The following is a 48,125-nucleotide window of genomic DNA, read 5'->3' as shown; positions in this document are numbered from 1 at the left end:
CCCTTGACCTGGCAGAGACTCACTTCACATTCACGGAAAACGGGTGGGGAAGGTCGAACGTTGTACACTTTTCCTCTTGTTTCCCACTATTAATGACTCGATGTTTTGGATAAATAGCTCCCCCTGGAACTTCCCCATACCCAGGTGAGAGGAATCCTGCGGCGGTGGGCTGGCTGGTTCGGGCGGGCGGGAGGGCTTAAATTCCGGGGACGATTCCGCAGGAGTGACTAGAGAGTCTTAGGCAAAACCGGGATTCCCGCAGGAGATTTTTTCGGCAGTCCGGGCCGAAAAAAAGTGAGCATGGGCAGAGAATGCACATCAAGCATTCTTTGCACATACGAACGGTGCTCCGGCGGGGATTCCGGTTTTGTCTTAGACTCTCTTCGCGACGGAGGTGTCCCCGGAACTTAAGCCTCCCTCCCGCCCGAACCAGCCAGCCCGCTGCCGCGGGATTCCTCTCACCGTCCCCCCGCCACCTCACACTTTCCGACTTGAATCACTTTAAGCTGAAGTCCAAGCGCTGCACCCCTAAATCCCAATTTTACCCCTATTCATCCAACGTCTTCCGCCCCAATCTCACATCCTCCATCAATTCCGCCATATCCTCGGTAAGATGGTTAAACAGATAATTCTTATTCCCCTTATGTGTCCCCATATAAGTATTTCTGATTTCAATATTGGCCGCCTGTATCTCTTCCCTGAGCCCTGCAGCGGACAGCCGGGCTGCCCCCTGTCCGAGGATAATTACCTGTTCTAGGGCATCCGAAGTGGCTACAGTGACCTGGTGTTTTCTACCAATTTCATGCGCCACTTTTTCAATATATTGATCCGCCGTCTCTGCCTCTTTGGTATATACCACATGAATATTATGGTATTTTAATACCTCACCCTGATTCCCCTCTACTTTGTAAGCGTCAAAAACCAGAATCAGTGTATTCTTTTTATATCCTTGATAATTGCACAGAATATCCATAAGTTTGTTTCTGGCTCCCTCAATATTTACTTCTGCCAGCTCTTTCAGCTCGTCCCATGCAAAGATAATATTATACCCGTCGACAAGAAGGTACTCCTTTTGGCTGTCCGGCTTCCTCGGTCTTCTTTCCTTTTCTCCTGCCCCGGAAGGGACATGATTTCGATTCCAGGCATTTTTTTCCCGTTTTATGGGTCCGAACGTACGGACAAAAATCTCCTCCAGTTCCTTTTCATTCTGCCAGCTTTCACGAAAACCGGATCCGGAAGAAACGGATAACTCCGGAGGATACTCCTCTTTTTTTTCCTCCTTTAATCTCCATCCACCATCCACATGCATATATTCGGGTACCTGGTCCCAGGGTACCACAAACCCGGCTCCATGAGAACAGAAGACTGACCCCGTAGGATTCTCAAGATCTGCCTCCGGCTCATATCCAATGGAAGCAATTACCTCCTCTGCATTATGGCATGGTTCGTAGCCTTTCAGACTGCAGAATAATCTTCCGCTTCCTCTGGTATAGGCGATCACTTCTCTCTGGTATCCACCCATGGCGGACACAGGTGCACTGCCCAGAATCACTGCAGAGCCCTCCTCAAGCTCCGGAGGGGAAAAACTGCCGTACATCTTTTGAATATCAGACAGAGCCCGTCCCACCTTGTCGGCGGGCACCTCCAGCCGGAACTCATAGACAGGTTCCAGAAGGATGCTCCTGCCGCTCATTAGACCCTGCCTTACCGCACGGTACGTAGCCTCCCGAAAATCACCGCCCTCTGTGTGCTTCTGGTGCGCTTTCCCAGCCACCAGAGTAATTTTCATATCGGTTATCTCTGAGCCGGTGAGCACTCCCTTATGCACTTTTTCCCTCAGATGGGTCAGGACTAATCTCTGCCAGTTTCTGTCCAGCATATCCTCACTGCAGACCGTGTCAAATACAAGCCCTGCACCCGGCTCTAAGGGCTCTAACAGAAGATGAACCTCTGCGTAATGACGGAGAGGCTCAAAGTGTCCGATCCCTTCCACCCGGGTTTCCAGTGTTTCTTTATACACAATACTGCCCTCGCCGAAGGACACTTCTATGCCAAAACGTTCCTGTATCATGCTCTTTAAAATCTCTATCTGTATCTCGCCCATCACTTGGGCCCGTATCTCATCCGTACTCTTTTCCCACACGATATGAAGCTCCGGTTCCTCTTCCTCCAGCTGCCGCAGCTTCAGAAACATACCATGTACATCACATCCCTCAGGAAGAAGAATCTGATATGTCAGCACAGGCTCCAGAAGAGGTGCTTCTGAGGCGGACTCTATCCCCAGTCCCTGACCGGAATACGTCCGTCCAAGTCCTGTCACTGCACAGACAGAACCCGCTTTCACTTTACTTACTGTCTCATAACCCGCCCCAGAGTAGATTCTGATCTGATCCACCTTTTCCTCCCATCTTACACCTGACCCATCTTCTCCACCGGCAAGCAGATCCTTAACCTTCAGGCAGCCCCCTGTCAGCTTCATATGAGTCAAACGATTCCCCTGGGGATCTCTGGATATTTTATAAACCTTTGCTCCAAACTCTTCGGGATAAAAAGGGCAGACCATATACTCCTCTAATCCACTCAGAAGTTTGTCTACTCCCTTTATTTTCAGGGCAGATCCGAAATAACAGGGGAAAACTTTTCTCTCGCTTATAAGCTTGGCAGTCTCCCTGGAAGTTATTCTACCGGTTTCCAGGTATCTCTCCAGAGCAGTCTCGTCACACATCGCCAGGTTCTCCATAAATTCTTCCTGGTCCTGAGTCTCTCCAAAATCCAGGCATCTTTCGTCAAGCTTTTCTTTCAATTCCCCCAGAATTTTATCCCTCTCTACCCCATTTTGATCCATTTTGTTCACAAATAGAAAGACCGGTATTCTGTAGTGTTTCAGCAGCCTCCACAGTGTCTGCACGTGTCCCTGGACTCCGTCGGCGCCGCTAATCACAAGGATGGCATAGTCCAGAATCTGAAGCGTCCGCTCCATCTCTGCCGAAAAATCCACATGCCCCGGAGTATCCAGAAGCGCCACTTCTATATCCCCAAGCAGAAATTTTGCCTGTTTCGAGAATATGGTAATGCCCCTGGAACGCTCCAGTTCGTAAGTATCAAGAAAGGCATTCTGGTGATCCACTCTCCCCATCTGCCGAATACTTCCGCTCAGGTACAAAATACTCTCTGCCAGTGTGGTTTTCCCTGCATCCACATGGGCCAGCAGACCGGCACATATATGCTTTTTATGATTTTCTGGTTTATTTTCTGATGCATCGTTCATCGAAAATACCCCTTTCTTATGCTATAATGCCATAGATTATAGCATAAGAAAGGTCATAAGTCGACAACCTATAAAAACGCGTGCCATCAGACACGCGTTTTTAACTCTATTCATCGTAAGTATTTTTTCAGCAGGCGGGTTAAGTCTTTGATATCAACAGGCTTTGCAATATGAGCATTCATGCCGCATTCCATGCACCGTTGGATGTCCTCTGAAAAAGCGTCCGCAGTCATGGCAATGATCGGAACCGTTGACGAATCCGGACGCTCCAGTCCTCTGATTGCCTTTGCAGCCTCATACCCTGTCATATTGGGCATCCGTATATCCATGAGAATGGCATCGTAATATCCCTTGGGTGAATCCCGGAACTTCTTCAGACATATCTGTCCATCCTCCGCCCATTCTAGTTTCGCGCCCAGGTCGGACAGCAGTTCCCTTGTAATCTCCCAATTCAGTTCATTATCCTCAGCAAGCAGGATACGCCGATCAGACAAATTTATATTTTTCTCCAATACCAGGTCTTTTGCTGCATCACCCCCCATATACGGGCGCAAGCCATAAAACAAGGTTGATTTAAACAACGGCTTGGAAATAAAACCGCTGATTCCTGCCTCTCTGGCCTCTGTTTCAAATTCACTCCAGTCGTATGCAGAAATAAGCAGAATAGGGATCTCACTCCCTAAATTACGCCGAATCTCTCTTGCCACCTGAAGGCCGTTCATATCAGGCAGTTTCCAGTCTAATAGAATAATCTGATAATCGTCTCTCCTTTTATGGCGATAGTTTGCCAATTCCACCGCCTTTTCTCCGCTCAGTGTCCATTCTGCCTTAATTCCAATGGAGCGCAGTGCGCCTGCGGCGGTTTTGCATAACAATTCGTCATCGTCAACTACCAGCATATTCCATGGCGGAAGTACCATATCCACCTCTATTGCAGCAGCCTTTTCAAAATCTGCCGTGATATGGAATTCCGTACCTTTTCCAGGTGCGCTCTGTACATCGATAGTTCCTTCCATCGCATCCACAATATATTTTGTGATTGCCATTCCCAAACCGGCCCCCTCGGTTTTATGCACCCTGTTGCCGTCCGCGCGGCTATAAGATTCATATATTTTTTTCAGAAATTCCGGTGACATGCCGATTCCATTATCCTTAACATTAATATGAATTCGCACAAAGTTATCTCCCTTTGGAGATTTTTCCTCTGACAGAGATAGCTGTATAGAGCCTCCCTCAGGTGTATACTTAGTGGCATTAGACAAAAGGTTAAGCAAAATCTGATTCAGACGTACCCCATCGCACCACACATTTTCGGTCAATATATTCTCAATATGTACATCAAAATATTGCGCTTTTGCTTTCACCTGTGGCTGCATAATACTAACAATCCCTTCGGTAACCTCTCTCAAAGAGATCTGCTCTGTTGTTAAAGTCAATTTGCCGCTTTCAATTTTCGACATATCCAATACATCGTTAATTAGCCCTAAGAGATGTTTACTAGACAGTGTGATTTTCCTCAGGCAATTCTTCACCTGTTCCCGGTCATTTATGTGTGCCGTGGCGATTGCAGTCATCCCTACTATTGCATTCATAGGTGTTCGGATATCATGACTCATATTAGCTAGAAATTCACTCTTTGCTTTACTTGCCTCAATGGCCGCCTGACGCGCCTGCCTCAGCTCCTGCAGCTGCATACGAGTCATGGAAAAGTACCGGATAAAAATTAAGGTTAAAAGGATCAGCACAGAAATGCAGGACAGCAGTGTAATGACTATGCGCTGAACACTCAGACTGTTTATAGTCTCGTCCAATACCCCATAAGGCATTACCCCAACTAAATACCATTCAGAATAAGGCAATGGCATACCATAAATTTGCCGGTCCTCACCATTTACTTTAAAAATTGCACTGTACTTTTGATCGCTTTTCAGTGCATTAGCAAACCTTTCAAGCTCCCTCTCTGAGAGTAATTCATTTGTCTCAGAATTATGCTGCTTCTGCAGCAGACGAAAGCATTCCCACAATTCAGTATTAGAATTACGTATTACAAAGCTGCCATCCGGCCGTATAATATGATAATACGTGAGCTGCCCTTCGTCCTCTAAGGAAAGAAAATCGGTGATATAATCCAGAGGAACAGCCGCTATCAGACCGATGCATTCCTCGCCGTTTTGCATCGGATAATCAGCCTCAACTCCAAACAATACCACTTCATTTCCAACTGCATCAACCCCGACAGCAACTCTTTGTTCTCCCTGCTGTAATGCCTCTACAAAGGGGGCGGGATTAATTGGCTGTATGGACTCTCCATAGAGTGTTTCAAAGTTTCCCTCCTTAGAACAAATAGCTAAATAGTCAAATCCTCTCACCTGCGCTCTGTAAACAAGTTCTTCATATTGGCTCTCTCTGTCGTTGTTCTCTGCTGAAACCACAGATGTAATGCCCTCTACCTGAGCAAAGCGCAGTTTAATAACATTTTCAAAATGTCTGGACATTTGCTCATTCATTCCTGCCATATAGATTTCTCCAACTTCGTAAATGGTCTTTTTGCTTTTCCGATTCATATAGACTCCCAGCAGGCCAAAAGCCACTACACTAAAGATCAGAAGTCCAATGAAGCTGCAAAGCAGAAAGTGCGTTGTTGGATTCTTATGTTGTCTTCTGCTCATTGATGCTATTCCTCCCCGTAGGTCTGTTGGCGGTACAGAGAGCTGACCTTTTACGGGTGAGCAGTCTGTCATAGTCTATTTTGTTTCTCATGCTTCGAATATATTTATCCTCTTGTTCTAGGGAGATATCTCTTAGCTCGGCTTTAACCGCATCCGCTGTTTCCAGGAGACATTGGAGCAAAATTGGATTAAAGGTTCCGCATTGTCCTTCCAAAATCATTGTCAATGCTTCGCCATATGTATAAGCTTTCTTATAGCACCGCTCGCTGATTAAGGCATCGTATACATCTGCCAGGGAAACCACCTGGGCTGAAATGGGTATTTCATCCCCCACTAATTTATCCGGATAACCGGTTCCATCATATCTTTCGTGATGCCACCGGCAGATTTCAGAAGCCACTTTGACAAGAGGCAGCTCTTGCTGTTCAATGGGTAATTCCGACAGCATTTCCGCACCGATTGCCGCGTGGGTCTTTATCACTTCAAATTCATCCCCGGTAAGGCGCCCAGGCTTATTCAAAATAGTGTCTGAAATTGAAATCTTACCAATATCATGCAGGGATGAAGCGGTGCTAATCAACGTAATATCCGCTTTCGACAAGGGATATCTGTCTGTCCGCTGAACCAGATGCTTCAGCAGAAGCTCTGTGATGGTGTTAACATGTACTACATGCAAACCGCTTTCCCCATTGCGGAACTCCACAATATGAGACAGAATTGAAATCATTAGCTTATTATTTCTCTCCTGCTCACTAAATTGTTCTGTAATAATATTTTCGAGATGACGCTGTCTGGCATACAGAAGCATCGTGTTGGAAATACGGCGATGAACAATTGCGGAATCAAACGGACGGCTGATATAGTCAAAGGCCCCCAAGTCGTAAGCACGTCTTATATTTGCAGGGGAATCATCCGCAGAAATCATAATAACAGCAAGTGTGTCGTTCCAGTGATATCTGTTTATATAGGACAGAACCTCAAACCCATCCATCTCCGGCATCATAATATCCAAAAGAAGAAGCGAAAAATCCATTCTGTGCTGGGATAGAAGCGCTACTGCCGCTGCACCGTTATCTGCCTCCACAACCTCATATTGATCTTTAAGGATATCAGCCAAAAGAGCTCTATTTATTTCTGAATCGTCTACGATTAAGATTTTTTGCTTATCCATTATTCTTTAATCTCTCTCCTGTGATAATACGGTTTTATTATAAATTCATTCTGTGTGGTCTCGCAATAACCATATTGGATAGGTATACATATAGCTGTGGGTTTTTTACTGACAATTTATCCTATACAGAGTATAATAAAATAAGAATGGACAGGAGACAAATTATGGAACCCCAAGAAACCAAGTTCTCATTTATCTATCATGAAATTAAGCAGCTCATTATAAATGGCCAGATTCCTCCCGGTAATCGTCTGCCATCCTCAAGGATGCTGTGTAATCAGTACCATGCAAGCCGCTATACGATTAACCGTGTTCTCGAGGTATTGAAAGATGAAGGATTTATTGATATAAAGCCGCGCCTTGCCCCAATCGTTCTCTCAGGAAAGAGTGCTTCGAGGGCCGGGGACATGGAGTTTGACATATTGAGAAAAAGGGAGAGTATTGTACAGCTATATAAAACCTTTGGGTTACTATTACCGCCCCTTCTGGTTTTTGCCTCCCAGAATTTAAACTTGGAGATAATGCCTCATTATAAACAGGCATTAAAAGCATCACGCCTTGGTCTTTCCAGAGGCGGGTGGAGGCCTTCTTCTAAGTTTATAAAAGAGATATTGGAAATTGGGGGAAACCCCTTGCTTGCTAACCTATTTTCCACCTTTGAGCTTCATAATAATCTAAGTTTTTTTACAGAGGAATGTCCTTACTTTTTAGAAACCTTTCTGGGGCCCTCCCTATCCAATGCAGATGTTCTTGTAGATATTTTGAAAGGAAACGACCCTGCTGTTAAGCATAGACAGTTAGCACATTTATTTCAAACACTTTCCGATTCCATTGCAGCCACTTTGGAGCACTTAGCAGGTATAACCTCTCCATGTCCTGCGCCCTCATCTGCTTCCTTTTTATGGAGACCAACGCGCGGAAAAGACTACTTCTACACAAGAATCGTCAGCGATTTGAACCAGAAAATCGGCAATGGCGAATATCCCTGCGGAACATATCTTCCTTATGAGAAACAATTAGCGCACCAGTACGGGGTCTCTGTATCCACAATCAGAAAAGCATTAGGAGAACTAGCGCAGAGAGGTTTTGTAAAGACATTAAACGCTAAGGGCACTATTGTGATCGAACCGGACGATTCCAGGGTGAATCAGGTGCTTTCTAATCCAAGACGAACAGAAGAGGCACTCCAATACCTTTATGCACTGCAATTGCTGGCATTAATGATCGACTCAGCAGCTTTGATGGCGGCCCCCAAGTTTACTTCAAAAGAATTGGACGAATTATGTGATACATTCGCCCGCCAGGATACCATTTGTATCATTGATATTTTCGAGGCAATTTTAAAACATATTGAATGGAAGCCTCTCCAAACTATATTGACAGAAGCATTCCGCCTTACGGAATGGGGTCACTATATCGCATATTATGACACGAAAAAGCAAGTGCTTCAAAATCTCAACGAACAAATTATTGAAGCAGTTCAGCACCTGCGGGAAGGCAATGCAAAGGCCTTTGCGTCTGGCATTAGAGATTGCTATCGTTATACATTAGAACATGCCAAGAAGTATATGATTAAAAAATACAATTTTCTCCGGGTATCTTCGATTCGGATTCCGGAAATATATTAGGTGTTATCCACACTACACTCGCCACTCAGACCGGTTGCTTTGAATATACGGACATAAATCAATGTCCGCTGGATGGTTTCCAACACGATCCGGTAAAGCACCTGTACCCGGATAAAGTGGATTTTACAGGAGCCGGTGTTGCTCTTGTAGTTGGAGCAGACAAAATGGTTCTGGATGTCGTCCTTGTAGGTCTTGCAGGTACAGAGGTACAGCTTGGCCCCGCAGTCGGCGCAGTAAAGAAGCCCGGAAAAGATACTAATTCTATGTCAGCTTCCAATTCTGGCTCTTTGTCTGTAACTTCACCATACGAGCGTAGAGGCCGTTTTGTTCCAGCAATGTTTTCGGCGCGCCTTCTTCAGCCACTGTCCCTTCCGAAAGCACCACGATCTTGTCAGCTCCGGCCACGGTGCGCATCCGGTGGGCGATCACCAGTACGGTCTTATCTGCAATCAGGCGGGAGAGGGCCGTTTGAATCAAGGTTTCATTCTCCACATCAAGGGAAGCGGTTGCTTCATCCAAAAGAATAATCGGCGCGTTTTTCAGGAAAGCTCGAGCGATGGAAATTCGTTGCCGCTCCCCGCCGGAAAGCTCGCAGCCGTTTTCCCCAATGTTGGTATGCCAGCCTTCCGGCAGCTTTTCGGCAAATTCATCCACATTGGCAAGTTTTGCAGCGGCTAAAACCTGTTCATCAGTAGCGTCCTTATTCCCAATTCGTATATTTTCCAGAATGGTATTGTCAAACAGGGTAACATCCTGAAACACAATAGAGAACAGGGAAAGCAGCGCCTCCGGGTCAATTTTGGAAATATCCATGCCTCCCACGGAAATCCTTCCTTGGCTCACATCCCAAAACCTTGCCGCCAGCCGCGACACCGTAGTCTTGCCGCCGCCGGAAGGCCCAACCAAAGCCGTGACTTCGCCCTGTTTTGCAGTAAAGGAAACATCCCTTAGTACGGTTTCTCCCGTGTTGTAGGCAAATCCTACATGGTCAAATGTAATATCATAGCCTTTGTTGAAAAGCCTGTTCTCTCCCTGCTGAATCGGATGAGCGAGGATTTCATTCATGCGGGCGATGTTAGTGCGGGTGCTGATGACCGCCGCCAGATTTTGCAGCGCCCCTTGCAGCGGATCATAAAGCCGTGAGACAACCAGCAGAAACAGGAAGAAGGTCAACACATTGAGGCTGCCTCCTATAAGCAGGACAGATCCTATCAGTGCAACAGTGGCAATTCCCAGCTTTAATACCAATGACGCGGACACCACAAAGGCAGCCAGCCCGAACTCATTTAGAATGGAGCGGTGTTCCACGGCGCGAATTTTCTTTTCCAAGCCTTTCAGGTATTCCTGTTCGGCATTGTTGGCCTTCAGGTCACGCACTGTTTCAATGCACTCCTGAATCCCGTCCGCACAGGCCATCTTTACATCCATGGCTTTCTGATTGAGACGTTCCTGCACATTTGCGGAGAAGCCTACAATGGCAAAGGCCACAGGCAATACCCACAGCGCCGCTAATGCCATGCGCCAGTCGAACACCAAAAGACTGATGGAAATTAAAACAGTGGAGATGATGGAGCCTGCCAGTTCGGGAATGAAGTGGGAAAAGCTCTGCTCCAAAAAGGTGCAGTCGGCCATGATGGTGCTGGTGAGGTCTGCCAAATCCTTTTTTCCGAAGAAGGACAGCGGGATCTTCCGCAGCCGTTCAGCCAGCGTAATTCGCCGCACACCGCTTTCCCTATAGGTGGCAAAGTAAGTGGCGTTATACTGAATGTAAGTAGTGAGCAAGATCAAGCCAATGCACACCACACAGCCCACGATGTAAAAGATAAGTTTTTCACTCGGAACACCGTCATTCATCAAATCGCCCACTAAAAAATACAGCAGGCCCACCGGGAACATAAAGGAAAGGTTTTGCAGCACACAGGCCAGACAGCCTTTCACCAAATCCTTGGCCCCCTGCTGGGAGAGGGCATATCGTTTTTGCAGCCATTTTATCATGTTTATTGTACCTCCTTTGCAACCTTCCACTGAACGGAAGTTTCATAGTCCTGCCACATGCGGCTAAAAATACCACCTTTTTCCAGTAATTCCCGGCTCTTGCCGCTCTCTGTGATCTGTCCGTCCTCGACGACATAGATTTTGTCTACGCCAGCCACGGTAGAGAGCCGGTGGGCAATCATAATCACCGTTTTCCCCTCGGACAACTTAGAGAAGGCGGACTGCACGCGGGATTCATTATCCGGGTCGGCAAAGGCGGTCGCCTCGTCAAGAATAACGATAGGCGCATTTTTCAGCATAACGCGGGCGATGGAAATCCGCTGCTGTTCGCCCCCTGAAAGGTAAACACCCTTTGTGCCAATCACGGTGTCCGCACCTTGGGGCAGCTTTTCCAGAATATCGTCGCACTGGGCGTTGTGGAGTGCAGCCATGATTTCTTGCCGGGTGGCATCCGGCTTACCCATGCGCACATTTTCCAAAATCGAGGCTTTGATAAGGCGGCTGTTTTGGAATACAAAAGAGACGGTATTCATAAGTTCCTCTTTCGGAATTTTCTTCACATCCACGCTACCTATTTTTACAATGCCGCTCTGCGGGTCAAAGAACCGGCAGATTAAATTGGCAAGAGTGGTCTTGCCCCCGCCGGAAGGCCCCACAAAGGCCACTGTCTGCCCTGTGGGAATCGAAAGTGAAATATCCTTGATGACCTCATTTTTTCCATCATAGCTGAAATGAATATGACTAAGTTGTACCGAAGCATCTTTGGGGCACTCGGGCTTCTCTGGCTCCGCAAGGGGCCTGAGATTCAGCACGCTGTCAATCCGCTGCAAAGCGTCGTCCACAATCATGGCGTTTTCGCTCTGGAACATGATACGGGTGAGGGTGACGGAAATGATGGGCGTAATGATAATATAAAACATCAAATCCAGCAGAAACTCCTTGGTAACGCCGCCTTGGGTAAAAATCAGTCCACCGGCAATCAGCGCGGCAAAGACTCCATTGATAGCCGCCGTGTAGAGCATCATGGGCGCACGAAGCTCCTTGGTATAGGCAATCACCCACGCTTTATACCTGTCAATGGAATCTTTGAACTTTTTGAAAGAGAAGATGGTCTGCCCGAAGGTTTTAACCACGGGAATCCCTCGTACATACTCCACCGCTTCATTGGACATATCATCAAGGGCGTTTTGATATTCTTTCATTTTATCCTGCATCCGCTGTCCGGTCATCGCCATCATTATTAAAAATCCCAGTACAACCGGAACGAGGCTCAAAAGTCCCAGCCGCCAGTCGAACACCAGCAGCAGGATGAAAAGGCCGCAGGGCGTGGCGATAGCGTTGGCGCGGTCAGGAAGCTGATGGGCTAGATAGGTTTCGGTGGCAGCGCTGGATTCGTTGACAATCTTGCGCAGCCTTCCGCTGCCGAACTGCTCTGCAAATCCCAGCGGCAGCTTAACAATATGCTCCATAGTTTTAAGGCGCAGGTTGGTGGCAATACGGAACGCCCCTTTGTGAGAACACATCAGTCCCGCAATGTAGACCAAAACTGCGATTACCGCAAACAGTACCGCCATCCATCCATTATGGGTCAGATTTTGCGCACGGCTAAAGTCCGGCGCAGCCTTAAACACTTCCCGAATAACCTTCCAGATATAGTAGAAGGGCACTAACGCAATAAAGGCGCTAATGGCTGAAAGCACCCAGGAAGCGTAGGTCAGATATTTGTGGTTGCCTGCAATCTGTAGCAGGCGTGACAGATTGGATTGTTTTTTCAAAGAAGATTCCTCCTATCTTTTATTTATGATAAAGAGAACACGAGTGCGTTCTTCTTATATCCTCGTAAGTTAGTCATCACTAACCAAGGGGTAAAAATTATAGGACGCTACTGCCCCATAATTTTCATCCATCCGGCTGTATAAAAGGCTCGCATTTCCTTCACATAGTTTTCTGCGTTTTGAAGCGGCATCTCGTGGATTATCAGTTCAAAAAAGGTGTGAAACATGCCGGTAATCAGAATATGCTCCAGCGTAGAGTCAATTTGCGGGGCAGGCCGCCCCAATTCTTTCAAAACCTTTAGATAGGCGTGGGTGCCTTCAACCTCAATTTCCACCATTACATCAACAAGGCCGGAAAACTTTGTACCTTCCGCACAACAGAGAATCAGTTTACATTCCTCTAAATGTTCATAGGCATAGTGGAGCATATCAAACATACAAGCGCCGGAAATATCGCTCATCACTTCCGGCTGTCGCTCGTGGGGAAGATCGGCAAATTCCTTCTGTGCTTTTTGAAAGCAGTTAAGCAGATACGCATAATGCTCACCTACCAAAGCCTCGAATAGTTCTTCTTTGCTTTTGTAATAGCCATAAAAGGCTCCCGTAGTCATGCCGACAGATTTGACGATATTCCGCAGGGAAGCATCCTTGTAGCCCTTTTCTAAAAACTCTGCTTTTGCTGCCTGATGGATTCGGTTTAAGGTTGTCAAATTTCCATTTATTTTACGCGCCCCCCAACATAACACTGTTATATATCACTGTTATATTATGGCCTGAAAAGTAGATTTTGTCAAGAGGAAAGATAGTCAAAAAAGTGTTTTATGTTGTCAGACATTAAGTATAACTTTTATTGCAGCAAGAAAGGTGTAACAGCATAGCTGCTATGCTGTTACACCTTTTGCAGAAAAAGATACGAAGTTATCCCTCAAGCCCCCAAGATCGCCACCTCCGGTAACGATTGCTCATCCTACGGACGCTGTAAAATTTTCAGTAAACAAAAGAAAAACTCTATGCAAATGGTTTACCCATTCACATAGAGTTTTCTTATTTCCCGTTCACTTGGCATAGGTCAGTATTTTGCAATACTTCTTTATAATCCTCTGCCATTTTTCCCGCCTCTTTCTTTATCAGTTTCCTGCTGATCGCTTTCCTCTCACTCCAGCCCTTGTATCACATCCCAGACTTCTTCATCAAATACTCTGTCTTTATATAAAAACTTCTTATCTTCCTCCGTGATTTTCCGAACCACCCTGCAGGGATTTCCCACGGCAACCACCCAGTCCGGAATATCCTTAGAAACAACACTTCCTGCACCAATGACAGTATTGCTTCCTATATGTACCCCGGGGAGAATAACAGTATTGCCACCAATCCATACATTATCCCCAATGGTAACTTCAATTCCATATTCATACAGGGTATTCCTTGCTGTGGGGTGCACCGGATGTCCGGCCGTATAAATTGCCACATTCGGAGCCATCTGACAATTATCCCCAATGGTCACCTTTGCCACATCTATAATCGTGCAGTTATAGTTTGCGAAGAAGTTTTTCCCAACCTCAATGTGAGTGCCATAATCACAATAAAACGGGGGATTGATGCATGCATGTTCAGATTTGCCCAGTAACTCCTTTACAATTCTTCCGATTTCTTCAAAATCTGAGGGGTCTGCAGTATTCAGCCTGTGCAGAATTTTTCTGCAAACCTTCTGTTCCTCCATGACGGATTCATCTGCAATATAAGCCATCCCAAGATCTCTTCGTTCCCCATTGTTCAATCGTTTGTCCTCCTTATCCTTGCTATTTCCTACCAGTCTTACATAGAACAGACAGCACCTTCATTCTATCACAATAATGGACTAAAAGCACTTTTGATTTGTTACGCTATCTTTTAAATGGATCAACTCCAGCTTTCTATTCACATTGGTTTTGCGGTAAAGACTCTGCAAGTGTTTTTTTAGTGTTGACTCGCTGATAAAGAGTCTGTTAGCCAGCGTCTGATTATTCTCTTCAGAGGATAACGCTAAGAAGATTTCTAATTCCCTCATTGTTAATCCGTACTCGGAAGAAAAAGCAATTGCACGATGCTTAGACTTTTCCTCCATAGAATCCGTCTTCGCCTGCTCCTGATAGAAACGACTATTGATATGTTTGGAGAGCGACTTTAAAAGAAACATATCATTTTCTCCAAAATCATTCATATCATTTGCCCGGTAAAGGCTCAGTACACCCAGAGGAATACCCTTATGTACAAGGTTGGAATAGACAGAATATTTAAGATTATAGGGAAGATAGCATTTCTGATATATTATATTATTTCTGCGTTCTTCTTCTGAGAGCAAATCTGTTATACGAAATACATCACTTTCTGACTCATCACACATCCATTTACTCAAATCGTTTTGCTCCAGCTGCAGATACAAGCGCTCTACCGGTGTATAGGTTTCAGGATAGCAGACAGGACTGCAGAGGCTTTTATATCCGTCTGAAGTTTTGCATGTAAGAAAGCTTGCAAAGGTGCAGGGAATCAAAGCCTGGATCCCCTTTAACACGCAATTTTTCATTTCATCAAACTGTTGCTTACTATAAATAGAATAAACGATATTATTATATTGAATGAAATCGTTTCTGTTCATGTGAAAACCATCCCCTTATCCTTCATGAATACTTATAATTATACTTCCTGTAATATCATTTTGCAACAATACGGAGAAGACCGGAACCAGAAAAGGAGTAGGGGTATCCTCTTTTGCTCTTTTTCTGGACAGTACGTACCATATACAACTCAATGTTCATATTATACAATAACTTTAACAAAATCAATGCATTGTATGTTAAAAATATTATATAGGAGGTATGTATTATGATAATTGGTTGCCCAACGGAAGTAAAAGCCGGTGAGACCAGAGTTGCGTTAACCCCTCAGTGGAGTAAAACACTGACGGAACATGGCCACACAGTTATGGTACAGACACAGGCAGGCACAAAGGCGGGATTTACCGACGAGGATTACAAAAACGCCGGCGCCTTAATCAAAGAATGTATAGAAGATATCTACGACAAGGCTGAATTTGTAGTAAAAGCAAAAGAGTTAAAGCCCCAGGAATATGGACTACTAAAAAAGGATCAGATCGTCATGTCATGGTTCCATCTGGCAGAAGATGTTGATTTCGATATGCTTCATTCCATGCTGGACGCAGGTACTATCGGAATTGGAATGGAACTGATTAAACTTCCTGACGGGACTCGTCCTACTATTAAACCCATGAGCGAGATTGCTGGTTCTCTGGCAATGCTTGAAGCTATTAAATACGGACTTGTAGATCACGGCGGAAGCGGAACTCTGTTTAGAAAACTGTCCGGACTGCCGGCCCCAAAAGTATTAATTTTAGGCGGCGGACATGCCGGCTTAAATGCAGCTGAGATAGCTTTGGGTCTTGGCCTCCAGGTTACCATTGTAGAAAATTACTGGAAGCGTATTGCTGAGCTGCGCTATATGCTCCCCGCTGCAGAGGTTGTCTGCTGGGAGGATAGTACTGTATATAACTTAATTTCCAATACTGATGTGCTGCTGAATACCATCTATGCCATCCCAAATCAGCCCTGTCTCATCAGCCGAGTAGTAGTTCGGGGCATGAAAAAAGATGCTGTAATCATTGATATTGTTGGAAATGGAATTATTGAGACCATGCACTATACAACTTTGCTTGATCCCACCTATTACGAAGAGGGTATCCTCCATTACAATGTGGCCAATATGCCGGCGCTCTGTCCAAAGACTGCCACAAAAGCTCTGCTTATGGCTTCCGGCCCATATATTCTTGCTATTGCAGATAAGGGACTGAAAAGAGCCTGTGCAGAGGATCCGGCCCTGTTCCAGTCCGTATGTACTCTAAATGGAAAAATTGTCCATGATGAAGTTGCCCGCAATCACAATCTTCCATGCACACCTTTTAATCTCGGCATGCTGGATTAATTCCGGAGAAAGGAGCCATGGTATATGGATAAAAGGGACAAACCAAAAGCGCCTCCCCGCAAGCCTTATATATGGGAAATTATTCTCGCAATGGTTATTCTAATTGGAGTTCTTGTATACAGTGTAGCAGTGCTTGGAATTGATGTCCATATTCCATTTATTGTTGTAGCTGCTCTCACTGCGCTGATAGCAATACGGATGGGATATACCTGGCAGGAACTGGAAAATTCTATACTAAAGTCAATTGCTTCTGTCATGCAGGCGGTACTAATCCTCATTATGGTGGGCATGGTAATCGGTTCCTGGATCCAGGGCGGTATTGTTCCCTCCCTGGTTTATTACGGACTGCAGATGATTCATCCCCAGGTCTTCCTGGTAGCTATTTTCCTGGTAGGTTCGCTGTGTTCCATAGCCACGGGAAGTTCCTGGACCATGATCGGAACACTTGGGGTTGCCGCCATTGGTATCAGTGAAGGAATGGGGATTCCTTTGCCTCTGACAGCAGGAATTGTCATCGGTGCGGGGTATTTCGGTGACAAGCTGTCGCCACTCTCTGATACTCCGAACCTGCATTGTGCCATTGCCCGGGTTAATCTATTTGAACACTGTAAAAACGTATTCAAATATACGATACCTTCTTTCTTGCTTGCGCTTCTAATGTGTTTTATATGCAGCCGGATTTATGCCCCCCGCAGTACCGGAGGAATGTCCTCCATTGCAGAGATAACGGAGACGCTTCATGACTCTTTTGTAATCCACCCGCTCCTGATTCTCCCTGTACTGATGGTATTTTTAATGATTGCCCTCAAGATTCCGGCAATACCGGGCATCTTACTGATGGCAGTCGTGGGTTCACTGTGTGCAATGATTGTGCAGGGTGCAAATCTACATGATACTCTAACCGTACTTCTCTATGGCTACAGCGGGGATACGGGAAGTGAAATTGTGGACAGCCTGGTCACCAGAGGCGGTATGGATTCCATGATGTATATCACCTCTCTTATCCTCTGTGTCAGCGCTTATGGCGGTGTAATAGATGTAACACGCATTCTTCATGTTTTGGTTGAAAAGCTCCTGGGCAGGGTGAACTCCCCATCCGGAATTATGATTTCAACAGCACTGTGTGGTTTTATACTAAATATTATTGCTGTGGATAATTATGTATCAGCTGTTATGACAGGAAACATGCTGCGTGAAAAGTTTATAAGGAGAGGCCTTTCCCCTCTTAATCTATCCAGATGTCTTGCAGAAAGCTGTGCCATAACATCACCCTTAATTCCTTGGAACACCTGTGGGATTACCATGCTGGGGATGCTGGGAATACCTGTACTGAAATATGCCCCCTTTGCGTTCCTGCTTTACATTCCACCGATTATGGTAATTGTCATAAGTCTGCTGAAAAAAGGAATTATCTATCTAACACCGGAAGAGCAGGCAGAACTCTTAAAAAATGATAGCGCTGCCTAACAGTTTTTAAAAAGGAGGTGCCCTGTCTATAGGGCATCTCCTTTTTTATCAAATATACTCGGGCTTTGAATGCAATATAAAACTCTGAAAAGAAAACTATTAATATGCTGAAATTACAAAAACCTCCCAGAATAAATATCCTGGGAGGTTATATAGCATACATAGATGCTGATAAACATATAAAGTTGTCCAAAGATTATCTCTTAGAGAACTGGGGTGCACGACGAGCCGCTTTGAGACCGTATTAAACCTTTCTTTCACCCGATTTTCCTTGGTATTCCGGGCTTTTCAGGCCCTCGCCCAAAATGTTGCCCCACTTTTTAATCATAAAATGGGGACACAAAATATGCTGTTTTATTGTCGAAAGGCGGCATTGACTACGCCTACCAGTTCTTCAGGTTTATTATACTTCACCTGTGCATAAATGTCCATCGTTGTCTTGCTGTTTTCATGCCCTGCAAGGTATTGGACTGTCTTTGGATCAACGCCTGCGTACAGCAGGTTAGTGATGTAAGTGTGCCGCAGCTGATGTGGGGTCACATCAAAGTCAATGGCATATACCAACCCCGGATTGTTCTTCTGGTGGCTGCCCGGGGTAGGGGTCACAGTGGTTTTGATGCACTGGCCATTGACATACTTATAGTAGCTGTGAGGTTTTGTCGAGCGAACGGTTACATACTTCCAAACCCGCTGAAACTGGGAGTAGGAAAGCGGTTGGCCAGCCCGATCCGCAATCACATACTCAGATATGGTGGTTTCTTTGACCTTTCGCAGACAATCAACCAGGCATCCGGGAATAGGAACATCCCTGAGGGCGGCTTTGGTTTTCAAGGTCGTGGAAACCACGGGGCGGTTATGTTCCGAACGCCACGCCCTTCGCACAGAGATATACGGTGTGGGAACGTCCAGAAATACGCAGTCCCATTGAAGTCCCAGGATTTCCTCCCGCCGCAGACCGGAGTATAGAGCGATCATAATAAATGTATATGGTGGAAGCCCTTTAATGGTATCCAGGAGCAACTTTGTTTGCTCATCCGTCAAGGCTTCCTTTTTCTTTCCCTGCTTTCCTCCTTTCGCTGAGATCCCCACACAGGGATTATAGTCGAGTAGTTGGCTGCGCTCTGCTGAATAGAATACGCACTTGATGAGCATATTCACGGTGCTGTAAAGCCCCGCTGACTTTGTGGTAAGCGGGATCAGCGCCAGCCGAATATCATCTGCTGTCACATCTGACAGATACATAGCACCCAACGGCTCGACTATGTACTTGTTCATACTCATCGTGTAGCCTCTTAAGGTGGCCGCTGAAATCTTTGCCGACTGCATCAGCAGCCACTTTTCGCAGTATTCCGCAACCGTAGGGTGTTCTTTGCGGAATATGGCTTCTTCCACTTGCCGACGCGCTTCCTGTTCCTTTTGGTATAACTCCTCACAGGTTTCAGCATATAAGTCCACTCTTTTCCCATCGGCATCTGTGATTCGTGTCCGGTAATATTGAATCCCTCGCCGTACAACAGTTCCGTACTTCGGAATACACTCTTTTTTCTTTGCCATATCATCATTTCCTTTCTAATATAATATGTAGGTCGCCCCCCATCTCTACTTTTATCAGAAATCAGCAGTACCCTCAAAGGTGCGATCAGAGGAAACGCAAAGGGCGAGGAAAACTCCTCGCCCTTGCCGCTGCTTCTTATTTTACTGTGCGATCCCATATTCGTTATCCCATACGGCAAATGCGCCGTTCAAAACTCCTGCCAATTCGTCGGGACGGTTGTATTTGACCTTCGCATAAATGTCCATCGTGATTTTGCTGCTCTCATGTCCGGCCAGATATTGAACCGTCTTGGGATCAACCGAGGAATGGATCAGATTGGTGATGTAGGTGTGCCGCAGCTGATGCGGGGTGACATCAAAATCCAGACTATAAACCACATGACCATTGTTCCGGGCCTTTTCCCCCAGCTTGGGATAAAGCATATAATTCACATATTTTCCGTCCACCAGTTTGCGAGCCTTTCGCGGCTTTGCTGTTCTGGTCACAATATACTGCCACAGGCGTTTGAACTGTGTGTAGGACAGCGGATCGCCGTCCTGATTGGCAACCACATAGTCTGAGGTCGATTGTTTCTTCGCCTCTCTCAAACACTCTGCCAGACAATCTGGGAGCGGAATATTCCTCTCCGCAGCCTTTGTTTTTAACTCTGTAAGGATGACCGGCCTGTTGTGTTCTGTGTGCCACGCCCTTCGCACTGTCAAATAGGGGGCATTGGAGTCCAGATATACAGAGTCCCATTGCAGCGCCAGGATTTCTTCCCTCCGCAATCCGGCATACAGACCAATCATGACGAACACATAGGGCGGCAATCCCCGAACAGCATCCAGAAGCCGCTGGGCCTGTTCATCGGTCAGCGCCTGACGCTCCTCCTGCGGAACACCGCCGCCCTTTGCTTTGAGATAGATGGTCGGGTTTCTATCAATCACATGGCTTTCTTTTGCTGCCCGAAAGATAGACTTATAGAGAATAACCACCGACTTGTAGACCGAAGCTGATTTTTTGGAAACCGGGACGAGGGCCACTTGAATATCGTCCAGTGTCACCTCGGCCATTCGCTTCTCGCCCAGTTCCTTGATAATGTGACGCCGCACTTTGGACGTGTAATCCGTCAAGGTAGTGGTGCGCACATGGACGGACTGCATCAGCAGCCACTTTTCGCAGTATTCCGCCACTGTGGGGGATGTGCGCCGGAAGGTGGCGCTGTCAACCTGCTCCAATGCCGTAAGTTCTTTTTCGTATAGTTCCTCGCGGGTCTTTCCGTATAGAATAACACGCTTTCCCTCCGTGTCCTCAATCTCCGTTTTGTAATATTCATAGCCGTTTACCTGAACCCTGCTGTATCGAGGGATTCGCTTTCTTTTTACTGCCATGATCTTCACCTCCGAAAAAATAGTACCAGCGCTGTATCTTTGTTTTATCAGAACGGCTCTATTTCCTCAAAGGTGCGTTTTTCCCACTCGCACATTGCGGTAGGTATCTTTTCGCTCCACCGGCTTTGCCCGATGGGTACATTTAGCGACATATTCCTGGAGTCCGGCAGATGTAAAGTAGACGCAGCCATTGGGTACATATTGAATATAGGAAATCAATCCGCTGTTTCTGGCTTCATCCAAAGTAGTCAGGCTGATCCCTAACAGTTTCGCCGCCTCTTTACGGGTAATCAGTTTTTCCATATTCAATGTTCACCTCCGATCTGCTTTCTTTACAACCTCATAGTCATACCCCACATTCTGTCCGCAGTAGGTGCAGACATCTCTTTGTGCTTGGTGCGGATTGACCCTCCGCAAATAATAAGAGCCTGTGCCATAAAAATTATGGGCGCAGGCAGGGCAGAGGCACATGATTAAGTTTTTGGGAATTTCCTCGATCAGCCCCACACTGACTGCAAGGGCGCGGTTGATTCGCCGGATGTGATATTCGTCCAGCCTGCCGATGTAGGATTGCAAACGCCGTTTGTCAATGGTGCGAAGCTGTTCCAGTAAAACAAGGGATGGGAGTTCCAGACCGTTTTCCGCTTTGAGCAGATAATGAGTGGGTAGCTTGGCTTTGGCATCTACCTTACTGGAGATTGCTGCCACAACAACAGTAGAGCTATATTTGTTGCCAGTGTTGTTCTGGATAATCAGAACCGGGCGATAACCTTCCTGCTCGGAACCGATTCCCCGGCCCAAATCGGCATAGTACATATCGCCGCGCAAGTATGTCCTGTTCATATTGTAGACCTCCTTTCAAAAGACAGGCGCTTTTCTGCCTATGTAGAGGCCATACAACAGGACAAGAGAAAGGCCGGGAAAACACATGGAGTTCCTCTTATTTCACTGACTGTCCTGCTGCATGGCCATATTTTCTACACAATCCCATTTGTCCTCGACACCCCGGATTGTCTTGGGAAGTCATCAAACGGCTGGCAGCTCACCAGCTCCACGGGGAATCTCACCCCTTGCGTGGTTCTCACGCAACCGCCCCCATTGCCTGCGACGGATCACGGCAAAAAACCGCTTCAACGCTCGGACGTTAGGCTGGACGGGAGTATCATTATCCCTGCTTCCGGTCATGGCCGATACCGGGAGCCACCCGGTACTGGCAGCCAACTGTTTCTCGCTTCCTGTCATGCAAATCAAGCCAAAGACCGTCATATCATTCGTTTGGTGGTGTCTTGCTGTTTTGCATGGCAGATCATCGCGCAGCCGCTGCCTGGGCTTTGACTTTCGCCAAAGAAGCAGGAACGTATCTGATGAATGTGTATGCGGTTTTCAAGGTGCCGTGAGGGGATAAAAGAACCTCTCACCCTTTTTGCCGTTGGGTGAGAGGTTTGCACAACGTTATTCCAAAAGTTTTTTCAGTTTTTTGAGAATCCTGGTTTTCCGAACATGGATGGCATTGCGATACACACCCAATTCTTCCGCATACTGCCGCTCTGTCTTTTCCTCAAAGAACAATGCCTGGATCAAAGCCTGCTCCTCTGGGGCCAGCATTGTCAGGGCAGTATGTAACTTGTCCACCTCCAGCTTATGAAGCACCGTGTTTTCGACACTCTCCTCATGGGCGAACTGCTGGGCATTTTCATCCATCAGCCGGTCTAAAGAATCCTCCCGGCTGGGAATGACCTGTACCACCTGCCCCTTCTCTCCAAGAACAAACCGTTCGGTTTTCAGATCGTTCTCAAAGTAACGCATTTTTCTATCGCCCTGCATATAGGCGGTATATACTTCATTCGTGACCTCAACATATTGGCCGCGAACCCATATTTTCTTTTTATCAGCGTCCACGCTGTTTACCTCCGATCAGTCTGAATTTTGAGAAATTCAGACTGATCGGGGGGGCTACGGCACCGTGGGCATATATCGCGGATAAAAACAAAAACGCACCTGCATGGCGGGGCTATTCCCCACACAGCAAGTGCGTTTCTTTTTAGTTCGTATAAATTATGGCATGACAGTTCATAGAAAGGGGCGGACGGTTGTAATGGGAGCGCAAAACTTTTTTAACCGTGTACCCTTAAAGAGTGTTCGGCCTACCTCACTAAATCAAACTCGCTGCTCCGAATCAGCAGCGCAATGTTGGTATTCCAGCACATAAAAATATCCCTCCTTGCTCAAACGGAGCTTGAAGGGAAATAATGTCTGGGCATGGTTTTATCGCCCGTCAAGATACCGTTTTTTTTAACGGGCTTATCAGCATTTCCCATTCATATTACCAGAAGGGGCTCGCATTTCTCTGTAAAAGCACTTTAATTGCAAACGAAATTCCCGACGTAATTCGACAAAAAAGCAGTCATGGCAGATGCCACGACTGCTTTTCTATAAGGGTTTTGCTGCGAAAACATATCCCACATTGGATACTGTTTGTATGTAAGTCGGATGTTCCTTGTCCTGCTCGACCTTCTGACGGATTCTGCTGATGGTATTGGTAACGGCGGACAGATAACTCTCACTGTCCTCATGCCACACACTCTCAAATATCTGTTCTTTGCTGCATAGCCAGCCGGGACGCTGCGCCAGAAAGACCAAAACACCATACTCATATCTTGAAAGCCTTACATCTTTTCCATCGCGCAGCACCCGTCGCTGATGAAGCCGAATTTCAAGTCCCGGATAGGAAAGCGTAGGCGAAGTGAGCGGATAGTCATTCCAAGGATGGTTTCGATCTTGCCATGCCATCAGCGGCTGTTCCGTTGTTGCTCCGCCTTCCTCAGTGATTCGGGCAATAATCTCTATCTTTTTTATATCCGCTCACCTCATTTCTCTAAAAAATCCATTATTATCAAAAATCCACTTGATCAGGATGCAGACCAGAACCTCCGCAATACGCCATGGCGTTGATGGTATCCATATCTTTTTCGGTTATTGCAAAGTCAAATACCGCAGTATTCTCCTTGATTCGTGCGGGGGTAACAGACTTAGGAAGAGGCAGGATATTATTTTGTAAACACCAGCGGATACAGAGCTGCGCCACAGATTTTTCGTATTTATCCACAATGGATTTCAGAGTTTCATTGTTCAACATCCGACCAGTGCCAAGCGGACTCCACGCTTCTACCAAGATGTCGTTTTCCCTGCAATATTGAATTGTTTCCGTTTGCATCTGTCCGGGATGGAACTCGATTTGATTTACCATTGGCGGCACTTCTGTTTTCATCAATGCCTCCAAATGATGGGGCAGAAAGTTGGAGACACCGATGGCTTTGATTCGACCGGCTTTATACAATTCCGTCATTGCTCTCCAGGTTTCCACATTGATTTCCTCCCAATTATCATACTGGGAGGACGAAGCAGGCCAGTGAATCAGGTACAAGTCCAGATAGTCAAGACCAAGATCAGAGAGAGTCTTTTCAAATGCGGCAATGGTTTTCTCATAACCACGCTCTGTGTTCCAAACCTTACTCGTAACAAACAACTTTTCCCGTTCAATTCCGGACGCTTTGATGCCCTGACCGACGCCGACTTCATTGCCGTAGCAAGCTGCGGTATCAATATGTCTGTATCCGGTCTTGATCGCTTCGCTGACCGCCATCACTGCGGTCTCGCCGTCTGGTGTTTGCCAGGTGCCAAATCCCACACAAGGAATTTTAACGCCATTTTTCAAAATAAAGCTATCTTGTAATGTTTTCATGCCATTTCCTCCGTATCATCTTCAATTTCCCGGATGATCTTGGCTGGTACACCACCTACCACACAGTTGTCCGGTATATCCTTAGTGACCACTGCGCCCGCCGCAATCACCACATTATTCCCAATGGTTACGCCCGGCAAGATCGTACAGTTCCCGCCAATCCATACATCATTTCCAATTTTCACTGGCTTGGCTTGCCCCAGATGCGCCCGCCGTCCCTTGGGGGACAGTGGATGGTTAACGGTTGTAATCAGAGTGTTAGGGCCGATCATCACATGATCCCCAATCGTTACTGGTGCAATATCCAGAATCGTTACATTGTAGTTTGTCAGAAATTCATGGCCCACACGGATATTCCTACCGTTGTCACAGTTAAATACCGGCAAGACGGTGGGATAGCGGCCTACTGCGCCAAACAGCTCCTGAATGGCAGCCTCCCGCGCGGTATCATCTGTCACTGGGATAGCGTTGAGTTTTGCACAGCCTTCAATGGCGTGGAGCTTTCGGGCATTAACGCCCTCATCCCAAAAATCATATTCCAAACCAGCGTCCAGTTTTTCAAGTTCTGTCATATAAAAAGTTCCTTTCCCCGCCCCAAGCACAGAGCGGTTACTTTGCTATCAGATTTCCTGCTTTATCATTCAAGTCATCCCTAAATATGCACTTCTCGATATGTTCGCAAATCCAAGAGGAGGTCAGCCCATAAATTTACTGATCTTTTCTCTCTCCACTGTGGGCAGAAGTTCTGCCAGACGTCCGGCGATCCGCTCCCGCGATTCTGCCGGAGTGCGTTGATAAACCCGTCTCGTAAATTCCTCGCCCCACAGTGCCTCTGGCGTTGTGTAGCGGGCAATGCCCCAACCATACGGGTTTCCAAATCGATCCCGTGCATACTCAAAATTCTCAGTGGTCACATATCCCAACATTTGCAGCCTGCTCACAATACTGTCAAATTCCCCGCGCTTTTTGATGCCGCACATTTTTCGCCATTCCTTTGAGAGCAGGGAGGGATGGTTCGCAAGGACATCATAGACTATTTTATCCTGGTGCCTTGCCAGACCGTCATCATAGCGGGCGTCAAAGTCATAGCCGTCTCTCCGGTAGTTTGCGAAATCGGGAAACCACTCGTTACTGATAAAACCGGCTTTTCCGCAAAAAAACTTTCCATAGGCACAACCAGTAGCGCGGATTACGGGGCCTTTCCATTCCCACGGCCCGTCCACGCCATCTACGAACCAAAGATTTGGCGGCGTATGTTCCTCCACGGAAAAGCCATGAATTTGGTTTTTGAGCAGCGGCACAAAACCACACGCCTGCACCAATTCTGCGAGTTTCTGTTCTGATGTCACCATTTGGAGCATACGCCGCACCTCCTATCTCACCCCTGTTCCGCCAGCCATGCGTTGTATTCATCAAACAATGGTGCACCGTCAATATAGGAAATCTCAGGAATATCGCTGCGAAGTTCCAAGATTCTCTCGTATGCGCCGGGAACGATCATACCAAGACGGCAATGAAGCAATACCGGACGCCCTGCGGGTATCTCCATATAGAGAGCGTCCTCTGCTTCGCTTTCCAATTCCTCGATGGGAATATTGATTGCCCCTTCAAAGTGATTTTCCTCATACCATCTGGTGGCAGCGACATCCACAATCACCAAGTCAGAGGTTGTCTGCATATATTCCAGTGCATCTTCTGGGGACATTGCGCCAATTGCATTGCATTCTGTTCCTGTATCCATAATTGAAGTACTCTCCTGTATCTGCTCACTTTCATTTGACTCAGACTGTGACATCTGTGATGTTTGGGACTGTTCTGCCTGTTTCGGCTCATTGGAACAGGCAGAAAGCACCAGCATCACAGTGCAAGCCGCAAAAAGCAAGACCGCTTTTTTCATCCGACTGCCACCTCTCCATTCGTTCTCTTTTTTGCATCTTCCTCCGCCAGCACCTTGTGAACCACCAGTACAGCGTCCTTGACCTTCATCCCGCACTGAAATGCTTTAGGGGCGTTTCCATGCAGGATCTCCTTGCAGCGGATAGCTCCGTATTCCTGCTTGAAGATTTCAGCAGCGCGGCGGACAGCTCTATATGTGTCCGCTTTGCTTTTCCCGTCCATGCTGCCACTGCTCATATAGAAGCTGATCACGGCGACCGCCGCAGAAAACGCGCCGCAAACCTCCTGCATAGCGCCAAAGCCGCCGCCGAATCCCTCCATGATGCGGTATGCTGTTTTTTCATCCAGCCCCAACTCATCTGCAAAGGCACAGAACACCGCTTGAGAACAGGTATAGCCATTGCCATAGGCTTGACCTGCTACTTTTAATTTTTCTTCCACTGTCCACCTCTCCATTTTTACCGATAAGACTTCTGATAGATTTCCAGATAGTCCTCATCCGAAAGAGGAAGCGGATCAGCGGTAATATCGCCGCCCAGAACCTCATGGATGCGCTGGGGATAGAGCTTCAGTTCATCCTCAGTAATACCAGCCTCGCTCATCTTCAGCTCTGCGCAGCCGATAGAATCCAGCAGCCTATCCAAAGCATGAATAAAATCCTTGCCAGAGGTAGGATGATCCACGCCCATAGCCTTTGCCATTTTCAGCATCGGCTCCTCAGCAGCCTGCCGCTGGGCAAAAAAGTCATAATACGCATGGGCAATCATAATGAGGCCAGCGCCGTGAACAAGATCCTCGTGATAGCTGCCCATGACGTGCTCCATGGTGTGGGCAGAGGTACAGAGCATATAGTAACCAGCGAGCGTATTTGCCAGGGCCATGTTTTCACGAGCCTCCAGATTGTTGCCATCTTTGTAGGCAATAGGGAGATACTTGGCAATCAGTTCGATTGCCTTGAGTGCAAACATCTCTCCCATGGGATGCTCATTTTTATTGATAACACTCTCCGAGGCGTGGAAAAACGCATCCATTCCCTGGTAAGCGGTAAACTTAGGCGGTACACTGGTCATGAGGCTGGCATCCACCACCGAAAGGGTCGGGAACATGGACAGGAAGAAGATGCCGGTTTTTTCCTTGGTGGCGTCATTGGAGATCACCGCCGCAATATCTACTTCACTTCCAGTCCCTGCGGATGTGGTGATAGCTACAATGGGGATGGCGTCAAATTCAGCATTTTTCTTTCCGCCCTCTTTGCTCAGACTGTAATCCCAAATGTCGCCAGGATTCGCAGCCATCAGTGCAATGCACTTGCCGCAATCCATCACGGAGCCGCCGCCCAGCGCCAGCACAAAATCACAGCCGTTGTCCTTGACTGCCTTTGCGCCGTCCATGACATTCTCACGGGTGGGGTTGGGGCGGATCTCATCAAACAGGGCATAGTCCACGCCGGCCAGCTCCAGCTCCTTTTGAACACGGGCAAGATAGCCGTATTTTTTCGTAGACTGACCATTAGAAGTGACGATCAACGCCTTTTTCCCAGGCAGCGTTTCTTCGTGCAGATGGTCAAGCTGACCGGCACCAAACAAAACGCGGGTCGGCATGTTAAAAATAAAGTTTTTCATACTTCATACCTCCTGAAATGTTTAATATTTGACTGCTATTTTAGTGTGTAACTTTAGTCTATCATCTTCTACCATCAAGTTCGACGCTAAATCTTAATGTAATATGTGGCAAATGTTCATATTAACCTATTGTAATGAATCTTACCGTCAGCAGCACCTGAAAGCGAAGTGTATGCCAGACTATCTTCACTCTTATCTCGGTCAATAATAGCAGCAGTGACGATCACTGTCCCAAATCAACTATGTTCTTTGTATTGTATTGCGCCTTAATCTGTGCCAACCTATTCTGAAAGTTTTTATGATAAGATATCGCATAAACAGCCACAAGTAAACTCCCGCATACAAGCCATGTCACTGGTTCAGTATAACTAGCACTCCGGTATCCGGCAATCGGGATAATCCAAATGGCAGCTACCACTTTGATCAGCAGTTCCATGCTGCTGGAAAATAGTGGAGCGATCTTTTGCCCCATTGCCTGCATTGCCACCCGAAGGCAAAGCAGAATACCTAATGGCGGATAAAACATAAAGTTAATCTTTAGATTCATAACCGCATTTGTAATTACTTGTTCATCTGACGTGCCGGAAATTCCGATAATCATCAATCGGCCAAACTGCCATACCAACACCATAGAAATAGCTGACCAGATTAATCCCAGAATTATGGATTTTTTCAGACCGACCTTGATGCGCTCTATCTTTCCCGCCCCCCAGTTCTGGCTGATGAATGTAGAAGCAGCTGTGGATATGGTAGAAAGTGGCATCATAAAAATATCTACAAAACGTCTGGAAGCAGTGTGTGCTGTGATAATAATATCTCCCAACCCATTGATCGCTCTCTGTAAAATCACTGAGCCAATTGCAAAAATGCACTGCATCATTGCCATAGCCAAACCAGAGAAAAGCATCTCAGCATACAGAGATTTATCAAACTGAAAATCTCCCGTGTGTGGTAGATATTCCCGATAGAATTTCCATATATATCTACCGCAAAGAATACCCGAAAGCAACTGTGCTATGACAGTTGCCAATGCAGTTCCGCCCACGCCCCAATGAAATACGATTACGAACAAAGCATCTAACGTCAAATTCAATACGGAAGAAATCAACAGAAAGTATAAGGGAGTTCGGCTATTTCCCATTGCCCGAAGGAATCCAGCCAACATATTATAAAGCAGAGTGGTACTCATGCCACCGCAGATAATGGTAATATAGAGATGTGCCTGCTGGAAAATTTCAGCAGGTGTATTAAGAAAAAACATTAACTTGCGAAGGCTGATCAATGCGAAACCTGTCAGCAAAATTCCTCCCGCAAGGTTCAGCAAAAACATAGCAGCTACCACTTTGCGAAATTTTTGGTGATTCTTGCTGCCAAATTCACGGGCAACTAAAATCGTATAGCCTCCATTTAATCCCCACGCGAAGTTCATTACCAGAGAATAGATTGAACTGGTAGATCCAATGGCAGCAATAGCAGAATCCCCCAGGAAGTAACCAGCAATCATAGTATCTGCCATAGTATATATCTGCTGAAATATATTTCCAATAAACAGAGGGATTGCAAAAGCAAGGATCAGTTTTAGTGGGTCTCCCACAGTCATATTTTTAGTCATGAAAGTCCTCCTCATATGGTATTCATGTATCGTCTTTTATCGCCTTATGAAATAAGTCCAAAATGTCGTAACGCATTGTGGATACCGTCTCCATCAACAGGGTCGGTAACATAGTCCGCAGCTTGCTTTACCTCGTCAGTACCATTTCCCATTGCCACACCGATCGCTGCATATTGGAGCATTTCAATGTCATTGGCACCATCCCCAAAAGCCATGCACTGGTTTCTGTGCAGTCCAAAATGTTCTAGCATCTTCTCCATGCCAACTGATTTTCCTCCGTCACCGGGAATCAAATCAGTAGAGCTATCATTCCAACGGGCAGATTTTATTCCAGGCACTCGCCTGAGAATCTCTTCGTCCAGTTCAGGCCCTATCTGGGGACTTATTTGGTAAGTATCATAATTCAAGCAACGGGCAGGATCTTCCACTGCCTGATTTCCAGCAGATGAAAAGTTGGAGTAAACATAATCCGATTCCATGAAATTACAAGATATCGAAGGGTGATCTTGCATCCAGTCCAAAATCGCACAACACTGCGTATTTGTCAAAGGATGACGGTAAAAAGGAACATCCGACGCATCAACACAATACTGTCCGTTAAAAAGAACCTTGCCATCGAAAACAAACTCAAACTGCTCGCGCACATAAGCAGCCCAAATAGGAGGACGTCCGCTGGCAATAAATACTTTGATTCCATTGCACTGTAACATTTTCAGAGCGTCCTGAGTGCTTTGAGGAATTGTTTCTGTTTTTTTATCTACTAAAGTACCATCCAGGTCAAAAAAAACAGCCTTGATTTTTTCTTTCATATTGCATTTTCTCCTAATAGATTAACGGGGATCTATAAATTGTCTATTCACGTGTTATATTTTGCAGCCAGCCATACTTTTTGTAATGGATGATCGCCGCAGGAACCTTTACTACCTCGTCCAGGTTGACGATCAGAAATACGATGACCACCGGAAGATGGAAAACAAATGCCGCAAGGAAACCAGCGGGAACCGCAAACAGCCACATGGTAATCGTATCGCATATCAATCCGAATTTGGAGTCACCCCCAGATGGGAAGATGCCTGCGATTGTCGTTGTGTTGATCGCCTTCGCCACCATGTAGCAGGCACAGAGAATCAGCATCCATTGCAGATACTCGGAAGCCTGTGAGGTGAGAACCGTAACATTCAAAATTAGCGGCGACAACGCGATCAGAAGGAGTCCAGATACCATTCCGCTGGCAATGGATAATTTCCATAACAGACCACCATATCGTTTCGCCTGCTCCAAATTCCCAGTTCCAAGCGCGTTTCCAACAATGATTCCGCCGCCGTTTCCAAGACCCGTACAGAAACTCACAATCAGATTTTTGGCAATATTGGCGATAGAATTTGCAGCAACTGCATCGCTGCCAAGGTGTCCCATAACGACGGAGTACATGGAGAATCCCACGCCCCATACCAGATAATCTCCCAGCATGGGGAGGGTATATTTCCAGTAATCCCGTACCAACCATTGTTCCACTGTAATGCAGTATTTGATATGGAGCCGAATACGGTTTTTCCGCAAGGATTCCGCATAAACCCATGCCATTTCAATCAGTTTGGAAATGGAAGTAGCCAGTGCAGCGCCCCCAAGTCCCAATTCAGGAAAAAACCACAGTCCATAGATCAAAGTTGCGTTTAAAAATAAATTGATTACCACTGCGCTGGAGCCGATGACCATGCTTTTCATGGCGTAATCTGTGTTTTTCAGGATACACAGATAAATCTGCGAGATACCTGTGAACAGATAAGATGCAGACACAATGCGAAGATAATTGATGCCACCCGAAATAAGCTGCGTTTCGCTGGTAAATATCCGCATAAGCATGGAAGGCGCAAAAAGCGAGGCACAAAAAAAGACAATGGAAATCAGAAACGATATTCTCGTCACATAGCCGAAAATTTTTTCAATCGACTCTTTATCACCTTTCCCATAATACTGTGCGGCCAGAATACTTGTCCCCATCGTTAAACCGCCCATAAACAGGTTAAATACAAACGTAATCTGCCCTGCCAACGAAACTGCGGAAAGCGCATCTTGGCTGATAACTCCCAACATCAAGGCATCAGATGCGCTGACCGCCGCTAACATAAACTGCTGAAAAGCAATCGGTAATACAAGGGAAAAAAGTTTTCGGTAAAAGACAGCATTGCTGCGGTTTTGAATTTTTGCTGACATGATACCCTCCAGATTCTTCTAAACTTTCTCTATATAGTGTAAAGCGAAAAACTACCTATGTCAGCGCCGAAACTTAATGATACATATGGCTTTTTCTAATATTTTGTGATACACTATTTAAAGAAAAGGAGGCTGATAAAATGTTTCGAGGTAAAGTAGCAGTAATCACAGGCGGTGCAAAAGGCATTGGCAAATGTATTGCTGAAGAATTCAAGAAAAATAACGCATCTGTCTGTATCATTGACAAACAACCAAATGATTACTTCACTGGTGATCTGGCAGAAGAAGAAACGCTAAATCTTTTTGCAGAGAAAGTAGGGAAAGAATATGGCAAAGTGGACTATTTGATCAATAATGCTCTGCCGTTGATGAAGGGCATTTCAGAGTGCTCCTATGAGGAATTCAACTACGCCCTGCGGGTAGGTGTGACAGCACCGTTTTACCTTACCAAACTTTTTCTCCCGTATTTTTCTCCAGATGCGGCGATTGTGAATATTTCTTCTTCCCGTGACCGTATGAGCCAGCCGCAGACAGAAAGTTATACTGCTGCGAAAGGCGGCATTGCGGCACTTACTCATGCACTGGCTGTCAGTCTGGGAGGTAAAGTCCGTGTCAACTCCATATCTCCCGGATGGATTGATACCACCTACACAGAGTACGCCGGTGCAGACGCAATCCAGCATCCTGCTGGTCGTGTGGGCAATCCTTTGGACATCGCCAATATGGTACTGTTTCTCTGCTCTTCTAAGGCAAGTTTTATCACTGGAGAAAATATATGTATCGACGGCGGCATGACGAAGCAAATGATTTATCATAATGATTTTGGGTGGACGCTGAACAAGGAGTCCATATCATGAATCATTCAGTTTTAGATGCAGCAATTGAAAAACTGGGAGAGCAATTTGCCAAACGAAACTGGAGCTATCTTGATGTTCCTGCCGGAAGTCCATTAGAAAAGTCCTACGCCTGGCCAGGCTCTCCAGAAGAAAATATCATAATTTGTGTCCATAAAGGCCCTGATATTCAGGAGATGTTTCACCGCCAAGACTTTTTCTTCCTTAATTTTGCTTATTCAGGCGATTATGGTGCACTGAGCTATAAATACGACAACCACATCACGATCCATGAGAATGAATGTTATATTGGCCAGCCGTTTGCTGGATATGCACTCTCGGCACATAGTGAAAGCGACATTATTATCATTGGTATTTTGATTCAAAAAGAAGCCTTTTTTCGTGTGTTTCTTCCTGTATTGTCCGCAGATACAAAACTGTTTCACTTCTTCCTCAGTCCGCAGACCAATGAGTATTCCGAGGAGTTTATTCACCTTCGTTTAGATGACTCCTGCTGTATTCGCACCCTTCTGGAAATGATGGTCATTGAATACGCTGATCCCCAGGAAGACACTCAGGCTATTTTGCAGCCTATGGTACTGACGCTGCTGATGATGGTAGCTAGGCAGTATAAAATGTCTATCCCGGTTCCAAAAGATGAAAAGCTGTCAGATAAGATTGTCCGTTATATGAGTGAGCACTCTGATGTTGTAACCCTAAAAGATATATCGAAGCATTTTTCGTACCACCCAAACTATATCTCCACTCTGCTGCATCGAGAAATCGGAAAATCTTTTTCGGAAATCTTGCTGGAACAGCGGATGGAGCGCGCTGTTGTTTTGCTAAAAGGCACCAATCTTTCCATTGAGGAGATCGCCTTTATGCTTGGATATAGCAATAGCAGTAATTTTTACAAAGCATTTCGAGAATATTATCAGTGCTCTCCGAGGGACTATCACCCGTGATTTTTCACAGGATTGTTCAGCAAGACTCTTATTTGCATATCGAAAAACGCCTGTTTTCTATGATTGTTATTTGTTTTGCTGTATAAAATGAAAAAAGCAGCCGTGGCCTCATACCACGACTGCTTTTTTATAAAGGATGCACAATCAGTCCTCTAAAATTTGAACTGTCATGCCATTATCAAACTGACATGATCTATTAAAATTAAAAGAGGGGTGAACTAAAAGTGCAGAATCAATATGAAATGCTTGGAGAGATCATAAAGAATGCCCGCACAAAAGCAGATATGACGGTTGAGGAACTGGCCAACCGGGTGGGCATTTCAGAAAGATTTATATATCGAATTGAAAATGAAGGGAAAAAGCCCAGTTACGAAATCCTGTATAAACTAATCCGTGAATTGGCAATTATCCCGGATCAGATATTTTTCCCTGAGAAACAGGTCGAGGATTCTGAAATGGAAACGATTGTCCGTATGTTGCACAACTGCGATGAACGATCTATGCAAATCATCAAAGCTACAATAAAGGCTGCACTGGAAAGCCAGCCGAAAGAATAGTATGTACCCAGCCGTTTTGCGGCTGGGTCTTTTCTTTTTGGCCAGTTAATATGCCGGGGTTCCATACCCATAAATCTCATAATAACCAACCGGGTAACTGTTCTGGCGGCAGCTATCGCCAGAGTTCCCCTCAATGGTGTAGACACGGCCATTCTCCACCTTCTCCACAATGCCCACATGGTCGGAAGAACCATCCTGGCCGCCATCATCCCAATCGAAAAAGATAATGTCACCTGGACGCGGCTCATAGCTGTTGTCCTGCCACAGTCCCCGCTCCTGGAACCACGGCACACCCTGAGAGGCACAGGCCGCAAACTTCGGAATGACGCCAGCCTCGATATAACCGCACTCGTTGGCACACCAGCTCACAAAGCAGGCGCACCATTCAACACGAGAGCTGAAACCATACCAGCTCCAGTACGGCTCACCGCCGACATTCCCCACCTGAGAGAGCGCCACGGTGACGATCTCACCGTCACCTCCGCTGATGCCGTATAGGACTTGTGACCAGAGGGGATTGTTTTCATCGGCCAGAAGCTCCGCCATCTGTTCCCGCTGATCCTCATTGAAGCCAAAGTGATCGGCCATCTCCTCAGCAGTTTTGTGGCTGACGGTGATATAGAGGTATGTCCTCGTAATGGTGGTTTCTGTTTCCACGATATTGCCGTTTCCGTCATCCGAGGTTTCAATCACCGTTTCGCTCTGGGTTTCCGTACTGGATGAGATCTCATTCATCTCCCAAAAGATGTCCTTTAGGAGCTGCTTCTTGGTATCATCCATTGTGGCGACTTCCTGGGCAGCGTCCGGGTCGGTGGTTGTCTTGACGGCGTAAACCGCCAGAACCTCCTTCCACACGGCGCGGGAACCGGACATCTCCAGAACATCATAGCTGTGGGATGCTTTGATCTCATCCAGCCTGTCCTGATAGTCCGTGTTGATTTCCTGCACAGCGGTCTGCATGGTCTGCCCGGTGCCGGAGTCCTCGCCAGAAAAGAAAATGCCAAAGCAGGAGCCAAGAATCATGCCGATCAGACAAATGACGATTACCACTACCACCGCGATCCATCCTCCGGCAGCAATGGCCGCAATCAAAGCCTTTGTCGCCGCAATGATGGCTTTCACCGCTGCGGCTGTGGCGTGAGCCGCTACCTTGATGGCGTGAGCCGTGGCAATGGCTGCTGCACGGGCGGCGTGGGCCGCAGCTCTGGCGGCTCTGGCTGTGGCAACGGCGGTCTGCTGGGCTGCCTTTGCCGCCTGCTGGCTGGTTTTGATACTGGCCTTTGCGGTGGTTTCCGCTGTTTTGATAGATTTGCTGGTGGTCTTAACAGCACCTTTGGCGGTGGATGAAGTCTGTTTGATGGTCTTTCTGCTTCGATCCACCGTCTTGATACCTTTCTGACCGCGATCCAGCGTCTTAATGGTGCTGCGCTCCTGATGAGCGGCCTTAACCGGCTCAGAAACAGTATCCGCCGCCTGTCGCCCATTCCAGTGACCAGCAGACTGCCCGGTTTGTTGTGCCGCCCTCTTTTCTGCTTGTTTTTTAGGCTGTTCAGCGGCAAATTTCCGCTTTTGGATGTTCTCCTTGACCTTAGAGAGATTCTCTTTGGTGGTCTGTACTCCCTTGCGGCCCTGCTTATCAAATTGGTGGACTGCCTCATGGGTGGCACTGTCCACACCATAGGAAACACGATCAGCCGCATATTCACCGGGGGAATTTTCCTCTGCATACAGCCCGTGTTCTGCCTTGTCTTTGGTGCGGATAAATGCCTGTTTCATTCGCTCGGCAGCTACGGCACCTTTATCCAGTGCTTTTACATCTTTTATGGTGGTCTTTGTCTTGATACCCTTACTCATGGGGTTCACCTCCTTTCCGGGGCAGGGCAGCCCTTATTCCTCCAGCAGTTTTGCCACCACAACCATCCGCCCGTTTGTCCGGGAATACTCGCAGGTGGAAAGGGTGATGAGCTTGTCGCCGTATTCGGCGGTTACGCCGGTGTCATAGAGGGCCAATTCCTTGCATTTTGCAATATACTCATCAAACTGCTCTGCACTCTCCGCCCGGACAAAATGGTAATACTTGAACCCCTCTTGGGAGTAGGCTACCGTCTTGAAGGCGGCAATCACTTCATACTCTCCAAAACTCTCCAGCGTATCAAAGTGGATGATTTTATGCTCCTGATAGAAGTCCTCGCTCTCATATTTGCAAAGGTCGGAGAACATGGAACCATCGTTCATGTGGTGGCCGTACAGAACCAGATTATCAGATATACCGATGTCGCAGTTTTCCTGCATATACGGCACACCGTAACTGCTGTACGACTTGTCAAAGGCGCGTTTGAGATAGAAGTTCGGATTGTCCTTTGTCTGCATGATGGGATAGTCAATCTGCGTCCCTTCAATGGATACCCAGCCCACCAAATCGCTGTTCTGGGCATACACCTCGGCATACTTTTCAAAGGCCGTCACTTCCTCCTGCACCGGCTCTTGCCCGTTTTCCAGCTCCGGGGCAGACAGTTCCGGCTCCTCTTTTACCAGTTCTGCCACAGCGTCAAAGGCTTCGGCGCTCTGCTTCTGGTCGAGATATTCCCGACAGAGCATAAAGCCGGAGAAAAGGAAAAGGGCGGCACAAAAGGCCGCCCCAGCAATCATCACTTTGGTTTTTACTTCTTTTTTCATGGTTTGCCCTCCTGTATTTATCGTGCCTTATCCTTGCCGGGGTCTGTCCGATGCTGGCCGGACGGTACTGCTTTCAGAGCCGTCAGCTCAGTTTTGACAGAGGATTTTTCTCCGCCAGCCTTTTCCGCCAACCGGCCAGCACCGCGCTCCATTTCGGAAAACGCCTTGCCGCAGGACGTGAGGAAGCCCCTCAACTTAGCAAGCGCCCCTTTGTCAGCATCCAGTTCTTTGACTTGCTGCGCATCTTTTCCCACAAGAGCGCGTCCGGCACTTTTCAGATGACCACCTGCCTGATGCAGTTCTTCCCGCATCATATCCATGCGTCCGGCACACTGTTCCATCGTCTTGCTGGCATGGGAAAAGCCATGCTCCATTCGAGTGAGAACTGCGGGGACACGCAAAGCCTGCACCGCATGACGCAGCGCCGCACGGCCTTTTTCATGAAAGGTCTGTACCATGCGTCCGGCAGCAGAAATGGTGTTGCTCTTGGCGGTGGATACCATATTCCTGACCTGACACACCTTGTTTTCTGCTGTATTCATCAGGTAGGTGCATTTGGCCTGAATACTTTTGTCATGGAGCCGGTCAACCTCCTTGCGCATGGCGGTCATTTCGTCCACCATCCGGGACAGCTTATCCTCCATGCCGTCGATATAATTCACCAGCGCCTGCACCTCGTCCTTCTGCTGGTGAAGCCCGTTCTGCTCCAGAACGGTAAAGAGTTCCACGATCTGCGGATGCTCCCGCAGGGCAATAGCCGGTTCAGCCATACTTGATACCTCCAATCTAAGTGTTTATCGTGCCGGTTCCGCCTGCCTTTTGACGGGCGGAAGTTCCCGGCAGTATTCGGGATAACGGATTTTGATGCCCTCCATGAAGTAGGGCGCAAACTCGCAGCAGAACAAGTCCTCCGGGGAAAAAGCATTGCTCTGCTCCGGGTCGGTATAACCATTCCAGAGGTTAAAGGCCAGACGGCACACCCGGACGGTGCCGCTGGTCTGCCAGCCGCCGTCCATTCCGTCTGGCTCGATGCAATCCTCCTTGAAATTAAACATCTGCTGGATATTGGCCCGTGTTTCCGGGGCAATCCCCATCACATAGAAAAAGGAACGGTGGTAGCTGTCATTGTGCCGGGACTTGTCCATCATGGACAGAAAGAAGTCCCGGTGTTCCTCGGATGCAAAACGGATATTTTTCGTATTCATCACATTGCCTCCTTCTCGCCGCCGAATACACCCTCGCCGGGTTTTGTGGTCATCAGTTCATACAGCTCGGTATCACGGGGGAAGCGGTTGATAAACGGAACCAGGGCGCTGCCATACCGGATCAGGCCGCAGCCTGCGTCAGCGTTGGTGACATAGCTCATCTGCTCTTTGGAGATATTGAGGAGCTTGGCCAGCTTCTCCCGGTCGGACGCTGCCTGATTGAGCATGACGATAAACTCGGAGTTGGAGAGCATGGTGCTGGCCTGCACGGAATCCAGCAGGTACTCCACGTTCTGGGTGATGGCGGTAGGATAGGCACCACGTTTACGGAACTGACGCCATGCAGAGTTGAAGAACACGCCGCTTTGCTCGTTCTCAAACACCACATGGAACTCGTCAAGGAACACATGGGTGCGCTTGCCTCGTTTCCAGTTGAGGGTGACACGGTTGAGGATGGTGTCGGTGATGACCAGCAGGCCGGTGGGCTTTAATTGCTGTCCCAGGCCGCGAATATCAAACACCACCACACGCTTATCCAAATCGACGGTGCTTTCCCGCCCGAAGATGTCCAGCGAGCCGGTGGTGAACAGTTCCAGAGAAAGGGCAATATCCTTTGCCTTTTCTTCCGGCTGCTCCAGCAGCTTTTGGCGCAGATCGCAGAGTGTGGCAATCCTGCCGGTGCGCTCCGCATCCTGATACACCAGAGCGGTACAGCGGTCAATGATGGACTTGTGCTGCGGCCCCACGCCGGTCTTGTCGATCTGCTCGATGAGGGACATGATGAACTGGGATTTTTCCACGATGGGATTCTGCTCGCCGTATCCCTCTACCATATACATGGCATTCAGCCGGTCTTTGCCGCCCGCAGCCATGTGGATCACAGAAGCCATATCCCGGCCCAGCGCCTGACACAGCGCACCAAATTCATTTTCGGGGTCGCAGATCAGAATATCGTCGTTGGCATAGTCCGGGTGCAGCATGAGGAAGGCGATCAGCTCTTTGGCGCTGAAGGATTTACCGGCTCCCGGTACGCCCAGCAGGAAGGCTGATTGATTCAAGAGGTTTGCCTTGTTGCACATGATGAGGTTGTGGGAAATGGCGTTCTCTCCGAAGTAGATGCCGCCTTTGTCCTGTATCTCCTGTACTTTGAAGGGGATGAACACTGCAAGGCTCTCGGTGGTCAGAGTGCGGAACGCATTGATCTTACGCGCCCCGATGGGCAGCGCGGTGTTCAAGCCGTCGAGCTGCTGGAACTTCAATGTGGCAAGCTGGCACATGTGCTTGCGGGCAACGGAAAGAACCGCTTCGGTGTCGCTGTCAAGCTGTTCTTTGGTGTCGGCGGTGATGACCAGTGTGATGACGGCAAACATCATCCTTTGGTCGCGGGTGGTGAGATCGTCCAGAAACTCTTTGCTCTCCTTGCGCTGCAATTCCATGTCATACGGAACCACCGCAGAAAAGTTGTTGTTGGCGTTCTGGCGGCGCTGCCAGTTGGTGATGTTGGTTTCCACACCCAGCAGCCGGTTCTCCACCTCGCGGACGGCTTCATCGGTAGGAACCGGCACAATGTCGATGGAGAACATCATGTTTCGATTGAAGTCCGTCAGCTCCGTCACCATATTGTCCTTGATATAGCTGGCATAGTCCTTGAGGAACAGGACGCGGCAGTATTTTTCGCCCAGCTTCAGATAGTCGCTGTTCTTCTCGATCCCGTCCGGGCAGATATAATCCCGGAAGTCATGACCGCGCTTCATCATCTCGCGGGCATTGAACCGGAACTCCGCCTCCTCGCCCTGGCGGTAGAAATCGTGCAGGATGCGCAGGCGCTCGGTGGCATCCAGATCCACGCACTTGGAACCCAGCGCCGCAAAATGGGAAACAAGGTCGGCACCCACGCGGGCAAAGTAGGCGCGAGCTTCCTCAATATCCTTTTTCACCACGGAAATGGTGATATACTTCTCCTGCATAATGCCGTTGGCTCCCGTGGCCTTATCCAGCAGCATCTGATTGTACTCTTGGCGATACCTGTCACGGAAATCGCTGCACATAGGCATGAGTACAGACTGTTCAAAGTTGGTACGATTCTGTCGGCGGTTATTGATGGTGATTTTCGTTACCGCCCCGGAGTCCAGAGAGTTCAGCAGTTCCGAATAGGTCAGGAACATGGATTCCTTGTCCTCACGGCTGGCCACAAGATAGTTGATGTCGGTGAACTTATAGGTCTTGGTGAACTTCGTCCCCACAAGAAAAATGCCGTCCGGCCAGATACGGCGGACGGGAATCACATCCTGCACTTTACGCGGGACGTTGTAGCGTTCCTTTTCCTGTTTGGCCATTGTCTTGATGGTCTTAATCATGCTTTTCCTCCTTTCGCTTGCTCAGGGATTTCGGATGGTGTTTGCGCTTTCTGCCGGAACTGCCGTTCTGCGCTTCCTCGATGCTTCCTTTGAGGGCCACATAGTAGTAGTTGCAGTCATGAAATTTAAGTTCTTTAGGTTCCAGCATCTCCGAGCGCAGCCATGTCCAGATGAACTGCTCCGCCGTCATGCCGTGATAGGTGATGAACCCCAGCAGGGCAAAGGGGGCCGCTCCCAAAATGCACATCCAGGAAAGGGTTTCTACGCCGAAGTAGGGGCGCAGGATAAAGTAAAGGCCCACGGCTACACCGCAGGCCAGTACCGAAAAGATGAACTGCCGCATGGACAGCCCAAAAAACATACTCTCCGTGTAATTACGGATTTCTCGATTGATCTTGACTTCCAAAATATCTTCCTCCTATTCATTATCGTTCAAAGTCTTTTTGGGGATTTTCTATTCTACCTTTGATTGCCTGATGATCATAGAGCGTCATTACGTCCATACCATCATATCCCGTTTCACGGGTCAGTTCTTCTTTCGTGATGCCATGAAGTTTGCAGTAATGAAGATATTTCTGCATTCCTTGCGTACACGCAATTCCGCTGGTATCGTGATACTCGGCAATTTCGTACCATACACCTGAATGAGCATCTGGTGTCATCGCAATTAAGTCGCAGCCGCCCTCCAGGTACTGAAACAGATCATAGTCAAAGTAAAACTCCCAATCGTTTAGCAACGATTCATATACCGGCTTCTCCATCGGATGAAAGAGTAAAACAGCTTGGTAATTGACCGCATAAGCAAGTACTCTTTTCGGTTTGTTTACGTTGCCTTCGGCTAAAAGATAGCTCATTTTATAATTTTCTTCATCTGGCATCCCCATCTCACGATTATGCTGGTAGTTTGCCGTTTGCTTCAAAGCATCCTCGACAAATCTCACCAACTGTTCTTTGCCCGTACTCACTACGAAACGCCTCCTTTACAAGCCCATCATCTCGCGCACCACGCGGTCTGCCATCTTGACCGCGCCCACGAGGACGAGCATATTAAACAGCAGCTCCCCGACGTAACTCCATACCTGTGTGACAGCCGCTGCATTGGGGTCAACGGCTGGCGGAGATGCAGCAAACAGGGAGAAAATGATGCAGGCCAGCACGATGATGGCCCCCTCCAGACAAACTGCCGCATAGCTTTTGATGAAGCTCTTGCCCACGTTTTGGCTCGGCTCTCCGGCGAAGGTGGACAACGGCATCGGCGCAATGGCGGTGTAAAGATAGAGCTTAAAAAATCGTCCGTAGACGGTCATAATCATCACGAAAGAAAGCACGGTGATGAACAGGCCACCGATGAGCGTTACCGCCCAGAGGGGGATGCTCTCAAAGAAACCGCAGCTTTCTACTGCGTCAATAATCTCCTGCGGCAGAACGGTCTGCTGTGCAGAGCCAAAGCCCGCCGCGTTCATAATGGTGCTGACCATTCCCTGCACGATATTAAATAGGGCCATCATCAGTTCCAGTCCATAAGTCACAACACCTTTTGCAACGGCAAATCGGATGAACAGCTTCAGGGCGTGTTCCGGCTTTTTGACCTCGGCAAAGCTGCCGCAGGTTTTCATCACGCCTACCACAAAAAACAGCACCAACAGAGCCAATCCAATGGCGCGCACCGCATCATGGATGTTGACAATGACGCTCCAAATGTTGCCGCCTTTGAATTGCTCCGGGCTTTGTGTGATAAGCTGCCAGATTTCCGACAGATACTTGTTCCAGGTATCCAGCGCATTTTGCAGATTTTGTACTACCCAGTTATCGGACATCGAAAAACCTCCTTTCCGGCGAAGTCAGGGGCAGGCCGCAGCCGGCCCGCCCCCAGACTGCCGTTTTGAATCAGCCGGTAATCAGGGTCAAAATCTCCTTTGCAAAGGTGATGATAACGCCGCCTGCCAGAGTGAGGAAGCCGTTGGCGCGCTGGCTGGGATCGTGGGATTTGAGGGACAGGCCGATCTGCACGATGCCGAAGCCCAGCAGGATCATACCGATGGCGCGGATCAGGCCAAAGATGAACTCGGACAGATTATTGATGACCGTCAGCGGGTCGCTGGCGGCAAATGCCGTGGTGGTCGTGCAGCAGAGAATCAGCACCAGAGCCGCATAAGCGGAGAGGGCGCGCTTGCTGGTTTTGCCCATCGGCAGACGGCGGGTCTCCTTGTTCTTCATGTTGGTTTTGTTAAACAGCTTCATTTTGCAGTTCCTCCTTGAATTGGAAAATTTGCTTCATATCCTCGTCGGACAGAAGTTCAAAGGTTGTTTCCGGCTCCTGCACATTGGCAAGATCGGCGGGTGAAAGGCGGCTGACCGAAAGACCGGCCACGGCATATTCCGTGCCGCCATGCGTATAGGCAGGCGCACCGCCGTCTGTGGTGTATTTGACATTGGGATGTTTCAGCAGGTCGTATTTTTCGTCCATCAGCGGCGCTTCGCCTCGGATAAAAAGCAACGCCAGATTGTTGTCCAGCATACGGACTTCATCTGGCGTCATTAGTTCACGGCCTGTCAGTTGGTTGTTGGTGGAGTAGCTGCCGGAATGCCCGGTGCTTTTCCCATAGGTGTCCAGCCAGAGGGTGCTTTTTCCCAGATAGTTCTCGGAGATCAGCTTGTGGGTGCTGGTTTCGTTGCCGCCCAGGTACAGGAATTCATCGCAGTTGCCGATGATGGATTCCCACTGTTTTTCAAACAATGCCTTTAACTGCGCGATGTTCTGGATGATGATGGACACCGAGATGTTGCGGGAGCGCATGGTCGCCAGCAGCTTGTCAAAGTCATCCGGCAGGCTCACATTAGTGACATACGTATAAAGATGACATCACCGCAAAAGAAAAGTGCCACCCACAGGGAGTGACACTTTACCGGCTGAAAAGGAAATTATGCTGAAATGGCTTCATCGCTCTGCATTTCTTCCTTAACGGCAGCAATTCTCTTTTCCATTTTTGCATTCTCACGCTTCTTTGCAGCAGTCAGCACCTCGCCGGACTTGTAGTAGGTGGTAGAGCCGTAGTCCACCAGCTTTACCACGCCGATATAACGGTAATATACATCAATCTGCTGTCGCATAACGCCGTCAACAGCTCTCGGCTCATACACCATAATTTTATCCACCAGCATATTGAGAATTTCAGGCGTCAGTTCGGTAATGTCGCCGTATCGCTCTAAAAGGTCTGCAAACTGCTCTGCACAACTGCGGATTTCACGCACAGCGGCGGTTTCGCTTTCCAGCTTTTCTTTTTCGGCAAGTATGCTTTCCTGCTCCTGCTGATATTTACTGAGCAGACGGACAAAGTTGGTTTCATTGATTTTCCCTGAAATATTGTCCTCATACAACTTGTCCACAAGGCGATTGACCTCCTCCAAACGCTTGCAGACTCGCTTGTACTGTGCGTCTTTCGTGTTCAGAGCCTTACCCTCGTTTTTTGCCTTGTTCTTTATCAGCAGATCAATCAGCTTCGCCTTGTCCTTTTTAACGGCAGAAAACAATTCCTGTATATCGGCAAGCATTGCCTCCGTTAAGTCCTCCTCAAAAATTTTGTGCTGGGTGCATTTATGACTGCCGTAGGTAGCATAGGTTCCGCAGACATAAATCATATGGGAACTGTTGGAGCCGTATTTTCTGCGGCTCAGTGCCTTTCCGCAGTCAGCGCATTTGAGAAGTCCGGAAAAAATATTCAAATCGTCGTTCAGCGTTTTCTTGTATTCTCTGCGCTTGACGGCAATCAGCTCGTTTGCTCTTTCCCAAGTCTCTCTTGATACAATAGGCTCGTGGGTGTTTTCTACCGTAATCCAGTCGGCTTCATCTGTCTTGAAGTGTTTTTTTGTCTTGAAAACCGTATCGGATTTGCAGAGAACACAGTCGCCGCAGTACACACGGTTTCGAATCAAAAGACGAAGCGTATCGGGTCTCCAGATATACTTGGATTCTTCATCGGGAAACATATGAGATTTGTCCTCAATGCCCCTGATGTGCATATACCAGGACGGCACCGGCACTTTGGTTTCCCTCAGATAATCACGGATACGGTGATTGCCCCAGCCCTTCAACACAAGGTCATAAATCTTAACCACCACCGGTGCGGTTTCCGGGTCAGGGATAAGATGATTGTGATCGTCCGGGTCTTTCAGATACCCAAACGGCGCAGTTTTGGAATGATACTTTCCGTCTTTCGCTCTGGAACGGAAAGCGGCTTTTATCTTCCTTGAAGTATCACGGCTGTAAAACTCGTTGATTACATTTTTCAGTGCCGCATAGTCGGTGCTGTGACTGTTCAGGGTATCAATTCCGTCATTTAATGCGATAAAGCGCACCTTTTTGGACGGAAAATACAATTCCTGATACTGCCCGACAACAATATGGTCACGACCGAAACGGCTTAAATCCTTAACAACTACCACACCGATTTTACCGGTTGCAACATCATCAATCATTCGCTGAAAGTCAGGTCTGTCAAAGTTCAAACCCGAATACCCGTCATCCACATAAATCTCGTAGGGTATCAGTCCGTTCTCCTGTGCATAGCGCACGAGCATGGATTTTTGCGTTTCAATGGACAGGCTCTCACCCTGTCTTTCATCGTCCTTGGAAAGTCTGCAATAAAGGGCTGTTTTCTTAAGCTGCTGTGTCATCTTCTTTTCCTCCTGAAATCATCTTTATACTGTCATTGTAGTGCTGTTTTTTACGGTTTGCGAATGTGCCGTCTGATGACTTCGCTGTGGGATACCTTTGCCGGTGTGCCTCTTGTGATGTCGGTATATTTTTCGTGCATATATTCGTAGAATTTATCCTGCCAGCCCACAAGCCCTTTCGGTCCTCCGATAATATCCTTAGAGGACAATCTGCCCTTATCCGTTATCGGAACAAAGCAAAGATGCATATGGGGAGTTGCCTCGTCCAAATGCACAACTGCCGAGATGATGTTCTCTTTTTTGAAGTTGTTTTCAAAGAAACGGTAGGCATAATCAAAGTATTTTCTCTGTTCCTCAACGGATTTTCCTTTCAGCCAGTCAGGGGTTCCGCCCACGAAACAGTCCTGCATAACCACGCTGTCCTTTCTTCGCTTAGCTCCGACTTCTTCAATCCTGTCCAGTACTGCCTTGCGGTATTTTGCCGTCGGCTCGACAATGTGATAGTTCAGGTGCGTCCTCGAAGGGTCAATATCGGGATTGCTTTTATACTCGGCTTTCAGTCGTTCGTGGTGATTGCATATCCTGCCGACAGCGCCGAGCTTGCGTTTTTCTATGCGCATAATCGCGTAATTTGCCATAGGCATTTCTCTCCTTATCGTTTCATTTTCAAGGAAGTAATAATTCAGAATGTATCGTTGAATTATCTTCCTCTGTATCATTTTGCGGAGAACGGGAGGAACGATTGATACACAGCAAAGCACCTCTTGCCGCCTTTCGGTCTTGTTTGCTCACCGTCCTTTGCGGCTCGTAAACAATCCCTCAATGCTGTTGTCCGTGATATTTTGCTCGCCATATCCGGCGGCTCGCAAAAATCACTGCCAACCGAACGGAAACCGTGCGTTTTCCGTTCCCGGTGCATTGCAGTGTAACCCACTACACCTTGCAAGCAAGGTGGTGGGCAAGGCGTTCCCCCTTGACTCCCTTAAAAGGGCAAATCCTCACAGCTTTTCGTGTCTTTATCCGTCACGAAATCCTGTTCGTCCTTGCCCTCCGGCAACAACCAAAACCACTGCACGCCCTGTTTCACAGAGCGTATGCCCAGCAGTGCTTTTGCTTTTTTTGCCGTACTCTCGCTGACCCCCGCCTCTTTCAGATGACGCATCACTTCGCTCTGCGGCTTTGGCTGGGTGTCAGCGAGTAAAGCGGACAGCATTTCTTTTGCTTTCTGCATTTGCTCATCAGGTCTGCCGACTCCCGCAAATACATTCCCCAAAACTTCATCTGCTGTCCTTGCGGTTTCCTCCAGCCAGTGAATACCGCCCTCGTCAACCGAAAAGAGAATGGCATTTCCTGTCGGGGCAAGGTTGCTTTTGACCTGCGCCAGTATTCGCTCATCGGGGCGTTCCTTATCGGTTCTCCCGACGAGCAGAACGCTTCTTGCCGCACCCACAATATCCACCGAACCAACGCCACGGTTCAGTGCTTTCTGCCCGATTGCCTTGTTCATATGATGAACGATGACAATCGCACAGCCCTGTTCCTTTGCGATGTCAATCAGCGGTCGAAACTGTCTGCGGACTTCATTGGCGGAATTGATCGAGGTTGACTCCCCGATATATGCGGATAAGGGGTCAAGGACAATGAGCTTTGCTTTGGTCTGTCGGATAGCTTCCAGCAGTCGCTCGTCGGAAAAGCTCAGATACTGTTCCTTCTCATTGATGAACAGCAGTCTGTCCGTATCGCCGCCTGCGGCAATAAAGCGGGGAACGATCGTATCGTCTGCGTCGTCCTCTGTGGACTGGTAAATGACATTGACCGGTTCTGCTCCCTCGCCGTCGGTAAAGGGCATTGGCTCGCCCCTTGTCAGCATTGCGGCAAGCTTCAGAATCAAGGTGCTTTTGCCGTCACCGGCGTCGCCCTGCAAGACCGTGACCTTGCCATAGGGAATATACGGATACCACAGCCATTCCACGCTTTTTACCTGAACCTCGCTTGCCTTTGTAATCTCAAGTTTCATTTCTTCGCTTTCTCTCCTTTCTCAAAAATTTCGGGCATTCGATTACCAGCACCCGAAAGCTCTGCTTACAGTCGTTCTGACACTTCCTGCAAAGCTCGCCCACGGTGATACGGTTTCTCTCATTCAGAAACAGCGCCCATTCCTGTTTCCGCTTTTTACTCATTCGTGGCACTTTCACCACCTCCCATAGTTTTCAACCCGAGCCGTAAGGCGTGGGTATGTAACCGCCGCTTTACCCGATTGCCGTTTTTGTATGCCTGCCCCCATCTAAGCGGCGTTGCCCTGCTCGTATCATCGCAGGGTCATATCCCAATCGGACGGTCATTCAGTTGTAAAAAGGTGTCGAGCGACAATATTCCTTCACTTGTTCGGACTGGGAAAGGAAAAATTATCGGGTGTTTTGGAATCCAAAGATAAAACTTCCCCTCACTCATTTGGACAAAAGGGGGCAAAATGCACACCCAAAATCTGTGCTCTGTGAGAAAATCTACGAAAAAATTTATCCTTTCACTTGTTCCCACCGGGGGGAGATGAAATGGACACCCTTTTTCTCAAAAAATTTTTGCCCCTCACTTGTTTGAAATGGGAGAGCGTTTTTGGGGGGTGTTTTCAAAAAAATAATTGAAAAAATTGTCCTTTCACTAATTCCCACTGAGAAAGATGAAACGGCAACCCTTTTCCAAAAAATTTAAATCTCACTTGATTGAACCGAAAAAACAAAAAGCACCTGATTTTGTAATCAAGTGCTGAAATGACATAGTTTCGGGGTGAAAATCGCCGTTTTTCTTCGCTGTAAGGGGTCGGAAAAAGCAGGGTAAGGAGTTTATACCGTCTTGCCGATTTATCGGAAATACCGCCTTTTGGGTACAAAAAAAGCACCTA

The 48,125-nt window shown here is 47.6% G+C and carries 42 protein-coding genes and 2 pseudogenes; 6 read left to right on the top strand and 38 right to left on the bottom strand.

From position 1 onward, the window contains the following. Positions 1-547: 547 nt before the first annotated feature. The 3 genes and pseudogenes from GKG41_RS12060 to GKG41_RS12050 form a co-directional block, all read right to left on the bottom strand. A complete protein-coding gene (locus tag GKG41_RS12060; RefSeq protein WP_154258945.1) occupies positions 548-3,268 on the bottom strand; it encodes a TetM/TetW/TetO/TetS family tetracycline resistance ribosomal protection protein in 2,721 nt (906 codons plus the stop codon). 110 nt (positions 3,269-3,378) lie between these two features. Beyond that, the gene (locus tag GKG41_RS12055) at positions 3,379-5,937 is read right to left on the bottom strand and encodes a response regulator (protein WP_154258943.1); all 2,559 of its coding nucleotides are present in this window, start codon (positions 5,935-5,937) and stop codon (positions 3,379-3,381) included. 40 nt (positions 5,938-5,977) lie between these two features. Continuing rightward, a pseudogene (locus tag GKG41_RS12050) lies at positions 5,978-7,108 on the bottom strand (HD domain-containing phosphohydrolase); the annotation flags it as partial. Between the two features lie 164 nt (positions 7,109-7,272). Here GKG41_RS12050 and GKG41_RS12045 point away from each other — a divergent pair. Beyond that, positions 7,273-8,736 carry a GntR family transcriptional regulator gene (locus tag GKG41_RS12045; protein WP_154258939.1) on the top strand — a complete coding sequence of 488 codons (1,464 nt, stop codon included), beginning with the start codon at positions 7,273-7,275 and terminating at the stop codon, positions 8,734-8,736. Here GKG41_RS12045 and GKG41_RS12040 read toward each other — a convergent pair. The 6 genes from GKG41_RS12040 to GKG41_RS12015 form a co-directional block, all read right to left on the bottom strand. Then, complete coding sequence (locus GKG41_RS12040) at positions 8,733-8,990, bottom strand: zinc ribbon domain-containing protein (protein WP_256282553.1); 258 nt, start codon at positions 8,988-8,990, stop codon at positions 8,733-8,735. The genes GKG41_RS12045 and GKG41_RS12040 overlap by 4 nt on opposite strands. Positions 8,991-8,997: 7 nt before the next feature. Continuing rightward, positions 8,998-10,731: an ABC transporter ATP-binding protein gene (locus GKG41_RS12035; protein ID WP_154258937.1), complete on the bottom strand. Its 1,734-nt coding sequence runs from the start codon at positions 10,729-10,731 to the stop codon at positions 8,998-9,000. A gap of 2 nt (positions 10,732-10,733) precedes the next feature. After that, positions 10,734-12,506, bottom strand: coding sequence for an ABC transporter ATP-binding protein (locus GKG41_RS12030; protein ID WP_154258935.1), 1,773 nt, complete (start codon positions 12,504-12,506; stop codon positions 10,734-10,736). Between the two features lie 107 nt (positions 12,507-12,613). Then, positions 12,614-13,216, bottom strand: a complete 603-nt coding sequence (locus tag GKG41_RS12025) for a TetR/AcrR family transcriptional regulator (protein WP_154258933.1) — start codon at positions 13,214-13,216, stop codon at positions 12,614-12,616. Positions 13,217-13,659: 443 nt separating this feature from the next. Then, positions 13,660-14,283, bottom strand: coding sequence for a sugar O-acetyltransferase (locus GKG41_RS12020; RefSeq protein WP_154258931.1), 624 nt, complete (start codon positions 14,281-14,283; stop codon positions 13,660-13,662). Positions 14,284-14,364: 81 nt separating this feature from the next. Further along, positions 14,365-15,141 carry a helix-turn-helix transcriptional regulator gene (locus GKG41_RS12015; RefSeq protein WP_154258929.1) on the bottom strand — a complete coding sequence of 259 codons (777 nt, stop codon included), beginning with the start codon at positions 15,139-15,141 and terminating at the stop codon, positions 14,365-14,367. Between the two features lie 227 nt (positions 15,142-15,368). Between GKG41_RS12015 and GKG41_RS12010 the strand changes: the two genes are divergently transcribed. Both GKG41_RS12010 and nhaC read left to right on the top strand, forming a co-directional pair. Continuing rightward, a complete protein-coding gene (locus GKG41_RS12010; protein WP_154258927.1) occupies positions 15,369-16,481 on the top strand; it encodes an alanine dehydrogenase in 1,113 nt (370 codons plus the stop codon). A 24-nt stretch (positions 16,482-16,505) separates the two neighbouring features. Then, entirely contained in the window at positions 16,506-17,948 is a 1,443-nt protein-coding gene (gene nhaC, locus GKG41_RS12005) for a Na+/H+ antiporter NhaC (protein WP_154258924.1), read from the top strand. 354 nt (positions 17,949-18,302) lie between these two features. On the opposite strand, the gene GKG41_RS12000 is transcribed toward nhaC, so the two are convergent. From GKG41_RS12000 to GKG41_RS11930, 15 genes are all read right to left on the bottom strand, one after another. After that, positions 18,303-19,502, bottom strand: coding sequence for a site-specific integrase (locus GKG41_RS12000; RefSeq protein WP_154258922.1), 1,200 nt, complete (start codon positions 19,500-19,502; stop codon positions 18,303-18,305). A 141-nt stretch (positions 19,503-19,643) separates the two neighbouring features. After that, on the bottom strand, positions 19,644-20,873 hold the full coding sequence (locus GKG41_RS11995) for a site-specific integrase (RefSeq protein ID WP_154258920.1): 1,230 nt from the start codon (positions 20,871-20,873) through the stop codon (positions 19,644-19,646). A 66-nt stretch (positions 20,874-20,939) separates the two neighbouring features. After that, on the bottom strand, positions 20,940-21,176 hold the full coding sequence (locus GKG41_RS11990) for a helix-turn-helix domain-containing protein (RefSeq protein ID WP_154258918.1): 237 nt from the start codon (positions 21,174-21,176) through the stop codon (positions 20,940-20,942). Positions 21,177-21,185: 9 nt separating this feature from the next. Then, positions 21,186-21,716 (bottom strand): type II toxin-antitoxin system PemK/MazF family toxin, encoded by a 531-nt coding sequence (locus GKG41_RS11985; protein ID WP_154258916.1) that lies wholly within the window; start codon positions 21,714-21,716, stop codon positions 21,186-21,188. A 609-nt stretch (positions 21,717-22,325) separates the two neighbouring features. Further along, a complete protein-coding gene (locus tag GKG41_RS11980; RefSeq protein WP_347563317.1) occupies positions 22,326-22,772 on the bottom strand; it encodes a sigma-70 family RNA polymerase sigma factor in 447 nt (148 codons plus the stop codon). Between the two features lie 531 nt (positions 22,773-23,303). Continuing rightward, positions 23,304-23,663, bottom strand: a complete 360-nt coding sequence (locus tag GKG41_RS11975) for a winged helix-turn-helix domain-containing protein (RefSeq protein WP_154258914.1) — start codon at positions 23,661-23,663, stop codon at positions 23,304-23,306. Between the two features lie 103 nt (positions 23,664-23,766). Continuing rightward, on the bottom strand, positions 23,767-24,615 hold the full coding sequence (locus GKG41_RS11970) for an aldo/keto reductase (protein ID WP_154258912.1): 849 nt from the start codon (positions 24,613-24,615) through the stop codon (positions 23,767-23,769). Continuing rightward, the gene (locus tag GKG41_RS11965) at positions 24,612-25,187 is read right to left on the bottom strand and encodes a sugar O-acetyltransferase (protein ID WP_154258911.1); all 576 of its coding nucleotides are present in this window, start codon (positions 25,185-25,187) and stop codon (positions 24,612-24,614) included. Before GKG41_RS11965 ends, GKG41_RS11970 begins: the two co-directional genes overlap by 4 nt. Positions 25,188-25,310: 123 nt before the next feature. Further along, positions 25,311-25,976: a hypothetical protein gene (locus tag GKG41_RS11960; RefSeq protein ID WP_154258910.1), complete on the bottom strand. Its 666-nt coding sequence runs from the start codon at positions 25,974-25,976 to the stop codon at positions 25,311-25,313. A gap of 17 nt (positions 25,977-25,993) precedes the next feature. Further along, positions 25,994-26,512, bottom strand: a complete 519-nt coding sequence (locus tag GKG41_RS11955; RefSeq protein WP_243141032.1) for a rhodanese-like domain-containing protein — start codon at positions 26,510-26,512, stop codon at positions 25,994-25,996. Beyond that, entirely contained in the window at positions 26,509-26,952 is a 444-nt protein-coding gene (locus GKG41_RS11950) for a C-GCAxxG-C-C family protein (protein ID WP_347563316.1), read from the bottom strand. The genes GKG41_RS11955 and GKG41_RS11950 overlap by 4 nt, the downstream gene beginning before the upstream one ends. Positions 26,953-26,969: 17 nt before the next feature. Further along, positions 26,970-28,133: an iron-containing alcohol dehydrogenase gene (locus tag GKG41_RS11945; protein WP_154258906.1), complete on the bottom strand. Its 1,164-nt coding sequence runs from the start codon at positions 28,131-28,133 to the stop codon at positions 26,970-26,972. Between the two features lie 223 nt (positions 28,134-28,356). Further along, on the bottom strand, positions 28,357-29,745 hold the full coding sequence (locus GKG41_RS11940; RefSeq protein ID WP_173015598.1) for an MATE family efflux transporter: 1,389 nt from the start codon (positions 29,743-29,745) through the stop codon (positions 28,357-28,359). 44 nt (positions 29,746-29,789) lie between these two features. Then, a complete protein-coding gene (locus tag GKG41_RS11935; protein ID WP_154258902.1) occupies positions 29,790-30,554 on the bottom strand; it encodes a Cof-type HAD-IIB family hydrolase in 765 nt (254 codons plus the stop codon). A 43-nt stretch (positions 30,555-30,597) separates the two neighbouring features. After that, positions 30,598-31,959 (bottom strand): MATE family efflux transporter, encoded by a 1,362-nt coding sequence (locus GKG41_RS11930; protein WP_154258900.1) that lies wholly within the window; start codon positions 31,957-31,959, stop codon positions 30,598-30,600. A 140-nt stretch (positions 31,960-32,099) separates the two neighbouring features. Between GKG41_RS11930 and GKG41_RS11925 the strand changes: the two genes are divergently transcribed. From GKG41_RS11925 to GKG41_RS11915, 3 genes are all read left to right on the top strand, one after another. Beyond that, complete coding sequence (locus GKG41_RS11925) at positions 32,100-32,816, top strand: SDR family oxidoreductase (RefSeq protein ID WP_154258898.1); 717 nt, start codon at positions 32,100-32,102, stop codon at positions 32,814-32,816. Then, complete coding sequence (locus GKG41_RS11920) at positions 32,813-33,757, top strand: AraC family transcriptional regulator (protein WP_154258896.1); 945 nt, start codon at positions 32,813-32,815, stop codon at positions 33,755-33,757. The genes GKG41_RS11925 and GKG41_RS11920 overlap by 4 nt, the downstream gene beginning before the upstream one ends. Positions 33,758-33,981: 224 nt before the next feature. Beyond that, a complete protein-coding gene (locus GKG41_RS11915; protein ID WP_347563315.1) occupies positions 33,982-34,314 on the top strand; it encodes a helix-turn-helix transcriptional regulator in 333 nt (110 codons plus the stop codon). A gap of 45 nt (positions 34,315-34,359) precedes the next feature. Here the strand turns inward: GKG41_RS11915 and GKG41_RS11910 are convergent, their stop codons facing one another. From GKG41_RS11910 to GKG41_RS11845, 14 genes and pseudogenes are all read right to left on the bottom strand, one after another. Then, complete coding sequence (locus GKG41_RS11910) at positions 34,360-36,168, bottom strand: CHAP domain-containing protein (RefSeq protein WP_154258894.1); 1,809 nt, start codon at positions 36,166-36,168, stop codon at positions 34,360-34,362. A gap of 33 nt (positions 36,169-36,201) precedes the next feature. Continuing rightward, entirely contained in the window at positions 36,202-36,990 is a 789-nt protein-coding gene (gene srtB / locus GKG41_RS11905) for a class B sortase (RefSeq protein ID WP_154258892.1), read from the bottom strand. Between the two features lie 17 nt (positions 36,991-37,007). Then, positions 37,008-37,760 (bottom strand): DUF6674 family protein, encoded by a 753-nt coding sequence (locus GKG41_RS11900; protein ID WP_154258890.1) that lies wholly within the window; start codon positions 37,758-37,760, stop codon positions 37,008-37,010. 24 nt (positions 37,761-37,784) lie between these two features. Beyond that, entirely contained in the window at positions 37,785-38,195 is a 411-nt protein-coding gene (locus GKG41_RS11895; protein ID WP_154258888.1) for a DUF6075 family protein, read from the bottom strand. Next, positions 38,195-40,552, bottom strand: a complete 2,358-nt coding sequence (locus tag GKG41_RS11890) for a VirB4-like conjugal transfer ATPase, CD1110 family (RefSeq protein ID WP_154258886.1) — start codon at positions 40,550-40,552, stop codon at positions 38,195-38,197. Before GKG41_RS11890 ends, GKG41_RS11895 begins: the two co-directional genes overlap by 1 nt. Continuing rightward, complete coding sequence (locus tag GKG41_RS11885) at positions 40,545-40,958, bottom strand: PrgI family protein (RefSeq protein ID WP_154258884.1); 414 nt, start codon at positions 40,956-40,958, stop codon at positions 40,545-40,547. The genes GKG41_RS11890 and GKG41_RS11885 overlap by 8 nt, the downstream gene beginning before the upstream one ends. A gap of 19 nt (positions 40,959-40,977) precedes the next feature. After that, the gene (locus GKG41_RS11880; protein WP_154258882.1) at positions 40,978-41,517 is read right to left on the bottom strand and encodes a hypothetical protein; all 540 of its coding nucleotides are present in this window, start codon (positions 41,515-41,517) and stop codon (positions 40,978-40,980) included. Between the two features lie 15 nt (positions 41,518-41,532). Continuing rightward, positions 41,533-42,369, bottom strand: a complete 837-nt coding sequence (locus GKG41_RS11875) for a hypothetical protein (protein WP_154258880.1) — start codon at positions 42,367-42,369, stop codon at positions 41,533-41,535. 70 nt (positions 42,370-42,439) lie between these two features. After that, positions 42,440-42,793 (bottom strand): glutamyl-tRNA amidotransferase, encoded by a 354-nt coding sequence (locus GKG41_RS11870; RefSeq protein ID WP_154258878.1) that lies wholly within the window; start codon positions 42,791-42,793, stop codon positions 42,440-42,442. Then, positions 42,780-43,391 (bottom strand): annotated as a pseudogene (locus GKG41_RS11865) (TraG/TraD/VirD4 family protein); the annotation flags it as partial. The pseudogene GKG41_RS11865 and the gene GKG41_RS11870, both read right to left, overlap by 14 nt. An 83-nt stretch (positions 43,392-43,474) precedes the next feature. Next, entirely contained in the window at positions 43,475-45,226 is a 1,752-nt protein-coding gene (locus GKG41_RS11860; protein ID WP_154258876.1) for a recombinase family protein, read from the bottom strand. Positions 45,227-45,276: 50 nt separating this feature from the next. Next, a complete protein-coding gene (mobV, locus tag GKG41_RS11855; RefSeq protein ID WP_173015597.1) occupies positions 45,277-45,864 on the bottom strand; it encodes a MobV family relaxase in 588 nt (195 codons plus the stop codon). A 344-nt stretch (positions 45,865-46,208) separates the two neighbouring features. Beyond that, positions 46,209-47,243, bottom strand: a complete 1,035-nt coding sequence (locus GKG41_RS11850; protein ID WP_154258872.1) for an AAA family ATPase — start codon at positions 47,241-47,243, stop codon at positions 46,209-46,211. Next, positions 47,233-47,415 (bottom strand): hypothetical protein, encoded by a 183-nt coding sequence (locus tag GKG41_RS11845; protein ID WP_154258870.1) that lies wholly within the window; start codon positions 47,413-47,415, stop codon positions 47,233-47,235. The genes GKG41_RS11850 and GKG41_RS11845 overlap by 11 nt, the downstream gene beginning before the upstream one ends. Positions 47,416-48,125: the final 710 nt, after the last annotated feature.

It is taken from the genome of Lactonifactor sp. BIOML-A5 (genome assembly GCF_009677585.1).
Classification (GTDB): domain Bacteria; phylum Bacillota; class Clostridia; order Lachnospirales; family Lachnospiraceae; genus Lactonifactor.
Note: the sequence above shows the minus strand (reverse complement) of the source record. Positions and strands in the feature narration are given on the sequence as shown.

What these genes read in the sequence shown, in the direction of transcription:
- GKG41_RS12060 (WP_154258945.1), bottom strand. Translation starts at nt 3,268, where the DNA reads ATGAACGATGCATCAGAAAATAAACCAGAAAATCATAAAAAGCATATA.
- GKG41_RS12055 (WP_154258943.1), bottom strand. Translation starts at nt 5,937, where the DNA reads ATGAGCAGAAGACAACATAAGAATCCAACAACGCACTTTCTGCTTTGC.
- GKG41_RS12045 (WP_154258939.1), top strand. Translation starts at nt 7,273, where the DNA reads ATGGAACCCCAAGAAACCAAGTTCTCATTTATCTATCATGAAATTAAG.
- GKG41_RS12035 (WP_154258937.1), bottom strand. Translation starts at nt 10,731, where the DNA reads ATGATAAAATGGCTGCAAAAACGATATGCCCTCTCCCAGCAGGGGGCC.
- GKG41_RS12015 (WP_154258929.1), bottom strand. Translation starts at nt 15,141, where the DNA reads ATGAACAGAAACGATTTCATTCAATATAATAATATCGTTTATTCTATT.
- GKG41_RS12010 (WP_154258927.1), top strand. Translation starts at nt 15,369, where the DNA reads ATGATAATTGGTTGCCCAACGGAAGTAAAAGCCGGTGAGACCAGAGTT.
- nhaC (WP_154258924.1), top strand. Translation starts at nt 16,506, where the DNA reads ATGGATAAAAGGGACAAACCAAAAGCGCCTCCCCGCAAGCCTTATATA.
- GKG41_RS12000 (WP_154258922.1), bottom strand. Translation starts at nt 19,502, where the DNA reads ATGGCAAAGAAAAAAGAGTGTATTCCGAAGTACGGAACTGTTGTACGG.
- GKG41_RS11995 (WP_154258920.1), bottom strand. Translation starts at nt 20,873, where the DNA reads ATGGCAGTAAAAAGAAAGCGAATCCCTCGATACAGCAGGGTTCAGGTA.
- GKG41_RS11990 (WP_154258918.1), bottom strand. Translation starts at nt 21,176, where the DNA reads ATGGAAAAACTGATTACCCGTAAAGAGGCGGCGAAACTGTTAGGGATC.
- GKG41_RS11985 (WP_154258916.1), bottom strand. Translation starts at nt 21,716, where the DNA reads ATGAACAGGACATACTTGCGCGGCGATATGTACTATGCCGATTTGGGC.
- GKG41_RS11975 (WP_154258914.1), bottom strand. Translation starts at nt 23,663, where the DNA reads ATGGCATGGCAAGATCGAAACCATCCTTGGAATGACTATCCGCTCACT.
- GKG41_RS11970 (WP_154258912.1), bottom strand. Translation starts at nt 24,615, where the DNA reads ATGAAAACATTACAAGATAGCTTTATTTTGAAAAATGGCGTTAAAATT.
- GKG41_RS11965 (WP_154258911.1), bottom strand. Translation starts at nt 25,187, where the DNA reads ATGACAGAACTTGAAAAACTGGACGCTGGTTTGGAATATGATTTTTGG.
- GKG41_RS11960 (WP_154258910.1), bottom strand. Translation starts at nt 25,976, where the DNA reads ATGCTCCAAATGGTGACATCAGAACAGAAACTCGCAGAATTGGTGCAG.
- GKG41_RS11955 (WP_243141032.1), bottom strand. Translation starts at nt 26,512, where the DNA reads ATGAAAAAAGCGGTCTTGCTTTTTGCGGCTTGCACTGTGATGCTGGTG.
- GKG41_RS11945 (WP_154258906.1), bottom strand. Translation starts at nt 28,133, where the DNA reads ATGAAAAACTTTATTTTTAACATGCCGACCCGCGTTTTGTTTGGTGCC.
- GKG41_RS11940 (WP_173015598.1), bottom strand. Translation starts at nt 29,745, where the DNA reads ATGACTAAAAATATGACTGTGGGAGACCCACTAAAACTGATCCTTGCT.
- GKG41_RS11935 (WP_154258902.1), bottom strand. Translation starts at nt 30,554, where the DNA reads ATGAAAGAAAAAATCAAGGCTGTTTTTTTTGACCTGGATGGTACTTTA.
- GKG41_RS11930 (WP_154258900.1), bottom strand. Translation starts at nt 31,959, where the DNA reads ATGTCAGCAAAAATTCAAAACCGCAGCAATGCTGTCTTTTACCGAAAA.
- GKG41_RS11925 (WP_154258898.1), top strand. Translation starts at nt 32,100, where the DNA reads ATGTTTCGAGGTAAAGTAGCAGTAATCACAGGCGGTGCAAAAGGCATT.
- GKG41_RS11920 (WP_154258896.1), top strand. Translation starts at nt 32,813, where the DNA reads ATGAATCATTCAGTTTTAGATGCAGCAATTGAAAAACTGGGAGAGCAA.
- GKG41_RS11910 (WP_154258894.1), bottom strand. Translation starts at nt 36,168, where the DNA reads ATGAGTAAGGGTATCAAGACAAAGACCACCATAAAAGATGTAAAAGCA.
- srtB (WP_154258892.1), bottom strand. Translation starts at nt 36,990, where the DNA reads ATGAAAAAAGAAGTAAAAACCAAAGTGATGATTGCTGGGGCGGCCTTT.
- GKG41_RS11900 (WP_154258890.1), bottom strand. Translation starts at nt 37,760, where the DNA reads ATGGCTGAACCGGCTATTGCCCTGCGGGAGCATCCGCAGATCGTGGAA.
- GKG41_RS11895 (WP_154258888.1), bottom strand. Translation starts at nt 38,195, where the DNA reads ATGAATACGAAAAATATCCGTTTTGCATCCGAGGAACACCGGGACTTC.
- GKG41_RS11890 (WP_154258886.1), bottom strand. Translation starts at nt 40,552, where the DNA reads ATGATTAAGACCATCAAGACAATGGCCAAACAGGAAAAGGAACGCTAC.
- GKG41_RS11875 (WP_154258880.1), bottom strand. Translation starts at nt 42,369, where the DNA reads ATGTCCGATAACTGGGTAGTACAAAATCTGCAAAATGCGCTGGATACC.
- GKG41_RS11870 (WP_154258878.1), bottom strand. Translation starts at nt 42,793, where the DNA reads ATGAAGCTGTTTAACAAAACCAACATGAAGAACAAGGAGACCCGCCGT.
- GKG41_RS11860 (WP_154258876.1), bottom strand. Translation starts at nt 45,226, where the DNA reads ATGACACAGCAGCTTAAGAAAACAGCCCTTTATTGCAGACTTTCCAAG.
- mobV (WP_173015597.1), bottom strand. Translation starts at nt 45,864, where the DNA reads ATGGCAAATTACGCGATTATGCGCATAGAAAAACGCAAGCTCGGCGCT.
- GKG41_RS11850 (WP_154258872.1), bottom strand. Translation starts at nt 47,243, where the DNA reads ATGAAACTTGAGATTACAAAGGCAAGCGAGGTTCAGGTAAAAAGCGTG.